Source organism: Aliivibrio finisterrensis (assembly GCF_008933155.1).
Taxonomy (GTDB): domain Bacteria; phylum Pseudomonadota; class Gammaproteobacteria; order Enterobacterales; family Vibrionaceae; genus Aliivibrio; species Aliivibrio finisterrensis.
This window is the reverse complement of record NZ_WBVP01000012.1, coordinates 1-57,671: the sequence shown is the minus strand read 5'-3', so window position 1 is coordinate 57,671 and position 57,671 is coordinate 1. Positions and strand designations below refer to the sequence as shown.

The 57,671-nt window shown below is 38.3% G+C and carries 44 protein-coding genes and 2 pseudogenes (1 of these 46 running past the window's edge); 12 read left to right on the top strand and 34 right to left on the bottom strand.

Translation table 11 applies throughout. The features are described 5' to 3' along the window. Positions 1-522, bottom strand: the start of a protein-coding gene (gene ftsH, locus F8B77_RS11580) for an ATP-dependent zinc metalloprotease FtsH (protein WP_151655464.1). 1,452 nt of this gene lie to the left of the window's left edge; 522 of the gene's 1,974 nt are visible here — the first part of the coding sequence; it begins with the start codon at positions 520-522; its stop codon lies beyond the left edge, outside the window. Between the two features lie 85 nt (positions 523-607). Continuing rightward, positions 608-1,237 (bottom strand): 23S rRNA (uridine(2552)-2'-O)-methyltransferase RlmE, encoded by a 630-nt coding sequence (gene rlmE, locus F8B77_RS11575; RefSeq protein ID WP_130044306.1) that lies wholly within the window; start codon positions 1,235-1,237, stop codon positions 608-610. 118 nt (positions 1,238-1,355) lie between these two features. Between rlmE and yhbY the strand changes: the two genes are divergently transcribed. Next, complete coding sequence (gene yhbY / locus F8B77_RS11570; protein WP_105054030.1) at positions 1,356-1,652, top strand: ribosome assembly RNA-binding protein YhbY; 297 nt, start codon at positions 1,356-1,358, stop codon at positions 1,650-1,652. 95 nt (positions 1,653-1,747) lie between these two features. Here the strand turns inward: yhbY and greA are convergent, their stop codons facing one another. Continuing rightward, a complete protein-coding gene (gene greA / locus F8B77_RS11565) occupies positions 1,748-2,221 on the bottom strand; it encodes a transcription elongation factor GreA (RefSeq protein ID WP_151655463.1) in 474 nt (157 codons plus the stop codon). Positions 2,222-2,815: 594 nt separating this feature from the next. Here greA and F8B77_RS11560 point away from each other — a divergent pair. Next, positions 2,816-3,820, top strand: coding sequence for a porin (locus tag F8B77_RS11560; protein ID WP_151655495.1), 1,005 nt, complete (start codon positions 2,816-2,818; stop codon positions 3,818-3,820). A 143-nt stretch (positions 3,821-3,963) separates the two neighbouring features. Further along, complete coding sequence (dacB, locus tag F8B77_RS11555; protein WP_151655462.1) at positions 3,964-5,370, top strand: serine-type D-Ala-D-Ala carboxypeptidase; 1,407 nt, start codon at positions 3,964-3,966, stop codon at positions 5,368-5,370. Positions 5,371-5,507: 137 nt separating this feature from the next. Here the strand turns inward: dacB and carB are convergent, their stop codons facing one another. From carB to murJ, 9 genes are all read right to left on the bottom strand, one after another. Beyond that, a complete protein-coding gene (carB, locus tag F8B77_RS11550; protein ID WP_151655461.1) occupies positions 5,508-8,738 on the bottom strand; it encodes a carbamoyl-phosphate synthase large subunit in 3,231 nt (1,076 codons plus the stop codon). Positions 8,739-8,755: 17 nt separating this feature from the next. After that, entirely contained in the window at positions 8,756-9,913 is a 1,158-nt protein-coding gene (gene carA / locus F8B77_RS11545; protein WP_130086950.1) for a glutamine-hydrolyzing carbamoyl-phosphate synthase small subunit, read from the bottom strand. 556 nt (positions 9,914-10,469) lie between these two features. Further along, positions 10,470-11,279 (bottom strand): 4-hydroxy-tetrahydrodipicolinate reductase, encoded by an 810-nt coding sequence (gene dapB, locus F8B77_RS11540; protein WP_151655460.1) that lies wholly within the window; start codon positions 11,277-11,279, stop codon positions 10,470-10,472. A gap of 71 nt (positions 11,280-11,350) precedes the next feature. After that, positions 11,351-12,295: a 4-hydroxy-3-methylbut-2-enyl diphosphate reductase gene (ispH, locus tag F8B77_RS11535; RefSeq protein ID WP_151655459.1), complete on the bottom strand. Its 945-nt coding sequence runs from the start codon at positions 12,293-12,295 to the stop codon at positions 11,351-11,353. 24 nt (positions 12,296-12,319) lie between these two features. Further along, complete coding sequence (gene fkpB / locus F8B77_RS11530) at positions 12,320-12,748, bottom strand: FKBP-type peptidyl-prolyl cis-trans isomerase (protein ID WP_151655458.1); 429 nt, start codon at positions 12,746-12,748, stop codon at positions 12,320-12,322. A 72-nt stretch (positions 12,749-12,820) separates the two neighbouring features. Further along, on the bottom strand, positions 12,821-13,336 hold the full coding sequence (gene lspA, locus F8B77_RS11525) for a signal peptidase II (RefSeq protein ID WP_151655457.1): 516 nt from the start codon (positions 13,334-13,336) through the stop codon (positions 12,821-12,823). After that, complete coding sequence (ileS, locus tag F8B77_RS11520) at positions 13,336-16,194, bottom strand: isoleucine--tRNA ligase (RefSeq protein ID WP_151655456.1); 2,859 nt, start codon at positions 16,192-16,194, stop codon at positions 13,336-13,338. Before ileS ends, lspA begins: the two co-directional genes overlap by 1 nt. Positions 16,195-16,230: 36 nt before the next feature. Next, a complete protein-coding gene (ribF, locus tag F8B77_RS11515; RefSeq protein WP_151655455.1) occupies positions 16,231-17,163 on the bottom strand; it encodes a bifunctional riboflavin kinase/FAD synthetase in 933 nt (310 codons plus the stop codon). A gap of 90 nt (positions 17,164-17,253) precedes the next feature. After that, entirely contained in the window at positions 17,254-18,813 is a 1,560-nt protein-coding gene (gene murJ / locus F8B77_RS11510; RefSeq protein WP_151655454.1) for a murein biosynthesis integral membrane protein MurJ, read from the bottom strand. Positions 18,814-19,034: 221 nt separating this feature from the next. Between murJ and rpsT the strand changes: the two genes are divergently transcribed. Further along, positions 19,035-19,295: a 30S ribosomal protein S20 gene (gene rpsT, locus F8B77_RS11505; protein WP_005417629.1), complete on the top strand. Its 261-nt coding sequence runs from the start codon at positions 19,035-19,037 to the stop codon at positions 19,293-19,295. Positions 19,296-19,661: 366 nt separating this feature from the next. Here the strand turns inward: rpsT and F8B77_RS11500 are convergent, their stop codons facing one another. After that, entirely contained in the window at positions 19,662-19,961 is a 300-nt protein-coding gene (locus tag F8B77_RS11500; protein WP_130044318.1) for an ArsR/SmtB family transcription factor, read from the bottom strand. Positions 19,962-20,008: 47 nt separating this feature from the next. Next, positions 20,009-20,911: a transcriptional activator NhaR gene (nhaR, locus tag F8B77_RS11495; protein ID WP_130046878.1), complete on the bottom strand. Its 903-nt coding sequence runs from the start codon at positions 20,909-20,911 to the stop codon at positions 20,009-20,011. A gap of 404 nt (positions 20,912-21,315) precedes the next feature. Here nhaR and F8B77_RS11490 point away from each other — a divergent pair, with 404 nt between their 5' ends. After that, positions 21,316-22,461 carry a Na/Pi symporter gene (locus F8B77_RS11490; protein WP_130086946.1) on the top strand — a complete coding sequence of 382 codons (1,146 nt, stop codon included), beginning with the start codon at positions 21,316-21,318 and terminating at the stop codon, positions 22,459-22,461. A gap of 101 nt (positions 22,462-22,562) precedes the next feature. Here F8B77_RS11490 and F8B77_RS11485 read toward each other — a convergent pair. The 5 genes and pseudogenes from F8B77_RS11485 to F8B77_RS11465 form a co-directional block, all read right to left on the bottom strand. After that, a pseudogene (locus tag F8B77_RS11485) lies at positions 22,563-22,859 on the bottom strand (thymidylate synthase); the annotation flags it as partial. Between the two features lie 420 nt (positions 22,860-23,279). Then, positions 23,280-25,115, bottom strand: a complete 1,836-nt coding sequence (locus tag F8B77_RS11480; protein ID WP_151655453.1) for a DUF2357 domain-containing protein — start codon at positions 25,113-25,115, stop codon at positions 23,280-23,282. 13 nt (positions 25,116-25,128) lie between these two features. Beyond that, positions 25,129-27,606, bottom strand: coding sequence for an AAA family ATPase (locus F8B77_RS11475; RefSeq protein WP_151655452.1), 2,478 nt, complete (start codon positions 27,604-27,606; stop codon positions 25,129-25,131). 181 nt (positions 27,607-27,787) lie between these two features. Continuing rightward, positions 27,788-29,161, bottom strand: coding sequence for a DEAD/DEAH box helicase (locus F8B77_RS11470; protein WP_151655451.1), 1,374 nt, complete (start codon positions 29,159-29,161; stop codon positions 27,788-27,790). Further along, complete coding sequence (locus F8B77_RS11465; RefSeq protein ID WP_151655450.1) at positions 29,155-29,679, bottom strand: hypothetical protein; 525 nt, start codon at positions 29,677-29,679, stop codon at positions 29,155-29,157. Before F8B77_RS11465 ends, F8B77_RS11470 begins: the two co-directional genes overlap by 7 nt. Before the next feature lie 102 nt (positions 29,680-29,781). On the opposite strand from F8B77_RS11465, the gene F8B77_RS11460 reads away from it, so the two are divergent. The 5 genes from F8B77_RS11460 to F8B77_RS11440 all read left to right on the top strand — a co-directional run bounded on the left by F8B77_RS11460 (position 29,782) and on the right by F8B77_RS11440 (position 35,422). Next, the gene (locus tag F8B77_RS11460; RefSeq protein ID WP_151655449.1) at positions 29,782-30,108 is read left to right on the top strand and encodes a helix-turn-helix domain-containing protein; all 327 of its coding nucleotides are present in this window, start codon (positions 29,782-29,784) and stop codon (positions 30,106-30,108) included. A 412-nt stretch (positions 30,109-30,520) separates the two neighbouring features. Next, a complete protein-coding gene (locus F8B77_RS11455) occupies positions 30,521-31,768 on the top strand; it encodes a metallophosphoesterase family protein (RefSeq protein ID WP_151655448.1) in 1,248 nt (415 codons plus the stop codon). 1 nt (position 31,769) lies between these two features. Next, positions 31,770-33,536, top strand: a complete 1,767-nt coding sequence (locus tag F8B77_RS11450) for an ATP-binding protein (RefSeq protein ID WP_244298255.1) — start codon at positions 31,770-31,772, stop codon at positions 33,534-33,536. Then, positions 33,533-34,402, top strand: a complete 870-nt coding sequence (locus tag F8B77_RS11445) for a transcription elongation factor GreB (protein ID WP_151655447.1) — start codon at positions 33,533-33,535, stop codon at positions 34,400-34,402. Before F8B77_RS11450 ends, F8B77_RS11445 begins: the two co-directional genes overlap by 4 nt. A gap of 159 nt (positions 34,403-34,561) precedes the next feature. Beyond that, the gene (locus F8B77_RS11440) at positions 34,562-35,422 is read left to right on the top strand and encodes a thymidylate synthase (RefSeq protein ID WP_151655446.1); all 861 of its coding nucleotides are present in this window, start codon (positions 34,562-34,564) and stop codon (positions 35,420-35,422) included. 18 nt (positions 35,423-35,440) lie between these two features. On the opposite strand, the gene F8B77_RS11435 is transcribed toward F8B77_RS11440, so the two are convergent. The 9 genes and pseudogenes from F8B77_RS11435 to rppH form a co-directional block, all read right to left on the bottom strand. Next, positions 35,441-35,935 (bottom strand): hypothetical protein, encoded by a 495-nt coding sequence (locus F8B77_RS11435; protein ID WP_151655445.1) that lies wholly within the window; start codon positions 35,933-35,935, stop codon positions 35,441-35,443. Beyond that, a complete protein-coding gene (locus F8B77_RS11430; protein WP_151655444.1) occupies positions 35,935-37,998 on the bottom strand; it encodes a hypothetical protein in 2,064 nt (687 codons plus the stop codon). Before F8B77_RS11430 ends, F8B77_RS11435 begins: the two co-directional genes overlap by 1 nt. Positions 37,999-38,000: 2 nt before the next feature. Next, the gene (locus F8B77_RS11425) at positions 38,001-40,778 is read right to left on the bottom strand and encodes a site-specific integrase (RefSeq protein WP_244298254.1); all 2,778 of its coding nucleotides are present in this window, start codon (positions 40,776-40,778) and stop codon (positions 38,001-38,003) included. After that, positions 40,775-42,022: a tyrosine-type recombinase/integrase gene (locus tag F8B77_RS11420; protein ID WP_151655443.1), complete on the bottom strand. Its 1,248-nt coding sequence runs from the start codon at positions 42,020-42,022 to the stop codon at positions 40,775-40,777. Before F8B77_RS11420 ends, F8B77_RS11425 begins: the two co-directional genes overlap by 4 nt. 148 nt (positions 42,023-42,170) lie before the next feature. Continuing rightward, a pseudogene (locus F8B77_RS11415) lies at positions 42,171-42,728 on the bottom strand (thymidylate synthase); the annotation flags it as partial. A 101-nt stretch (positions 42,729-42,829) separates the two neighbouring features. Then, entirely contained in the window at positions 42,830-43,681 is an 852-nt protein-coding gene (lgt, locus tag F8B77_RS11410; RefSeq protein ID WP_151655442.1) for a prolipoprotein diacylglyceryl transferase, read from the bottom strand. 10 nt (positions 43,682-43,691) lie between these two features. Continuing rightward, positions 43,692-44,495 (bottom strand): sulfite exporter TauE/SafE family protein, encoded by an 804-nt coding sequence (locus tag F8B77_RS11405; protein ID WP_151655441.1) that lies wholly within the window; start codon positions 44,493-44,495, stop codon positions 43,692-43,694. Continuing rightward, positions 44,496-46,757: a phosphoenolpyruvate--protein phosphotransferase gene (ptsP, locus tag F8B77_RS11400; RefSeq protein WP_151655440.1), complete on the bottom strand. Its 2,262-nt coding sequence runs from the start codon at positions 46,755-46,757 to the stop codon at positions 44,496-44,498. A 36-nt stretch (positions 46,758-46,793) separates the two neighbouring features. Beyond that, on the bottom strand, positions 46,794-47,306 hold the full coding sequence (gene rppH, locus F8B77_RS11395) for an RNA pyrophosphohydrolase (RefSeq protein WP_151655439.1): 513 nt from the start codon (positions 47,304-47,306) through the stop codon (positions 46,794-46,796). A gap of 598 nt (positions 47,307-47,904) precedes the next feature. Between rppH and mutH the strand changes: the two genes are divergently transcribed. Continuing rightward, complete coding sequence (gene mutH, locus F8B77_RS11390; protein ID WP_151655438.1) at positions 47,905-48,573, top strand: DNA mismatch repair endonuclease MutH; 669 nt, start codon at positions 47,905-47,907, stop codon at positions 48,571-48,573. Positions 48,574-48,789: 216 nt separating this feature from the next. Here the strand turns inward: mutH and F8B77_RS11385 are convergent, their stop codons facing one another. From F8B77_RS11385 to xerD, 6 genes are all read right to left on the bottom strand, one after another. Next, positions 48,790-50,127, bottom strand: a complete 1,338-nt coding sequence (locus tag F8B77_RS11385; protein ID WP_151655437.1) for a sigma-54-dependent transcriptional regulator — start codon at positions 50,125-50,127, stop codon at positions 48,790-48,792. A gap of 378 nt (positions 50,128-50,505) precedes the next feature. Beyond that, positions 50,506-52,011, bottom strand: coding sequence for a lysine--tRNA ligase (lysS, locus tag F8B77_RS11380; RefSeq protein WP_130046884.1), 1,506 nt, complete (start codon positions 52,009-52,011; stop codon positions 50,506-50,508). Positions 52,012-52,024: 13 nt separating this feature from the next. After that, positions 52,025-53,123 (bottom strand): peptide chain release factor 2 gene (prfB, locus tag F8B77_RS11375; RefSeq protein WP_151655436.1). Its coding sequence is split into 2 segments (ribosomal slippage): positions 52,025-53,047 and positions 53,049-53,123, totalling 1,098 coding nucleotides; the frame shifts between segments, so codons are not numbered across the junction. Positions 53,124-53,405: 282 nt separating this feature from the next. Further along, positions 53,406-55,145, bottom strand: a complete 1,740-nt coding sequence (gene recJ / locus F8B77_RS11370; protein ID WP_151655435.1) for a single-stranded-DNA-specific exonuclease RecJ — start codon at positions 55,143-55,145, stop codon at positions 53,406-53,408. Between the two features lie 100 nt (positions 55,146-55,245). Then, positions 55,246-56,019 carry a bifunctional protein-disulfide isomerase/oxidoreductase DsbC gene (dsbC, locus tag F8B77_RS11365; RefSeq protein ID WP_151655434.1) on the bottom strand — a complete coding sequence of 258 codons (774 nt, stop codon included), beginning with the start codon at positions 56,017-56,019 and terminating at the stop codon, positions 55,246-55,248. Between the two features lie 76 nt (positions 56,020-56,095). Beyond that, on the bottom strand, positions 56,096-56,992 hold the full coding sequence (xerD, locus tag F8B77_RS11360) for a site-specific tyrosine recombinase XerD (RefSeq protein WP_151655433.1): 897 nt from the start codon (positions 56,990-56,992) through the stop codon (positions 56,096-56,098). A 144-nt stretch (positions 56,993-57,136) separates the two neighbouring features. Between xerD and fldB the strand changes: the two genes are divergently transcribed. Then, positions 57,137-57,655, top strand: coding sequence for a flavodoxin FldB (gene fldB / locus F8B77_RS11355; RefSeq protein ID WP_151655432.1), 519 nt, complete (start codon positions 57,137-57,139; stop codon positions 57,653-57,655). The last annotated feature ends 16 nt before the right edge of the window (positions 57,656-57,671 follow it).

Here is a 57,671-nt window from a genome sequence, read left to right as displayed (position 1 = left end):
TTCACGTAAGTAATCAACCAATTCTTTAACGTCTTCTTTTGCTTCATCACAACCAGCAACATCATCAAACGTTGTTTTGATCTGCTCTTCAGTCATCATCTTAGCTTTGCTTTTACCAAAGGACATTGCCCCTTTGCCACCGCCGCCTTGCATTTGACGCATGAAGAAGATCCAAACACCAATCAGAAGAATCATTGGGAACCACGAAATAAAGATAGACTCAAGTAAGCTCTGCTTTTCTGGTGGAGTGCCCTTAACGATTACGTTTTGGTTAATAAGATCATCAAGCAATTTAGGATCTTGGAATACAGGCATATAAGTTACATAACGAGTGCCGTCACGTTTCATTACCTTTATTTCACGATTGTTAAAAGTTGCTTCTTGTACCTGACCATTACCAACTTCTTTAACAAAAGTAGTATAGTCCATCGAACGACCAGAGCTATCACTCGGCCCAAAGCTTTGGAATACTGACATCAAAACGACAGCAATAACCAGCCATAATATTAAATTTTTTGCCATGTCACTCAAGGTGTTAACCCCGCGTTAACTAAATAGATGAAAGATAGAGTACTACAGTTTATATCCTGTAGCTACAACGTAAAACTTATCCTTTGTAACCAGTGGCTACAATATACACTTCACGAGAACGTGCACGTGATGAATCTGGTTTTCTAATCTTAACGACTTTGAACATATTACGTACTTCTTGTAAGTACTGATCAAAGCCTTCGCCTTGGAACACTTTTACTGTAAAACTGCCATTTGGAGCCAATACTTGACGGCACATATCTAATGCTAACTCAACAAGATACATTGCTCTTGGTTGGTCAACAGCTAGGTTACCACTCATATTTGGAGCCATATCTGACATTACTACATCTACCATATCTGGTTGTATGCGTTCAAGCAATGCGTCTAGTACTGCTTCTTCCCTAAAGTCCCCCTGCAAAAAACTTACGCCAGCGATTGAATCCATTGCCAAAATATCACACGCAATAACTTGACCAGAATCACCCACTTGCTCAACCGCGTATTGTGACCACCCACCAGGAGCAGCACCGAGGTCAACCACTGTCATGCCTGGTTTTAATAGCTTGTCTTTATTTTGAATTTCTTCAATCTTAAAAATAGCACGAGAACGATAGCCTCTTTTTTGCGCTTCAAGAACGTATTTATCATCAAAGTGTTCTTTTAACCAGCGGCCAGAGCTTGCTGAAAGTTTATTCTTACTCATGCATTACCTAAAAATACTTAATTTAAATTAGAAGACTGAAACAAAAAATAGTCTTCCGGAATAGATGGCGTTAGAATAGGCTGTTTTCAACCCTTAATATAGAAAAAATCGGGTATATATGAACCTAAGCACAAAACAGAAGCAACACCTTAAAGGCCTTGCTCACAATTTAAAACCCGTTGTAATGATGGGTTCAAATGGTCTTACTGAAGCTGTAGTAGCTGAAATTGAGATTGCGCTTAACCACCACGAGCTGATCAAAGTTAAAATCGCTTCTGAAGATCGTGACACTAAGCAATTGATTGTTGATGCAATCATTCGTGAAACTGAAGCTGAAAAAGTACAAGTTATCGGTAAGACACTTGTTCTATTCCGCGCTAGCGAAGCTCGTAAAATCGAGATCCCTAGAAAATAATTTCTACATTAATGTTGTAAGAAATTAAAAAGGCCGTCCTAGTTTTCTTATTGAAGATAGCTACGCGGCCTTTATATTATCTATAATAGTGACTCTTAAATATAGTCAACGGCTTCGATTTCAAATTCTTTTGTGCCACCAGGCGTTTGAATGTTCACTTCATCCCCAGCCATTTTGCCAATAAGACCACGAGCAATTGGAGAATTTACTGAAATTCGACCTTCTTTAATGTTTGCTTCATCATCAGCAACAATCTGGTACTTCACTTCATCATCAGTATTTACGTCGATAAGCGTTACGGTAGTACCAAAAATAACCTTACCTGTGTTAGTCATTTTTGTTACGTCAATCACTTGTGCTACCGACAACTTATATTCGATATCACGTATTTGCGCTTCACAAATACCTTGATCTTCACGAGCAGCGTGATATTCAGCATTCTCTTTTAAGTCCCCAAGCTCACGAGCTTCACCAATCGCTTTTGAAATCAAAGGGCGACGTTTTAATAATACTTCCAGTTCATCACGCAGTAGCTTCTCGCCACGTACCGTCATTGGTACCTTATCCATATTTTTCACCTCTAAAGCTGAAATTACAAATTCAGCAAATAAAAATCCCACCAAAGATAACTTTACTGGCGAACGTTCACCAATAAGTTATTTATCCTCAGTGTTTCTGTCTAAATTTAATTTCCTCTAGTGTAAACAAAGAAATGGCTTTTATCACCTATTCTGTTGTTTGTTTTCTAAGATTTGTTTTTACCACGACCGTAACATTAATCAGAAGTTCGTCTCAAATAACAAAACAAGCACAACAAACAAGGCCGAACAAAATATAAATTGAGACCTGCGTCACGTTATTTTTGTAGATGAAACTAAAAAAAACATAAAATATCCTATAGTTCACTTTATAGACAAACTTTCCACAAAAATGATAACCATCTGAAAAATAACGATCTAAATCACAAATAAATAATTAAAAACAGTGTGCAATTGCAGTTTTTAGATTGTTTTACTAACCTTTTTATCGCGTTAACCCTGAAAATAAACCTATTGAAACGATGAAGTCAGTGATAACTATTCTTAAACATAAGAAGCTATCTATCACTGACTTCACCTAAAATGGACATAATCTCCTCCACCCTTATAGGAATTAGAATAATGATGAACAAATCAGTATTAGCTCTAGCAGTAGCAGCAATTACGTCAGCTGGCGCAGTAAATGCAGCAGAAATCTACAAAGGCGCAGACCAAACTCTAGAAATGGGCGGCCGTGCAGAAGCTCGTCTATCTATGAAAGATAGTGATGTTGCTGATAAAACTCGTGTACGTCTAAACGTTAAAGGCACTACTCAAATTTCTGACGGTCTATACGGTGTGGGCTTCTGGGAAGGCGAATTTACGACTGCAGATGCAACTGCAACTGCAACTGATAACGGTTCAGATCTAGATAACCGTTACGCTTACGCTGGGATTGGTGGTAACTTCGGTGAAGTCACTTACGGTAAAAACGATGGTGCGCTAGGTGTTATCACTGACTTTACCGATATCATGGCATACGCAGGTAACACAGCGGCAACTAAAATCGCTGTAGCTGACCGCACAGATAACAACCTTGGCTACAAAGGCACATTTGGTGACTTCTCAGCTAAAGCAAACTACCGTTTTGCAGATCGTACTGTTACAGCACAAGATAAATATGACAACAACGGTGAAGACGGTTTTGCATTATCTGGTATCTACGCATTTGGTGACTCAGGCTTCAAACTAGGTGGCGGTTACGCAGACCAAGCAGATCAAAATGAAATGATGGTTGCGGGTTCTTACACTATGGGTGATCTATACTTCGCTGGTACATTCACAAATGGTGAGCTAGCTAAGAAACATGGTGACTACACAGGTTATGAAGCAGCTGTTGCTTACACTATGGGTAAAACAGTATTTACTTCTACGTATAACAACGCAGAAACAAACAAAGAAACATCAGCTGATAACTTTGCTGTAGATGCAACATACTTCTTTAACGCTAACTTCCGTACGTACATCTCTTACAACTTCAACCTAATCAGCCAAGGCGATAAGCTTGGTACAGTGGGTTCTTCAACTACTCGTGCTTCTGATGTAGACGCAGAAAACGAACTAGCTCTAGGTATGCGTTACGACTTCTAATCCAGTCTTAACTCTTACTTAACTAAAGCGCTCACCTCGGTGGGCGTTTTTTCTTGGTGATATTCCATTAATTTTTTCTTATTCATTACACATCATTATCAACAGACGTTAAGATATCTCATTATTTTCAAATTGAGCTCATCATGTTTTTTTCTCGTTACACCCTTATCGCACTCAGTCTTATTTCTTTTTCAAGTATTGCTGATATTAATGAGACACTTTTTTCTCTCCCATCTGGTAGCAGAGCCGCTATTACTGTCGAAAATCTACAATCAAATAAAATAGCGTTTCAACAAAAGCAAGATGAACTGCTGCCTCCTGCGAGTACCTTAAAAATTGCCACCGCATTAGCCGCTCGATTAGCACTAGGAAAAGAGTTCTCTTTTGAAACCTCTTTATATAAAGCCGATAAAGACATCGTGCTGACTTTCACAGGTGATCCATCTTTATCACGTAAGCAACTCTCTTCTCTGTTTGATGGAGGTGATATCAACACCATTCAAGGCGATTTATGGATCGACGGCACGATTTTCACCGGTTATGAGCGAGCGGTAGGTTGGCCATGGGATATTCTAGGCGTGTGTTATAGCGCACCATCGAGTGCATTGAGCATTGATGAGAACTGTGTGCAAGCGTCTATCACCACTCATAATGATGGAAGTACCAGAGTCTTTGTTCCTATTCATCAACCCATCTCTTTTTCTAACTATGTAAAAAGTGTCAGCAAAAAAGAGCAAAAATCGACTTTCTGTGATTTAGAGCTAACCACGCAGGGTAACCATTACGAATTAAACGGCTGTCTAGTCAAACGTAATAATCCTTTGCCTCTTAAATTTGCCGTTCAAGATACTCAAGATTTTACGCAGAAAACCATCTCTAAGATCCTAGCAGAGCATAATATTACACTTAATGGTGAAGTGCGTTTTGGAAAACCAGATACCCCTCTTCTTACTGACAATAAATTAGCGATACACCACTCAAAGCCATTGATGGAATTGTTGGATCATATGCTTAAAAAGTCTGATAACCATTACGCTGATAACTTAACTAAGATATTAGGTCATTTAAACTACCAGCAACCGGGTAGCTTCACCAATGGCACTGCGGCAATTAAAGATATCTTACTAAAACAAGCGAATATTGATTTAAGCAATGCGGTACTGGTTGATGGTTCAGGCTTATCCCGTAATAACCGTATGACAGCAAATCAGATGAAATCAATCCTGCAATATCTCTATAAATACGATAAAGAATTAGGCTTGATTGACCTATTACCAACATCAGGCATTGATGGCACCTTAAAGTATCGTAACAGCATGCGTAAAGAACCCATTAAAGGCAGCATGAAATCGAAAAGCGGCTCACTGTTTGGTAGTTATAATATGGCTGGGTTTGTGGGTTTAGAGAATAAAGCACCTCAGCTGTTTGTTCAATTTGTTGCAGATTATCACCCTGTTGCAGCAAAAGAAGGCGCAACACCGGTTGAACGCCCTATTGATACCTTTGAGAAAAGCTTTTACCAAGCGTTAATTGAACTCTCAAAAGATTAGGGTTTTATACCAATCTACATAAGTATGTGATCATTCTTGCTTGTTCACTAGAAAAAAAAAATAAAAAATCCCGAAGAACTCGCATTCTTCGGGATTTTTATTAGTTAGCTAATATTGTTACTTAGCCAGTTTCGCAATTAAGCGTATTTAGCTGCTACTTTAGCGTGTAGCTCTTGAACCGAATTAACCGTTTTACGGTCATCCGCTTCATGCGCTAGACAGCTAGCAAATGCTGCATTTAGCGTTGTTGTGTAGTTCACTTTCTCAGCCAATGCGCCACGACGCAATACTTTAGAATCTTCAATCGCTTGACGACCTGCTGCAGTATTTACGATGTAGGTGTATTCGCCATTCTTGATACGGTCAAGAATATGAGGACGGCCTTCGTGTACCTTGTTCACTAGACGAGGGTTGATACCCGCTTCGCCAAGAATAACCGCAGTACCGTGAGTTGCATCCAGTTGGTAACCCAATTTAACAAGGTGTTTTGCTAAATCTACAACACGTTTCTTATCGCCTTCACGAACAGAAAGTAATGCTCGACCGCCTTCTGGGTACTCTTTGCTACAACCTAATTCTGCTTTTGCAAATGCTTCAGCAAACGTTGCACCAACCCCCATCACTTCACCTGTTGAGCGCATTTCAGGGCCTAACAGTGGGTCAACACCAGGGAACTTGTTGAACGGTAATACTACTTCTTTAACAGAGAAGTAAGGTGGTATAATCTCTTTTGTAAAGCCTTGAGACTCAAGAGACTGACCCGCCATTACACGTGCAGCAATCTTAGCAACTGGCGCACCTGTCGCTTTAGATACGAATGGAACCGTACGTGCAGCACGAGGGTTAACTTCGATTAGATATACATTATTATCTTTAACAGCAAACTGTGTATTCATTAAGCCACGAACACCTAGCTCGAATGCCAGCTTACGAACTTGATCACGCATCACATCTTGGATTTCTTCGCTTAACGTATAAGCAGGAAGAGAACACGCTGAGTCACCTGAGTGAACACCCGCTTGTTCGATGTGTTCCATAATACCAGCGATAACCACTTGCTCACCGTCACAGATTGCATCTACATCAACTTCGATTGCATCATCTAGGAAGCTATCAAGAAGTACTGGAGATTCATTTGAAACGCTTACTGCTTCGTTGAAGTAGCGACGTAAGTCTTGCTCATCGTATACGATTTCCATCGCACGACCACCAAGAACATAAGAAGGACGAACAACTAATGGGAAGCCTATTTCGCGAGATTTCTCAATTGCTTGCTCCATTGTTGTTACGGTTGCATTTTCTGGTTGTAGAAGGCCTAGGCGGTCTACAGCAACTTGGAAGCGCTCACGGTCTTCTGCACGGTCGATAGCATCAGGGCTTGTACCAATAATCGGAACGCCAGCAGCTTCAAGGGCACGCGCCAATTTAAGAGGCGTTTGACCACCGTATTGAACAATCACGCCCTTTGGTTTTTCAATACGAGCAATAGCTAGTACATCTTCCAGGGTTACTGGCTCAAAGTATAGACGGTCAGAGGTATCATAATCGGTAGAAACGGTCTCAGGGTTACAGTTAACCATGATGGTTTCGTAACCATCTTCACGAAGTGCTAATGATGCATGTACACAACAGTAGTCAAACTCAATACCTTGGCCGATACGGTTTGGACCGCCACCTAAGATCATGATCTTATCTTTCTCTGTTGGGTTTGCTTCACACTCTTCATCGTAAGATGAGTACATGTAAGCCGTATCTGATGAGAACTCCGCAGCACACGTATCGACACGCTTGTAAACAGGGTGAATATCATGTTGGTCACGTAAACGACGGATCTCGCTTTCTGCAACACCTAATAATTTAGATAAACGCGCATCCGCAAAACCTTTACGCTTAAGTTTACGAAGGCTATCCGCTGTTAAGCTAGCGAAACCGCCCGCTTTAACTGCTTCTTCTTCTTTTACTAAATCTTCGATTTGAACTAGGAACCAACGGTCAACGTTTGTTAAGTTAAATACGCCATCTACTGACATACCAGCACGGAATGCATCAGCGATGTACCAAATACGCTCAGCACCCGCATCTTTTAGCTCATGGCGAATTTTAGTTAATGCATCAGGCGCATCAAGATCAACCATTTCATCAAAGCCTGTCGCGCCAACTTCTAGGCCACGCAATGCTTTTTGTAGCGATTCTTGTTGGTTACGGCCGATAGCCATTACTTCGCCAACCGATTTCATTTGAGTGGTAAGACGGTCGTTAGCACCTGCGAATTTTTCGAAGTTAAAACGAGGGATCTTAGTAACAACGTAATCAATTGTTGGTTCAAATGATGCTGGTGTTGCGCCACCGGTAATGTCATTCATTAACTCATCAAGTGTATAACCAATCGCAAGTTTCGCTGCAATTTTAGCAATAGGGAAACCCGTCGCTTTAGATGCAAGCGCAGAAGAACGTGATACACGTGGGTTCATTTCAATGATAACCATACGGCCATCTTTCGGATTAATACCAAACTGTACGTTTGAACCACCCGTTTCAACACCAATCTCACGCAATACTGCTAGAGAAGCATTACGCATTAATTGGTATTCTTTGTCTGTTAGTGTTTGTGCAGGCGCTACCGTGATTGAGTCACCCGTGTGAATGCCCATCGCATCAAAGTTTTCAATCGCACATACAATGATACAGTTGTCGTTCTTATCTCGAACCACTTCCATCTCATACTCTTTCCAACCGATAAGAGATTCATCGATGAGAAGTTCATTGGTTGGAGAAAGATCCAAACCACGGCGACAAATTTCATCAAATTCTTCTTTGTTATAAGCGATACCACCACCGGTACCCCCCATCGTAAATGATGGACGAATGATACAAGGGAAGCCTACCATCTCTAGTACTTTGTAAGCTTCTTCCATTGTTTTTGCTGTATCAGCCGTTGGACACTCAAGGCCAATTGACTTCATTGCTTTATCGAAACGTGAACGGTCTTCTGCTTTATCGATAGCATCAGCTGTTGCACCGATCATCTCAACACCGAACTCAGCAAGCACGCCGTGCTTTTCTAAATCAAGCGCACAGTTCAATGCCGTTTGACCACCCATGGTAGGTAGAACTGCATCTGGACGCTCTTTTTCGATAATGTTACGAACCACTTCCCAATGGATAGGCTCAATGTATGTTGCATCAGCCATGTCTGGGTCAGTCATGATTGTTGCAGGGTTAGAGTTCACAAGAATAACGCGGTAGCCTTCTTCACGAAGTGCTTTACACGCTTGTGCTCCAGAGTAGTCAAATTCACATGCTTGGCCGATTACGATTGGGCCTGCACCTAGAATTAGAACGCTTTTAATGTCAGTACGTTTTGGCATCTTATTACTACTCCGAATTAAGCTTTATTTGTCTTGTCTGAAATAGACTGCTGGATCAATTCAATGAAATGGTCAAATAATGGCGCGGCATCATGTGGACCTGGGCTTGCTTCAGGATGACCTTGGAAGCTAAATGCAGGCTTATCTGTACGATGAATGCCTTGCAACGTACCATCAAACAATGATTTGTGCGTTGCACGCAAGTTCGCAGGAAGTGTTTCTTCATCCGCAGCAAAACCGTGGTTCTGTGCCGTGATCATAACCACATCACGATCCAAGTCTTTCACTGGATGGTTTGCACCATGGTGACCAAACTTCATTTTTACGGTTTGAGCACCTGATGCTAAAGCAAGAATTTGATGACCAAGACAGATACCAAAGATTGGTAACCCTTTTTCTAAGAACACTTTTGTTGCTTCAATTGCGTAAGTACATGGCGCAGGGTCACCAGGGCCATTTGATAGAAATACACCATCTGGATTCATTGCTAACACGTCTTCTGCTGAAGTTTGTGCAGGAACAACCGTTAGGCGACAACCGCGGTCTACTAACATACGTAGAATGTTACGTTTAGCGCCGAAATCGTAAGCCACAACGTGGAATGGTAATTCACTGTCTGCTTTTTCTTCTGGCAAACCGCCAGTCAATGTCCAAGAACCTTGCTTCCATTGGTAAGCTTCAGTCGTTGTTACTTCTTTTGCTAAATCCATGCCTTTAAGACCTGGGAACTCTTTTGCTTGAGCTAGCGCAAATGCTTCATCTAAATTATTGCCCGCGACAATACAACCGTTTTGAGCACCTTTCTCACGTAAGATTCGAGTTAATTTACGCGTATCGATATCAGCAATGCCGACGATATTTTGAGATTTAAGGTATTCAGAAAGAGTTTGTTCACTGCGGAAGTTTGAAGCTAAGAGAGGGAGATCGCGAATCACAAGGCCTTGAGCGTGGATAGAAGAGGATTCTTCGTCTTCGGAATTGATTCCGGTATTGCCAATGTGGGGATAAGTAAGAGTAACGATTTGTTGAGAATAGGAAGGATCAGTGAGAATTTCTTGGTACCCCGTCATCGAGGTATTAAAAACGACTTCACCAACGGCCGAGCCATCTGCTCCAATCGATTGACCGCGGAACACAGTCCCATCTTCTAGGACTAACAGCGCTGATTTACTCAAGACAACCTCCAAACATAATAAGTATTCAGTTTTAATCAATATAATTGCAAAACTGTTTTTTTTAAACCCAAAATACAAACTAAAAGCTCGAATTTTGACAAATTGGCGAAATTTTAGATATATATGGGATAAGTGTCAATAAAAAACACCAACATAAACAACCTTTTTAGACAACTCATTACAAAAAGCCTACTTTTACTATAAAAAAGGCATTTATCTATATCAACATGATGAAAAATCACTACGAAATTAAAATTATGTATATTTAATCTTTTTTTCATCATTTAAAATTACTTATAAAAACAAAGCAAACGTTAAACAACAAACAAAACATTAAAAAACAAAAGACTCAGATAAAAAACCAACAATAAGCAGCATAAACACAATAAAAATAAGCCACAAATAAAACAACGAATAGAAAACAAAAAATTTACACAACCCTGAAAACCCAGTAATAAAGAGCATCAGCAGTGAATAAATAGTGATTAAGTTGCATTTAATTTAGTTCAGTTAAAAAAAAGCCCAAATCAATAATAATTCGGGCTTAATACAACCGTTATAGCTGATCTAGATCTAAAACATCGTGCATGGTATAGAAACCAGGAGACTTTTTATGTAGCCAATGAGAGGCTCTCACCGCGCCATTTGCAAACGTCATTCTATCCGTTGCTTTATGTGTTATTTCAACACGTTCACCAATATCAGCAAACATAGCCGTATGTTCGCCTACAATATCTCCGGCTCGAATCGTTGCAAATCCAATCTCATCTTTGCTCCTTTCACCAGTAATTCCTTCACGAGCATATACAGCAACATCTTCAAGTTTATTACCCATAGCACCCGCAATAGCTTCTCCCATGCCAATGGCTGTACCTGAGGGTGCGTCGACTTTATAACGGTGGTGAGCTTCTACAATTTCAATATCACAGTAGTCTCCCATCACTTTTGCTGCTTTTTCTAACAACTTAAATACGAGGTTCACACCGACACTGTAATTAGGAGCCATTACGATAGGAATGTCTTTTGAAGCTTGATCGATAAGCGCTTTACCTGGCTCACTAAAGCCGGTTGTACCGATAACAATGGCTTTTTTGTGTTCTTGACACAATTCGATATTTTTAAGGGTTGAAATTGGAAGTGTAAAATCAATAATCACATCAAAATCATCAACCACTTTTGCTAAATCATCCACAATAGAAAGACCTGATTTTCCTAACCCAGCCATCTCTCCAACATCAACACCAATTAAGCTTGATTCTGGATGTTCACTTGCTGCTGCAAGAACGGCAAACTGAGAGCCATTCACTGCTTTAATTAAGTTACGGCCCATTCTTCCTGCTGCGCCTGCAATTGCTATTCTTACCATTCTTATTTTTACTCCTTTAAATTCGCTTCCTTGCACTCTATCTCAAATTTTGATTCACAGCACCTGAAGTATTAAGACACAGTTTTAATTTGTAATTCTTTTGGCACTTCAAAGAACATATTTTCTTCACGACCGGTTAGCTCTTCAACCGTCGTACCACCAAACGCTTTTACTTGTTCAATGATTTGGTTAACAAGTTCTTCAGGCGCTGAAGCCCCAGCAGTTACACCAACTTTAGCTTGGTTGGTTAACCACTCTTCTTTTAAGTCTTCAGGACAATCAATTAAATAACTTGCTGTACCTAGTTTTTCTGATAATTCACGTAAACGATTTGAATTTGAGGAGTTTTTTGAACCAACGACAATCATTACGTCAACCTGACTTGCCATGTCACGTACTGCATCCTGACGGTTTTGGGTTGCGTAACAAATATCATCTTTACGAGGGCCTTGGATCTCAGGAAATACTCGACGTAATTCATCAATCACATCAGCGGTTTCATCCACAGACAAGGTTGTTTGGCTTACATAGTGCAAGTTACTTGGATTGTTAACCGTAAGATTAATGACATCACTTGGGGTTTCAACCAAATACATGCCACCTGTTTCATTGGCATATTGCCCCATCGTACCTTCCACTTCAGGGTGACCAGCGTGGCCAATCAGCACGACTTCAATATTCTTCTTACTTGCTCGAGCCACTTCCATATGTACTTTTGTTACTAGTGGGCACGTTGCATCAAATACAGTTAATGCGCGCTCTTTTGCTTCTTTGCGTACAGCCTGAGAAACGCCATGAGCCGAAAAGATAACGATATTGTCGTCTGGCACTTCACTTAACTCTTCAACAAAAATAGCACCGCGCTGCTTTAAACCCTCAACAACAAAACGGTTATGTACCACTTCATGACGAACATAAATTGGGGCTTCATACAATTCAAGTGCACGTTCAACAATGCTAATGGCGCGATCAACGCCGGCACAAAATCCACGAGGGTTTGCTAATACTATTTTCATTTTTTATCTCTATATCTTGTTGAATTAATCAACCGCTACAATTTCTACGTCAAAGATAACATCTTGACCTGCCAATGGGTGATTAAAATCAACCGTTACCGAATCACCTGCGATCTCGGTAATAATACCTGGAATATCCATACCATCAGGACCACTAAAGGCCATAATAGTTCCTACTTCAGCTGTCGCATCACCCACAAAACGATTTCTATCCATATGGTGGATATTATCAGGGTTTGGAAGACCAAAAGCATCTTCTGCATTAAGCTCAATACTTTTTGATTGTTCTGACTCTAGTCCTAATAAACATTTTTCAAAATTATCACTAAGGCTGCCATCCCCCATAGTGAATTTAGCCGGTTTACCCGAGCTGTGTGTACTATCCGCTACAGATCCATCTTTTAATTTTATGGTGAAATGTAGAGTAACTTCACTGTTATTTTCTATTTTCATTATTATCTTTCCTTGAAAAAAAACGCCACTCGACTTCTCGGGCAGCGTTCAATTTATTATATCTAATTAGCCTTATTGCTCTTTTTTACCAGAGCGAAAACCATCTAAGATGATCAGTCCCGCTCCAATACAAATGGCGGCATCTGCTAAGTTAAATGCCGGCCAATGGTAGTTACCCCAGAAAAAATCTAGGTAATCAACAACAAAACCATGAACTAAACGATCAAACACATTACCAATCGCACCCCCAATAATCAGTGCATAAGCAATATTATTTAGTTTGTCAGTTTGTGGCGCTTTACGCATCCAATAGCATAACAAGCTACACACAGCAATCGCAATTCCAGTAAAGAACCAACGTTGCCAACCAGCTTGGTCATTTAAAAAACTGAATGCTGCACCGTAGTTATGAACATAAAGGAAGTTAAAGAAAGGCAACACTTCAATGCGGTTTGCCCAACCGTAACCCATTTCCTTCATCACAAATAACTTGATGCTGATGTCTGCCATAAAGATGATCCCCGCTAGCCATAGCCAGCGGAGTCCTGATTCTTTAAGCAGCGGTAATGTCTTATTATCGCTAGTCATTATGCAAATTTACGCTCTTCGCCTTCGCCGTCAATGTTAGATACACAACGACCACATACTTCTTCGTGACCTTCGATTGTACCTACATCTGCAACATGGTGCCAACAACGCTCACACTTCGCAGCTTCGGATGCTGCAACATCTACAAACAGACCGTCAAGCTCTGTCGCTTTTGCTGATTCTGTTTTTTCGCTAAGTGATTTAACCGTTGCGCTTGATGTTAGAAGAACAAAACGCAGTTCATCTTCTAATTTATTGATTTTAGAAATCAATTTATCATCAGCGTATAGTGTTACTTCAGCTTGAAGTGCACCACCGATAACTTTCTCACCACGAGCGGCTTCAAGCAATTTATTTACAGAAGCACGAACGGCTTGAATGTCAGTCCAGAATTCATTGTTGAACTCTTCACCTTCAGCAAGATCAAATAGACCTTGGTACCACTCACCGGTGAATACAAATTTCTCACGCTCACCTGGCATTTCATTCCAGATTTCATCTGCTGTGAATGACATGATTGGTGCCATCCAACGAACTAGTGCTTCTACAATGTAGTAAAGTGCCGTTTGACAACTACGTTGAGCGTGACCGCTCTTCTTAGCTGTGTATTGGCGATCTTTAATTACGTCTAGGTAGAAAGAACCCATTTCGATTGAACAGAAGTGCATCAAACGCTGAGTTACTTCATGCAGGTTGTATTCATCGTAAGATTTGATGATTTCTTGCTGTGCAGCAAATGCACGACCTACAGCCCAACGATCCAGAGCAACCATTTCTTCAGCAGGAACGATATCTGTTTCTGGATTAAAGCCGCTTAGGTTCGCTAAGAAGAAACGAGCTGTATTACGAATACGACGATATGCGTCAGCTGAACGTTTTAGAATTTCATCAGAAACCGCAACTTCATTAGTGTAATCAGTAGAAGCAACCCATAGACGAAGAATATCTGCGCCTAGTTTGTTTGTTACGTCTTTAGGAGCAACAACGTTACCGATAGATTTAGACATCTTACGGCCGTTACCATCTACCACGAAACCGTGCGTTAGTACTTGGCGGTAAGGTGCTTTGCCTTTCATTGCAACAGAAGAGATCAGTGATGATTGGAACCAACCACGGTGTTGATCTGAACCTTCTAGATAAAGATCTGCGCTGTGTGTTCTCTCTTCTTGTGGGAAGTCATACTCTTCACGAGAATCAACTACAGAGAAGTGAGTAACACCAGAGTCAAACCATACATCTAAAGTATCTAATACTTTTTCGTATTTAGCGGCATCGTCTTCACCCATTAGCTCAGCGGCATCTACATCCCACCATGCTTGAATGCCTTTTTCTTCAACTAGTTTAGCTACTTTTTCAATTAGCTCTAGTGAATTAGGGTGTAATTCAGATGTTTCTTTATGAACGAATAAAGCAATTGGCACACCCCAAGTACGTTGACGAGAAATACACCACTCAGGACGACCTTCGATCATACCTTCGATACGGTTTTGACCCCATTCTGGCATCCACTCAACGCTCTTCACTTCTTCTAACGCTTTTGCACGAAGACCTGCTTGATCCATTGAGATGAACCATTGCGGTGTTGCACGGAAGATGATTGGCGTTTTGTGTCTCCAGCAATGTGGGTAGCTGTGCTCGTACGCATGATGATGCAGTAATGCACCTTTTTCTTTTAGTACTTCAAGAACTGAATCGTTCGCTTTGAATACGTGTTGACCTGCAAATAACTCAGTATCAGGAAGGTATACACCATTTGATCCTACTGGGTTTGCAATTTCTAAATCGTATTTCTTACCAACCACGAAATCTTCTTGGCCGTGACCAGGAGCGGTATGAACGATACCTGTACCTGAATCTGTCGTTACGTGCTCGCCTAAAATAGCTGGAACCGTAAAGCCATAGAATGGGTGATTGAATTGAAGAAGCTCTAAATCAGACCCTTTTGCAAAACCTAAGTTATGGAAATGCTCGATACCCGCACGATCCATTACCGATTTAGCTAGTTCAGATGCAAGAATTAGACGTTGTGCTTTTTGCTCACCATGGGCTTCAACTTGAACTAATACATACTCAAGATCAGCATTCAATGCTACTGCACGGTTAGCAGGAAGAGTCCAAGGTGTTGTTGTCCAAATAACAACGGATACTTCACCTTCGCCTTGATGACCTTCAGGCGTGCTGAATTTTGCTAATGTTGCCGCTTCATCTGCTGCAATAAAACGCACATCAATAGATGGAGAGACTTTATCTTGGTATTCAACTTCTGCTTCAGCAAGTGCTGAACCACAATCAGTACACCAGTGAACAGGTTTAAAACCTTTAAGTAGGTGACCTTGGTCAGCAATTTTACCCAATGAACGGATGATATTTGCTTCTGTACCAAAATCCATAGTGCGGTAAGGTTTATCCCACTCGCCCATGATGCCTAAACGTTTGAAGCTCTCTTTTTGACCTTCAACTTGGCCTGCCGCATATTTACGACATTCTTCACGGAACTCTGCTGCAGAGATCTTTTGACCTGGCTTACCTTTTTTCTTTTCGACCATTAATTCAATAGGTAGGCCGTGGCAGTCCCAACCTGGAATGTATGGTGCATCGAAACCTGAAAGTGTTTTCGACTTAATAATAATGTCTTTAAGAATCTTGTTTAGTGCGTGACCAATATGAATGTCACCATTTGCATAAGGAGGACCGTCGTGTAATACGAACGATTTCTTACCTTTTTTCGCTTTACGGATTTCACCGTAAAGATCTTCATCGTACCAACGCTTAAGCATTTCTGGCTCACGATTAGCCAAGTTACCACGCATTGGGAATCCTGTTTCAGGCAGGTTCAAGGTATCTTTATAGTCACTCATTGATTCTTAATTCCGTTACTTGGGCGAAATGAAATGTTATCTATTTTCAGACAGCCACACCCGTGCTGCCTGAGAATCTAATTCTATTTGTTGTTTTAATGCGTCAAATGACTCAAATTTGTGCTCATCACGCAACTTACAAAGTAATTCTACATTCAATTGCTGGCCATATAAATTGGCTTGATAATCAAAAAAATGTACTTCTAGCTGCTGACGAACGCCATTCACCGTTGGGCGATTACCAATATTAGCAACACCACCTAATTGTTTCCCACTCTTGTCTTTAGCTCGAACAACATAAACGCCAGACACAGGTGAAACACAACGCTTTAATGGAATATTTGCTGTAGGAAAACCAATGGTTCTCCCCAACTTTCGACCATGAGAGACACGGCCTGTAATACTGTAATTTCGCCCTAACATAGTGGCGACATCACTTAAGTTATCATTTGCGAGAGCATGGCGGATGGCCGTACTGCTTACTCTTTGTTTTTCTAAGCGAAAACTTTGTGTATTTACCACTTCAAAACCGTACTTTTTCCCGGCCTCTTGCAGCATGGCGAAATTTCCTTTGCGATGTTTACCAAAGCAAAAATCATCACCAACAACCAGAAACTTAACACCCAATGATCTAACCAACAAGTCTTCGACAAACTCATCAGCGGTTTGTTCTGCAAATTTCTGATTAAAATTAATACACAATAAACGTTCTATTTCTAGTTTTTTAAGCTGAACAAACTTATCTCGTAAACGGGTTAATCGCGCTGGGGCTTTTTCTTTTGCAAAAAACTCCATGGGTTGAGGTTCAAAAGTCATGACAACAGACGGTAAGCCAAGCGCTTTGGCTTTAGACTTAACTTGTTGTAATACTTGCTGATGTCCTAAATGAACACCATCAAAATTACCTATCGTCATTACGCAGCCTTTATGGTCTGGCGTAATATTGTGAATACCTCGGATTAATTCCATTATCTCAATATTAAGTTATTTGATTAAAAAAACTGACGGATTATATACTAATCTTACTAGCCAAACCACTCAACTCAGTGAATAACAATATTATGTATTAACTCGTAAATGACGCAGACGCAATCCTAATATCAGCGCAGGGATTAAGTAACTCGCAGCTCCTAGTACAATAAAGCCTAGCAGCATGAACATTCGTTTTGGTAATTCCCATTCTAGCCATACATTCATGGCAGGCATAAACCACAATAAAACGCCAACCATAATGCCACCAGAGGCCACTAATTTTATAATATAAATAATAGTCTCTTTAGATAGCTTATATACATTTGCCAAATGCAAACCACGATAAAGTAATGCCATGTTAACCAAAGCAGACAATGCTGTTGCCATCGCTAATCCAACATAACCATAGAAATAAGCAAAAATAGCATTAAAAAACATATTGGTTATCATCGCAATGATACCGTAGCGCACCGGCGTTTTAGTATCTTGGCGAGCATAATAGCCAGGAGCCAATACCTTAATTAGCATGAAATTTAATAAGCCAGATGAATAAGCAAGGAGAGATAATGAAGCATTATGTACGTCATTAGGAGAAAACTCACCACGCATAAACAATACCATTAACATAGGTTTTGCCAATACCATTAAACCTAACATCGCAGGGATCCCAAGTAAAATCACCATTCTAACCCCCCAATCCATGGTCTGTGAAAAACCATCACCTTCAGCATCTACATGCTTTCTCGATAGTGCAGGTAATATTACCGTTGCTATTGCAATGCCAAACAACCCTAATGGAAACTCTAACAAGCGATCAGAATAATACAACCAACTGATTGAACCTGTTGCTAGAAAACTTGCAATAAAGGTATCAAGTAACAAGTTAATTTGACTGACTGATACGCCAAATAATGCAGGGATCATTAAGGTTCTGATTTTAGTTACACCGGGATCATTCCAACCCCATTGTGGGCGTACCAACATTTTCGCTTTATAAAGAAATGGAAGCTGGAATAAAAATTGAATCAAGCCGCCCAGAAATACACCAATCGCTAAGCCGATCTCTGGTTGTTCTAAACTTGGTGAAATAAAATAAGCACAAGCAATAATAGCAATATTTAAAAAGACGGGAGTAAATGAAGAAACTGCGAATTTACCGAGGGTATTTAGAATCGCGCCAGAGAGTGCAACGAAAGTAATAAACCACAGATAAGGAAAGGTAATCTTTAAAAGAAAACTGGCAAGTTCAAATTTAGGCGCATTCGGGCCATCATTAAGCCAATCCATAAACCACCCGGCGCCGAACAGAGCAGTGACCGCTCCTGAACCTAAAATCCCGAAAAAAGTGACAATGGTAACGAGAACACCAAGGGTACCCGATGCTTTTGCTATTAATTCACGGGTTTTATTATCATCCCCACTGGCATGATATTCCGTTAATACGGGAACAAAGGCTTGTGAAAAAGCCCCCTCAGCAAATAGGCGACGTAAAAAGTTAGGAATTTTATTCGCAAAGAAGAAAACGTCTGCTGCTGCGCCCGCTCCCATTAAATTTGCTACTACTACATCACGGACTAAACCGAGTACTCGAGACACTAAAGTCATGATACTGACGATTAAGCCAGAACGTAAAAGTCGTTTACTCACAAAAAAACCTCATAAAGATGGCGATGATTACCATAAAGAGCTTACTAACTGGAAAAAATGCTGTTAGAATGCACGCCATCTTAACCGTGTTTTGCCATTCTCATCAAACTTTTGTTTGATTCAGCTTGGTTTTTACACAAATCAGTTGACATTTAAGTTCAAAGAATGCATATTTCCCGACCTTAAATTGTCACCGAACTACGTTTTTGGGAGTTAGACCCTTGGCAAATAGTAAATCTGCTAAGAAGCGCGCAACTCAAGCTGAAAGACGTCGCCAGCACAACGCTAGCCGTCGTTCAATGATGCGCACTTACATGAAAAAAACTATCGCAGCTATCGAAGCTGGCGATAAAGAAGCTGCAACTGCTGCACTAGCAACTGCAACTCCACTTCTAGACCGCATGGCGACTAAAGGCCTTATTCATAAGAATAAAGCTGCACGTCATAAAGCGCGTTTCACTGCAGCAATCAAAGCTCTTTAATAGAAATTTGATTCTCAGTTAGAAATAAGAAAAAACCGACCTAGGTCGGTTTTTTTATGCCTGCTATTTGGTAAATAAAAAAAAGATACGATTCTCTACCCTACCAATGTTTAATACCATTCTGGATAAGTAGTTGTTCAGATAATTGCGTAGGAAAAATCGATTATAGCAAGGCATAAATTACAGTAACTAGTGGATCTAATTACAAAATTTATAACGCAGATATAATCGATTTTAACAAGCAAGAATGATCAAATACTTATGTAGATTGGTATAATACCATTCTGGATAAGTAGTTGTTCAGATAATTGCGTAGATTGGTATAAGCACCTTATCTATATTATGCAGAAAAGTGATCGCCTCGTATTAATTCTTTGGACAATACAGATCATGCAATAATTGAATGACAGACTTAACCTCATGGCTACTTAATGAGTAGTACACGGTTTGAGACTCTTTTCTTGTTGATACCAACTCATCCTTACGTAACCAACCTAAATGCTGAGACAATGCTGATTGGCTCAACTCTAGCTGTTCTGCAATTTGTCCTACCGATAGCTCCCCATCAAGCAGCAAACACAAAATAAACAAACGACGTTCATTTGCCATTGCTTTAAGTAATGTAACGGCTTTTGGCCCATTCTCTGCCATCATCTGTAAATTCATAAATACTACCATCTAATTTAGTTAAAGCTAATTTAGCGTATTCGTCTTTATGATTGCAAATTAAAATCAAATAAATGTGAGAAATCAGCAGAGCAAATGCTTTTTACTGCTGGATGCTGGATCATTCGTTCAGCAAAAATAACGTAATACTCTTCTTTTAAATCATTTACATCAGCAATTCTATGTAAAGTTAGATCAGAGTCTGCCTCATTCATATAAACGGTTGGCGCGAGAAAAACAGCATTGCTTTCACGAGCAAATGCTTTCATTAAGGCGACATCATCAAACTCCCCTAAAATATTTGGGGTAATACCTTGTTGATCACACCACTGGATTACCTTTCTTCCCATTGAGGTTCTGCCACCAGGAATAAGCAGTTTCTTCTTTTCTAAGACTTCAGGGAAGTTGATTGATTCGCTCTCTTTAGAACAAAAGAAACTCATACTACACTCACCTAACTTTTTACTGAAAAGCCCAGAGTTCTGACTTGAATCAACCGGACAATCAGACAAAATCATGTCTAATTTATGTTGAGATAACTGCTCGAGTAATAATTCATGAGTGGATTCAAAACAGCGTAGATGAATAGACGCATCTTCTGGCACTGTTGTTGATAAAACTTTACTTACTAAACGTTTAGAAAGCGCATCAGCAACACCCACATCAAACAATACATTCGACTGCTGGCTGTAATTAACGATATCAAGCATCTCATAACTTAAACCAAACATACGATCTGCATATTTATAGACCAGTTGCCCTAGCTCTGTAGGCTCTACATTCCTACCGTTACGTTTAGTTAATTTACCGTCTAAACGCTCTTCTAATATTTTAATTTGACCAGTGACCGTTTGAGGGGTTAAAAACAGAGCTTCTGCTGCTTTAGTTACTGAACCTTGCTTACATACCATCCAAAAGTAATAAACATGGTTGTAATTTAAGTGGGACATATTGCACCTTATCTCTTTTTGCGAACCGAATAAGTCATCGCATCATAATAATATGAACGATACGCCATTTATTACAGTTAAAGCAAACACTTCGTAAAAACTATTTATTTTATCAAAACCATTCGCTTTTTCCGCAACCAGATTCTTAAAAATGTCATACAAGCGAAACATAGAACAAAAAAGTTTGAAAAAAAATTTTATATTCCATTTTTTAATAAAGAACAAAAACACCTATAACTCAATAACTTAAAGGCACTAAAGATGATAAAAATAGAGCTTAAATGAATTATGAAGCATTTATTACAGTTTTCTCTTTCACTGTAATATTTCTGAAATATTCGTTATCTACTATCGCTTCAGATTAAATAAACCGACAACATACTATTTCGGTACGGAGCTTTACTATGAATACCCAATCAATTTCTGCAGCAACAATGAGCAATACCTCGCGCATGCTGCGTTGGGCAAACTTAGCATTTATGCTTTACCTTCTTCTTTTAGCGGTTGCTATGGTTGGCACAGGCTTTAAATGGTCTGTTGGTGAGGAAGCAAAAGTTCTTTTTGAATTTGCATCTCACCCGATTGCTGGCTTAATGATCGGCTTAGTTGCAACAGCATTAATTCAATCCTCTTCAACTGTGACCTCTATTATTGTTGGATTAGTGGCTGGTGGTTTACCTATTGAAACCGCAATTCCTATGGTAATGGGTGCTAACATTGGTACTACCGTTACCAATACTCTAGTAAGCCTTGGACACGCTCGTTGTAAAAATGAATTTAGACGTGCATTTGCTTGTGCGACGGTTCATGATTTCTTTAACCTATTAGCCGTGTCTATTTTCTTACCTCTAGAAATGATGTTTGGTATTTTCCAAAAACTATCAGCATGGTTAGTGTCTCCGTTCTTAAGTGCGGGCGACATGAACATGAAAGGCTTTGATTTTATCAAACCAATTACCAAGCCAGTTATCAGCGCGATCCAAGAGCCTCTATCTAGCTTTGGAAGCATGACTGGTGGTCTATTAATGATTGCCCTTGGTATTGCGGTTCTTATCATTTCTATTACTCTTATGGGTAAATTAATGAAGAGCTTAATGGTTGGTCGTGCAAAAGAACTGCTTAAGAGCGCAATTGGCCGTGGCCCTCTACATGGTATCGCATCAGGTACAGTGGTAACGGTTCTAGTTCAATCATCATCGACAACAACAAGTTTAATGGTTCCGCTTGTAGGTACTGGTGTACTTAAAGTTCGCGATGTTTACCCATTCACTCTTGGTGCTAACATTGGTACTTGTGTGACGGCTCTACTAGCAGCAACAGCAGCATCAGGTGAGTATGCGGTTCTTGCTCTGCAAATTGCATTGGTTCACCTATGTTTCAACGTAATTGCAACGCTAGTTATCTTCGGTACTCCATTCCTACGTGAGTTACCAATTAAAGGTGCTGAGTGGATTGCAGAAATGGCTAACCGTAACAAGGCGGTTGTTGCTGGATATTTAAGTTTTGTATTCATCATTCTACCAGGTGGCGTATTAGCTCTAACGGTTTAAGAATGATAAACAGATAAAGGAAAGCCCCGAAGTAAATGCTTCGGGGCTTTTTTATGTCTTATACAAATGTAATTAAGTAGGTATTAGTACTGAAATGGGTATTACACTGAAAAAGGATACTTAATCGCTTCATGGCTTTCATAGCCAATCACTTCAAAATCATCCATGGTTACCCAAGTTTCTAAATCTTCTAATGATTTGATCTTAGGGTTTATTTTAAAGGTTGGGGCTTTCAATGGCTCACGCTTTAACTGAACTTCTTTCATCAATTCAAGCTGATCTTCATAAATATGACCATTAACGATCTTATGATACGCCTTACCTGCTTTATGCCCTGTGATTTGAGCGACAATCGCAAGTAGGAAGTACACTTGGACCATATTAAAATTAAGGCCTAATATCTTTAAACCCCCTTTGTTTTGCACATTGCATTATAAAAATAAGGATAATAACCAATTTTACAACTGTGCAAAATTACATATGCACAGTTTAAGTTCAAAATATTACTCATTTTTATTATTCTTTTAACTGGTCTTATCAAATATCAACTCAGTTTAATGTTCAACTATCATTAAGTGTTAGAATAACTGGAAATAAAAACTGTATGTAACGCTGTTTCTCTAGTTACGGAGATATTAGGATGTCAGGAAAAGGGATCTTGAGCCTTTTCCAAAAAAATCGACTCTGATAATATCAGCTTCCAGAAGGATTAGTACTATCTAAGCTTTCTTTTTCCAAAGCGGAGCAGACGTAATTAATACAACTTCACTATCTGTTTATGTCAGTAGCTGTGGCCAACTTTGTTAGCCACACTTAGCTTAAACAGTTTTTTCTAGCGTCGAAAATGACTTTGAACTCAAATCATTATATGACAGTAACGACTCAAGGAGTTTGGATAGTATTAATGTTAGCTTATCTTCAGGTTTATCTGATAGTTCTAAGCCCAGGCACTGTAAAGACGGAGTTATTGGGTCTAAACTCAAAAGATCATGCTCTTTGACATGAAAACTATTAAACGGAGAAGATTGTTCTGGAAATAGGATAGTCATAGAATCGACCACTGCCTTTCCTGTTCCTTTTTGGTGAATGCCATGTATGTATTTCATAGTACATTCAGGAAGTCTTTTCTCCGATGCAATTAACTCAGTTGTATATTTAGCATCAAGAACAGCTAACTTGAACTCTCCATTGGGTTGCTTAACCTCGATAACTATATCTGGGCACCTATGGGAGTACTTATGCGTATGTGACCTGGGTCTTACCTTGGTTTTAGTAACGGTTAAACCTTCTGAGTTAATGAATCTACTATCCGAAACATTTTTATTAAAAGGCATCCAATAAACCGGCTCTCTTAGAAGTGAAATTTCATTTCCATATTTATCTTGCCAGTAACTATTTATCCTATCATTTGTAAGAAAGATACCATTGAGGGTTTCTGAGACTCGATAATAACAATAAGATTCAAACAAAATAGGGATACTTTTTATCGCAAATAAATTCTCATATACAGACCAATCAGGCTTACTTTTCTCATACCAATTAATAAATTCTATAAAAATAGTTCGATAAGAGAGATCTGATGCTGCTTTCGATGTCAGCATTGGCCTTTGCGTTAATGCATGGCTAACGCTTAAATGAGTTTCCAAATGGAATTTAAGGTTAGTTATTGAATATAAGAGACTTTCACATCGGTTTACTTGCTCGCTTAAAAGACGCTTTTTGAATTTGTTTACTTGTTCAAAAAACGATACATAGCCCTTTGGAGGAGAAGTAACTGACGTTTGGTCTTCACCTATACTCTCATATGAGTTTAATTGATTAGACGTTTCGACTATCAATAAATTTACGAAACCATGAATAACTCTATTTTCATAGACATCAGCACTTTCTTTTAGCTCTGAAATCTGAAGAGAACCAGCTCTATACATTCTATTTTCAAAGCGTAAATGTGATTGATGAATATCATCACATTCATCTAAAACTGATAGGTTAGACATCAACCAACCTAGTGATTCATCATTAAAATCATGATGATCATTAGGCTGAATAACCTTTTGTTCAGGGAGGAGTTTAGATATTGGTTTTCTTAATAAGTTCGGAATTAATGATACCAGTAATTTAAAACTATACTCCAATCGCTCCAAATTACTAATAGGGGAGCTACTCCCTTCTTTAAATCCTGCATTGTACTTTGTAGTTTGAAACAAAGAATGTAGCTCATCATCGTTCAAATTAGCTAAATATGACAACATTAACTCTACATTTTTTGCATTAGCTTTCGATGCTAAAACTTCAATAGGCTGAAAATTAAAATAATGATGGCTGCCATCTTGATCTAAGAGTTTTACTGTAAGTTCCGCTACCCCAAAGTAATTGAAGAACAGACATTCCAGTCTTCCTCCCCATTTTTTTTGGGGTAACCAGTTAAAGCAACAATTATTCTCACCATCATCATATGTGATAGAGCTTATATCAATTTTATGATCGTAAAGAATAAGTTCTGCATCTGTATAATGGTTGGGTACAGAAAGCGATAACTCAACTACTTCATTTTCTTTCACCCATTGGTGAGGTACTGAAGATGAAGTAATTGTAGATAAAGAAAACTGATGGCCGTACCTTTCTCCACTTAGAATTTTGATATCAAGCTTCATTTGCTGCTACCAATTAAAAATAAGAGAACGAGCTTGTAAATTCATTCCCACTAGCCAAAATTCGTTCTATTTGAGCCGTCGATCTAGGGTAAGAACGTCCAAGAATGGTCTGAAGGTTACCTAAACGCTTTTTAAAACCTAAACCGTAGCCTTCAATATGTGGAAGTATGTGTTGCTCTATCGCAAAATCTAAAGCAACTTCAGAATCCAGTATTGAACCAACAACTGCACAGTAATTTGTAATGGCATTTACTTTACGTTTGCTTATATGGACTGGGTTTCCTAATTTTGAATCACGTACTGACAATTGGTCAATAACCTGCTTCAATACCAAAGAGTTTGCCTTAGATAATTCAGCATCCTCTGGAATAAATAGCTTTTTCATCAAATTCGAGTGAACGGCACCATCGAGCTTCTTCCCTACAATATTATGGGCAATTTCACTAGACAGATCTAAGTTGATAATTGGAGCTCTATCGATCAAACGAGGAGATAAACGTTCCGTTGTTGCATCATTGTTTATAGTTGCGATGAATCTTACAGATTCATCCAATTTAAGAAATCTTAACTCTTCTTTAGGGATACCTGTATCAATAGGTCTCGAACCGTAATCAGCATCACAATGCCCTATAAAATCAGACCAATAATGTTCCATTGAAGAGAGGTTTGCTTCATCAAGTAAAATAATCTTGTTTGCTTGATTAGCATCTCGTTGTAGGAAATTATATAGTCCAGTTCTTGATTCTTGATATACACCTTTAAGTGAGTTATAAAAACCTAATGTATCTCGGCTTGACACCCAACCACGACCAACAGGAACAAATAGAAAGTTCTTATCGCCTTGGGAGCAGCCTAGGTGCAATGCTTCTGCTAAGCGAGTCGCTGTTGATGTTTTTCCGGTTCCTGGAGGACCACTCAAAACAGTTAAGAAAGACTGATTCACTGAAACTAATAAATTTGTCATTTCTTCTTGAGAGAAAGCTCTTCCGCCATCTTCAGAAAACTCATAACATAAGCTATCGATAAGATCCTCAGCATTTTCCGGCTGATTTTTAGCAAATACAATTGGTTTTGCTTCCAAAGAGGTAGTCTCAAGATATGATTGTCCACTCAAAACTTTATTAATGGCCTCCATTTCGCCAATTTTTTTTGCTAAATCTTGGTTACTTGTAGTTTGTAAAGTATTAACAAAGCCATTCGCTGCAGATTCAAGCATTTTATTATGCTCCTCTAAGTACGACTTTCTTTTATTAAGTTGAGTTGTTTCGTTGACTACCCCTAATTCTTTAGATTGATTTTCTATATCATTCAGAATGTTAGAAAGATCTAACTTGGCAGATTCAATTTCCTTGGAAAGCTCATGCTGCTGTTCTTCAAGGCGCTTTTTAATTGTTTCTTCTTTCTCGGCTTCTATCTTTGCAATCTCTTCTTCGACTTCTTTCTTTTTTTGCACAATCTTTAATTCGAAATCATGTAATTGAATCTCTTTTTGCAAAAATGTATCTGATAGTTTTTGAAGCTTCAGTCGTATTTCTTTTTCTTTTTCATCTGCTTCTTCATTGACTTTATCTAAATGTTCTTGCAGCAAAGATAATTTATTTTCTTCGACGTAAGTTTGTAGGAAGCGTTGTCCAGCAGACGAACCAAGGTACTCTTTTATCAGAGAGTAACCAAAATCAGCTTCCACCAAATACTTGTCTAATAATTTTTTTAAACGCTCTACACGTTCATCTTGTTTAATTATTTGATTAGCTTTCTCACTATCTGCAATAAATTGTTGTAACCTTTCAGCCTCTTTCTTCGCTAAAACTTTAGATTTTTTCCCAAAACCTTGAGCGTTAACAACGCGGATAAGTTGGTCATCAGACAAATAGTCAATACTTGAGTTTCCTGATTTATATTTAGACACAGCCTTAAATGAGGTAATAAATTTCTTCTCTACACCATTAACAAAGGCATCAACAACGGTATCTAAAACCTCTGAGTAATTGAACTTTCCTAGGTACCCTTTACCAAAGCTGAGTAATGGATGAACAAATGGCTCAATCATGTATCTCTTATCATCAGTTTGAGTACTAGACAAAGGCCCATACATGTATTCATTATCTAAGATAAAAAATGGCTGCGATGGAGGAATAATATCTAGAGGTAACAATCCAGCTTGTTTATCAGGAAGGTCTGTAATTAGGACAGGCAAAAATGTATTTTGAGGCAACCTCTCCACATCATTAAGGTGTGCTCTGTATTTTAAACCTTCTTTTGCTTCATCCAAAGAGTGATTGGAAAGCACAAAAAGCTCACTGGTTTCATACTGTTCAGCAATTGCAGGAAAGCCTTTTGTTATCAAGATATCACTAGGGTATTCGTCTCTGTTTAAACGACGATAAGATCCATCCTCTTGCTCAGCCAAAACTGGGATTACAAACCCTTGGTTTTCATTAAGAGCTAACGATTTGACTACTATTAACTTTTCAGGCATTACTTGCTGCATTTTCTGTCCTCATTAAATATCGAAGCCTCAAACATAAACTTCTAGCATTTATATGAAATAATTTAAAAACCATTGATTAAAGAGAATGTTACACTAAATAATATTTAAATTAATTGATTTTATGCACACAAATGTACTACATCACTACAAATTAATTTGCCCACTTATACGCCCCTATACTTTATAGAAAAGCAGAAATCACACGCTGTTTAAAAGTTCCCAACCGAAGTTCGTCTAATGCATCAAGAGAGCCATTTGAATTGAAATCAATATTAGCTGTACTGCTCCACTTCAATTGTCCGTTCATTTCATTTCGTTCTTCTAAACAACTGTTATCCTTCAACTTATTTTTCTGAATATCAAACTCTAGATCTACTTGGTTTTTCATCTTAGCAAACATACATGATTCAGGAATATCTTGCTCAATCCGCTCTGCAAACTCGATCAGACTTTGCTCTGCAAAAGTGAACAACCAGGCTTGCTGGTTTACGGCACCACTCATACGAAGAATCCGTCCTAACACCTGCCTAAAATACAGCTCAGTTTTAACCGAACTCATGTGGCAACAAACTTGAAGGCGCGGAATATCAGTACCTTCACTAATCATTCCTATACTAACTATCCATTGAGTATTATTTTGTCGATAACGGTCAATCTCAGCTAAAGGCTCTTCATGTCGATAAGTGACTATTACGACCGTTTGGGCGTACTTTTGGGAGAGTATCTCCTTGATAGTTTGAGCGTGATTAACAGAAGAGGCTACAACCAACCCTCCTGCCTCTGGAGCATGAGATCGTATATCTGCGAGCTTTTTACAACCAAGGCTAAGCAGGTACTCCATAGCCTCTTGATTGTGAATGACACTTTGATAAGAAGTTTTGGTTTGCTTAATCATTTCTAATATTGAGGTAAACGATTCAACTTTTTTATCACTAGTTACTGATAAATGCTCATTATCAACCAATACGATCTTGGGAGATCTACAGACTTTATCTGCGATGGCTTGTTTGAGAGTATATTGGTAATCAACTAAAAGCACTCCATCAGGATCACTGTATTCTCCCATTACTATAGGCAAGGAATCTGATCTCCATGGAGTACCTGACATCGCGAGAGTATAGGTAGCTAAGCCTTGAACTTTAGTCAGTACCTGTTGACCCCAAACGTTCGCATTTTCAATCTCCAGCCCCGAACAATGGTGTATTTCATCAAAGACGACGAACACTCGATGATTGCGGAGTGTTCGCCAAAACTCACCATTAAGAAACTGAATTGATTGGTATGTTAGAGACTGCCCGATAGAACCCAACCCACCATTAAAAGTGCAATTAAGAGTCTGTGAAAAAGTTCTTTTTATACCGTCTGAAACAGCTAAAGACGGAGAAAAGCACAAGACAAGATCAATCATATCATCTTGCAATAACCTTGAGGCGATAGTTGCTGCAAGTACTGTTTTTCCGGCTCCAGGTGTAGCTTGGCAAAAAAAGTGGTTTTGATTTGTTTTATATTTCTGCAATGCAATTTCTGAACACTCTAACTGCCACTTCCTTAACATGTTTTTTTGCCTTCAGATAAAACATTTAAAACATTCGTTAATACATTCACCTTACCAAGCAAGTGTGCTGAACGTTGCTTTGCTTGCTGTAACAAAGGGGTTAATTTATTCTCAAGCTCTGGAAAGCGGTATCTTAATGATTGGTATTCATCTATTTCACCAAGCACGATCTCCAACTCTCCCTTATACTCCTTACTCTCTCGAAACAAAACCGAGTAATCTGAATTGCGTTCTTTTATTAAAGGTTCAACTTTTTTCTGAGCTGTGACTTGAAGAACTCTAAATTGATCTGTTTGAAAGTATCTTTTACTTCTCCCTGCACCTTCACTTCTAAGCCAGTTCCTTTTCTGATATTGCCATATTTGGCGATAGATTCTCTTCCTTGCTTCAACAAGATCGTGTGTTTCATCTTCAAGGCTTAATGAAGAATCTCTAGCTTCAATAATAGAGAAACCATCCATTTTTTTTTCAATCAACAACTTATACATTAATGCACTAATTTTCATAGAACGTTTCATTTACAACTTATACCGACCTGACACTAAGGATTGCTTAGTATACATAAATCAGTAAAACTAAGAAAATCTTAGTTACTTAGAGTCTAGAGATATGAAATATAAATGTCATTTAATAATCCATTTCCATTGCGCCTCAAAGAGGCGCGTAAAAAAGCGAACCTATCTCAGAAATCCTTGGGAGTCCGCATAGGTATGGATGAAAGTACAGCAAGCCCAAGAATGAATCAGTATGAAAAAGGAAAGCACACTCCAGATGTTCAAACCTTGAAGCTAATCGCAGATGAGCTTGATGTACCTTTGAATTATTTTTTTTGTGAAAGTGAGAGCTCAGCAAAATTAGCTTGTATCATAGACAAAATGACAGAGGATGAAAAAAGAGTACTTCTTGAACATGTATCAAAAACAAAGTTAGATATAAAAAGTGAGTGACTTGTTTTTTAATGCTTTAAATAGTATTTATTCAACAACCCTCAATGCATTCACCCAAAAAATAAGACTTATGCTTTGCATGCAATTTATCATTACGCAAGTTGCATAACGCAAGTTGCGTAATGAGTCAAAAAGGAGATTAAACTCCTTAACAATCCATGAATAAGTTGAAGTCTTGTTAATCTGATTTATAAAGATATAACGCAAATAGTTAAATCACACTATATCTATCAGATAAAACGCACTAAAAACATAATAACAAGTACAACAACTTACCGCTTTTAAAATTAATGATTATTTAATATGCATACTATTTCCAACCATATTACTTACTAATTCAAGAAGCCATCTAATATAAAACTATGATACATTTAGCATTTAGTAACTGTTACACAACGGGGTTTGGAAGTTAATGCCATCAAAATCATTGAAAGTTGCGGTAGTAAGTGACTTACATTTTGTTAATAGTGATAAAGTCAAGGATGGCAGCCGACATTCTTGGTTAACATTCAATGGCGAAAAAGGCTTAACAAATAATTTTTGGCAAAGTTTAATAGATAAGGTTAAAAGTGACTCAATTAGTGCTGATATCCTTGTTTGTCCTGGTGATATTACCACCCACTCTGAAAAAAGTGCTTTGCAGTTCGCTTGGAAAAAATTAAACGAACTTGCCAACACTTTAGGTTGTGAAATTCTTGTCGCTGCCACTGGTAATCATGATGTTAATAGCAGAGGCTTTGAACTTCACAATGTTATTAGAGAGTTAGACAAAGATCATTGTCTTGTTGAAGACTTAAAACAACTCTCACCTATCTACCCGTTAGTACACCTGAATAAAAATGAATCAATGAGCGATCATATAAATCGTATCCATTACTTTGGTTCAAACTTCCTTTTTTCTCAAACAGAATCATATAACTTAATAACTCTAAATAGTTGCTCTAATCATACAAATAACCCAGTCGCATATGAAAAAGGGTTTGTTTCAAAATCTACACATCAATGGTTAGAGTCAACTTTGCAAGCTCACTTTGACAATCAAAACAAAAAGTTAGGATTACTCGTTTGTCACCATCATCCAATACAGCACCCAAACTATAATTTAGGCTCATATGACTTTATGAATGGTGGCGTTGAATTGCTTGAAATGCTTAATAGATATGGCAATTGGATAGTCATTCATGGACATAAGCATCACGGTAAAATCTCTTACTTCTCTGATGGAAGCAAGAGAACTGTTGTGTTTGCTGCTGGTACCCTTTCATGCCACAAAGAGAGTTTAGGGGATGACTTCGCGAATCAATTCTACGTCATGGATATAGACCCTAAAAAGACACGAGGGACTCCCCAAGGTGTACTTGATGTATACTCCTGGCAAGGGAATCACTGGGGTCTATCTAAAAGAAGAAATGATGGAGTATTTACAGGGGTGGGCTTTGGGTTTGTTGGATGTTTAGAGGAACTAGCAGAGGATATCGCTAACATTGTAGCTCCAGTAACTGGTACTACATGGAATGACATCATTGAAAAATTCCCAAATATTAAACACTGTGTACCTAAAGACTTAAAACATTTAGAACAGAATCTTTTGGAATATAACATCGATTTTATAATGAATGACAGTGGTGAAATCGAAAAACTTGAGAAAACAGAGGCATAAGATGAAACTAGAAGCCTTTAATGCAAAACACTTAAGAAGCGAAGATATTGCTAGGTCGTTTGTATCCTCTAAGCTATTTTTAGAGACCGCAAGAAATGAACATACGATTCTTGTTGGGCCGAGAGGTAGCGGAAAAACCACCTTTCTTCGTATGTTAAGTATAAACACTCTTCCCAAGTGGAAAGGTTCCACGAGTCTGAACGTCGAATATGATGGTATATATGTTCCAGGTGATCTTGTTTGGGGAGAAATGATCAAGTCGCTAGAGGATGTTGGTCTAAAAACTGAGATTTCAGAGGCATTCGCATATAGCGCCTTTTTTACTCATGTCATGTTAAGTACTATCGATAGTATCGAAAGCTCTTTAAGTAATATCTCTAGTGAAGTCTTACAGAAGAATTCCGTCAGTGTTCATGAATCTTTAATTGAAATATGTGAAATTTTGAAGCTTCAGCCAGAAAAAGTATCACTGTCTAGAGTTAGGCATGAGCTTGTTATGAAGCTAAATGACCTCGGTGAATACTCTAGAAAGGTAAGTCTTTTTGGAAATTCAAATTTTGATGAAAGCGAATTTGAGAATAAAGTGCCTTATGCGTTTTATGATCTTAAAACAAGTGTTGAGTCCGTCCTCTCATCAATAGACAGAGCTTTAAACCGACCTGAACACCGCTGGGCCTTACTTTTGGATGAGTTTGAGATAGCACCTAAAAATTTACTAGATAAAGTTTTATCTAGTATGCGTTCATCTGCACATAAAGTGATATTCAAAGTTGCCCTTGTTCCTTGTGGTTTTCACCAAGAAGTAAAAACAGAAACAAGTGCCATTAATGATTACTCTATTGTTGAGCTTTGGTATGTTACAAAAGGCGAGAGTAATGAGTTTTGCATGAACTTAGTGACATCAAAGTTTGGCATCAATAATCCAGTCGATAGATTAGGCTCAACAAGATTTGGATCTAGAGTTAACTCAACTCCTCAACAGTGGATTGAAGTCTTTGATGAGCTATATCAAAAGGACCCAACATTTAAAACGTTTGTCCGAGCGAAAAAATTAAATTACAAGAATCACTTCTTATCAGCAGAGGCTACTCCTAGTTTAATAAGAAAAATTTCACCTATCGTTGCATTCAGGAACGCTTTCTTAAACAAGAATGGAAAGAGAAAGGGCAGACGATCGTTACCTGAGTTTTATTCTGGTTGGGAAGCCATATCAACTATTAGTGAAGGGAATCCTAGATGGTTACTTTCCGTGCTAAGTCCGCTTTTAGTGAATGGTGGTACAACTAAAATTAATGAATCAGCGCAAATGGAGAACGTAGATAGCTCAACCAGTAGTTATGCCGCAATGTTAAAAACCTTACCATTATCAAACAATATGGGGCTTTCGACCTTACAACCTGTTTATGGTCTATTAAAAAAAATTGGCAAATATTTCAATCATAGGCTAATTGATGAACCTTTTAATGCTTCTCTAAAGTCTACTTTTACTGTTGACCACGCGGTACCGAAAGATGTCGAAGCTGCACTAATGATTGCGTGGAACTATGGTGCGATTGTATCTGTTAGTTCTGATAATACATTTGGTTCTTATGACAGTTTACAAGGTATGCGATTCAGGCTTTCATATTTGTTGTCTCCTAAATTTGAGCTAAATCTGACAACTAGTACGACAATTAACTTGAGTACTATTTTAACAACAGATATCAAGAGCAAAAAACACACATCTAGTATTGATTCAGATAATAGACAGCAGGATATGTTTTTATGAAATCCAATTACAGCATTCAAAATCTTAAAAATATAATCAACAACTCCGCGAAAGATGAGATGTTATCGTCTGATCTAATTATTACTAAACGAGGTCAAAAAAGGGATGCTATTTCCTTTATTGGAGAAGCGGAGTTTCAATCGATTCAAGTGTTTTCATTTGATGATGATATTGTCGAAGTATTAAGGCAAACAAGTAAATCTGATGGCTCTACTAAGATAGCAATTGATATATCACTAATTGATAGAAAATCACTAGCGGAACTTTTTTCAATAGTCGCCAGAATGGCAATGGTGTATAGCTACGAGATTCGAATAATTTACACTTTAGCTGAGTATAGTCCTCCTTCCGGTGAAGCTCATCCCAATAATGACGTTAAGCCTGTGTCCAATTTTTTTTCAGGTTGGTCAAATCGTCCAGGAATGCCTATTTTATCAGTAGTAGGCTTAGGTTATGAACGAGATAAAGCAGTTGGTGCTGTAGAGTTCCTAGAAAGTTCTGAAGCTTTCTTGTATATACCTCAATCGAAGGAAGATAAATATTATACTGATGTTATTCGAGAAAACAGTAGGTTAATGGGAGCATATCCAGAAAGTAATCGATTTTCCTATGAATTAGAATCACCAACAGAAACGATATACTCTCTGGATTCGGTGATCAGTGCGAACAAAAACAAATATAAGATAGTGTTGCTACCATTCGGCCCTAAGATTTTTTATGCATTATCACTATTATCATCTATAGCTCACCCTGAGGTATCAGTTTGGTACGTAAGTGGAGAAAATGAAGATAGCGATTCTTCGCAAGACAGAGATGTCTCAGATATATCAGGGTTCAGTTTTACTATCAATTACTCAGAAAAATAATAACTAACCCACTGAATAACTGAATACAAATATTTTTATATAGTAATATACATAAACGTTAAGTATTGGCTTCGCAGCTCTTAAATTATTTCAGACATAGTAAAGTCATGTACATGAATGTGATAATATCATGCAAAGAAAAGACACTTGGTAAATATTATGAAGAATAAATACAATCAGTATGAGAACTTGTGTAAGCGAGTTATCAATAAAGGCATTTGGGTTGAGAATGAGAGAACAGGTAAACGCTGCTTAACCGTTATTAATGCGGACTTAGAATACGATATGTCTGCTAATGAATTTCCTCTTGTAACAACACGCAAAACTTTTTGGAAAAGTGCTATCGCAGAAATGCTAAGTTACTTACGTGGCTATGATAATGCGGCAGACTTTCGAAAATTAGGTACTAAAACTTGGGATGCCAACGCTAATAAGAATGAAGCATGGCTTAATAACCCACACCGTAAAGGTGAAGATGATATGGGCCGAGTATACGGGGTTCAAGGGCGTAAATGGGCGAAACCTGACGGTGGTTTTGTAGATCAATATAAGAAGATTATTAATGATCTAAGTAACGGCATTGATGACCGTGGTGAAATCCTTAATTTTTACAACCCAGGAGAGTTCCACATGGGTTGTTTACGTCCTTGCATGTATAGCCACCATTTTTCACTACTCGATGATACTCTCTATTTGAACAGTACTCAGCGTAGCTGTGACGTCCCTCTCGGCTTAGTATTCAATCAAATTCAAGTGGCATGGCTACTCCAGATCACAGCTCAGATTACTGGATTAAAAGCCGGTAAAGCGTTCCATAAGATCGTCAATGCTCATATTTATGAAGATCAAGTAGACCTAATGAAAGAACAAATTCAGAGAGAACCTTACGCTGCGCCTAAACTCATTATTAATCCAAACATTAAGTCACTAGAAGACTTAGAAACATGGGTCACCGTTGATGACTTCGAAGTGATTAATTACCAACACCACGAGCCCATCAAATACCCATTCTCGGTTTAGTCACAATACAATGGGGCGTTAAGCTCCATTATTACCTAACTTATCATTTAATAGGCTCTCTAATAACTCAACTCTTTCCTCAAGCATATTGTGAACTTCCCGCTCTTTTTTAATTTCAGCCTTATGCCATTCTAGACTGTCAATATCGCGCTTAGAACGTATTCTTTGTTTTCCTAACTCTCGTTCTAATTCTGAATATTTAGTGAACCAGTGCAAGATCTCTAGCTTTGATTGATCTAATAAATCCTGTAAGTTACCTTCTTGTTGCTTTTTAGTCAGTTGGCTGCGCTTTAACTCTTCTTGCCTCTGCTTTTTTATTATCTCAAGCTCAACACCTACCCAAGCCCTTGCTCCCTTACAATCAAAAGTATTACGATGAAGCCCCGTTAATCTAATTACTTGAGATTTAGTTACTTTTAGTTTCTTATCTTTCCTTATAGCATCCAATGCGACCTGTATTTTATCGGTATTTTTATCATATAACTCTTGGTTCTTTTGATCATATTCAGCCATCAGATCAGTCCTTCACCCAAATATTCTAGAACCCTTTTTGACTCTTCTATCGTTTCTGCTATCTGATCTTGCCTATCTTCATATCCCTCAACACCGATCAATTTTAGATTAGAAAGATATATTTCTCTCCATTTTGGTGCATTAGCTTTGGTTACTATAGCATTATGACAACGAACAGGATTGCACCTTAAACCACCGATACATGGCAAAGTCTCATCAAAATCTTCAACTCCACCAAAACAGTAACCACTGCCTACATTAATTATAGCTAATCCTTGCTCAACCATCGCTTCATATATATTTTCTTCTGTATAACCAGCTTCCATGCAACCATTGAAGAACTTTTTGATCTTAGAAAGATGTTCATCGGCTTTACCGCCCATATATTTACCATTCGGATTAAAGTTAGCCTTAACTCCTTCTAACTCCGCTGAATGTCTAAGATCGAACAACTTACCATTAGTAACTTTGCTTATTAATTGATTAGCTATACCACCATAGCCCAACGTCGTTTGGCTAACTTTACCTTTACGTGCAAGAGCTTCTGCTGCTGATACTATATGTTTAAGTTGATAAGAAATAACAGGCAGTCCTACATCGGCCCTGATCATTTGATGCGCTAAACTGTGTCTAAATATATACGCACTAATGTTACTTTTAGTCTTCTTTGGAGATATGCCAGTTAATACCCAAAAGCCCTGTTTAACCGTATAAGAGAGAGTTGTCATAGGTGTATTTATTTCATCTGGATATGATGTATTAACATTACCAAAAACATATGTGTTTTTAAAAACCTTGCCGCCTATTAATTCGACTACTTTTATTGCATCAATCATAATTGGTATCGCTACCCAACGATCATTAAACAAATTCCATCGATTATCTCGCCCCTTATGCTCTTCAGCGATAATGGTGTTATTTTTTAAATCCAGACAACTATGAATCTTTAAATCTGAATACACATTGGGTCTTGCTCCCATCAATAAACCGATAACCCATAGTGACGAATAAAATACTTCATTCAAGGTAACTCGAAGAGATTCGGTAAATTTAATTTTTTTCCCAAAATTAGTCTTTACCATCGAATGAATAGACTGGACATCAGAAGCAAATTTTGCCACTTGATTTTCAGGGAAAACGGCGTTGATATCAGCAAGTGAGTATCCTTTCTGACTCAAACGATAAGCGCCATAATCTTCAAACTCCTGTTTTGAAAATGGAAACTCTTTATGTGTTGTTGCTAGGACCTCATAATACTTCGCCATCACAGGGTCATTTACTTTTTCACCAACAGCATACAAAAAACTTACAACATTAAATGAAGCATTCTTAAGAACCGAATCGAATACTTTTGTTTCAAGATAAGGTAGTTTTTCTTCTTTCGTGTCATAGATCTTCTTGCAATTCTCCTCATACGCTTTTTTAATTGCACCATAATCAGCTTGGCACTCAAGCCCTAGATTATCTTTCGTTTTTTGACAATTTAAATAGCCAAAAAAATATTTATAACGACTGTATCTTTTTTTCTTAGATGATATTTTTAGCGTAGTTTTTTTTGCCGCTTCTTCAAAGTCTAATAACGTGATTTCAGAAAGCTTACTACATTGAGCTTGCACGTATTCTTGACCAAGCCGCTTCTCCACTTCATTGAAGACAAAATCCAAAAACCTCAATCCATCTCCGAACACACCAATTAAGGTGTTCGGTTTTATATCGTTTTGTTGATGACCAAAATCTTTTGGTGATGCATAAACATTTAAAAATAAGCACTTTATCTCAGTAATAACACCGAGCGGGATATGCGTATAGGTATCAAAATCAAGCCGAACATGTGATCTACCGACAGAAGCTGATCGGTTTGAAGTTTCCGCATCATAATTCCACTGCATATCCCGAAATACATTCTCCTTAGAAACAGGTAATAGAGATAGTTGGGCGATGTATGAATCAATGTCAACACTAGCTTTATTAGAATCAACTTTATTCAAAATTAATAAACTGGAAAAGATCTCTTTCCAATATTGATTTATTTGCAGTAAATGTTCAAAATGTTTTTGTTCCATTGTTAACAACTCCAGCTATCTAATATTGTAGTTTCAATAAATAACGAGTTTTCTTTTGCCTCCATCAAAGTATCTTCATCAAACTCTGAGGTTTCGGGATTCAAAATATCATCAAGCAGTGAGATATTTTCTAAAACCACAGCATAATAAGGCGTATTAACAACTGCACCACTCTCTAACGATCCCAAATAATCTCTTTGCATTGCAAACAATTCTGGGAGATGTATTTTTGTCAGCATCACATACTCACAAGATAAGCACTTGTTATATTGAGAGCATGGTTTTCCTTTTACATACAAAGATGATTTTTTGATAAACTCGGGTGGATCAAATATATTTTTACAACCGCCGAGTGGGGTTTTCATTATGATCAAATTTTCATCATATCTACGCTGTTGTTTCTTACTAGAATCATGATCACTGACTTGAATGGTACTACTGTAAATATCTTCTATCGCTTTCTTTGCTTTTTCTTTTATGACTCTATCAAATTCTAATTGATCTAGGTATTTCATCGTTGTGTAGATAGAAGTATGACCTAATAAATATTGGATTTCTCTAATTGAAATACCTGCATCAACTAATTCACTAACGAGGGTAGGTCTGAATCTAGTTGTTCTGAGCAACAATGGTTCGCCATCATTATCTTTTAACTGATATTTTTCAACGAGATCCGAATACAACTTACTCATATCCATCTCAGCTAGCGCTTTTGGTGCCTTTTGAAAAGTCACAAAGAGTCTGTTTGATATATCATCTGGCATATACTTTCTAGCCTCTGAAGTTAACTGAATAACTTCATCAAACACGGTTTCAACAAATTTCTGTTGACTCATTGTTAACCATTGTAGTTCAGCATGAAATAAATCAAGATGTATCATTTTTTCCCCTGTTGAGCGCTCCTTCCAATACGTTAAACAAGGTTTATTAGTTAATGGGTGATGCTCTTGATAATCATCAATGTCAAGCTCTAAAATGGGGCTTAGATTCATTCCTAAAACTTGCGCCATTTTTAATACATACACACCAATGTCACCAGTTAGTACTCTTCGAGTTAACACTCCCCATTCTTCGAGCAATTCAGCAAGAGAAAGTCTTCTTGTTGCAGCAAAAGAACAGAGTTTTCTCTGCCCCTTAGTGTAATTTCTATTACGATCTTCTGAGTTCCAATAGGGGGGAATGCAATTACAATCATCTTCAAAAATAATTCTAGCTTGAATCTTTGAGTCATCTAGATTTACATTTTTTCGATCTAATTTTTTGTATGGTTCTAGTTTCTTTTTAACTCGAGTCATTTCTCGCTCTAGCATTTCGTGTATTTGCTTTCGTTCATTCAGCGTATAAGGTTTATAAGCTAGTGTCTCTCTGATAACCTCAAATCCATCAGTCGGAAGATAATTAAAACTTATATTTCGAAATGTTTTCAGTCTGTTAAGCGTGATTCGTAACGATGATAAAATTGTATTTGCATGTGCTGTCGATAGCGTTTTTTCACCAATTTTCTCACCTAAAAATTCTTTAAAATCTCTCAATGACCATGAATCAAAACACTCTTTAAAACTGCTATCAGAGAACACTTCCTTGGTTTCTAAAAAATCACAATAATGTGTATATCCAATATAATAATTAGCAATACCTGATTTTGATGATGCTTTTAATGACGCAACAGCAAATACATGTCGTACATCCTCGTACCACCCTTTTTCTGAACTAAAATCCTCAATAGATACAAGTTTTTTATGTCGTAATTTGTAAAATGCTGAACGCGGGCTTTCCTCTTTGCCTAAAGCTTTTTCTTTGCGGAGGTCTTTACGTTCTTTAAATGTTTTATAATCAGTTCCCTTAAGAATAAGAACTTCACTAGAGAAGCGTTTAAATTCAAAAGCTAATAATGGACCTATTGTTTGTAAGCGCTCTATAGATACTAGATGACTTAAGGCTATTTTATCAATCACCTTTCCAAACATTGGAAGTTCCAACTTTTCTTCATCCGTTAAACCATTTTTCCACTTGAGAAAAATTCTGCGGTGATTCATATCACTACCGATGGCATGACTACTATCTTTAATTTTTCTATATGGGAGAGATACTTCGTACTTCAGTAATAATTGATTGAGTTGCTTTCTAAGTTCTAACATCACAGGTTTGCTACAGCGATAAGGTTTACAATTAAATTTATTAGCTAAATACGCAGCAGAAATCAGACCGTATTGCTCAAAGTAATGATCACGGCCTTCTGCTATCAACTTCCTATTATAAACTCTAGTTGTTAACTCGACATCCCAGAGCTGGTCTGGATTAGATTCACAGTCGGAAATGAAATCACACATAAGAGTCTCGATCACTTTATCATCATCATTTAGTAAAGTACCAAGCTGCTTAAGCTCTTCCTCTATCTTATTAATGTCTTCCCATAAGTAATAGTGACGAATACTATTATAGTTGAGCCTTGCATCATTAAATAGATGACGTAAATCAACTGAGTTACGAGTGGTTGGAACTGATTTCTTTTGGACATCAGTTAAACTATCCCACCAATTGTTTAGTCGTTTTTTGTATGCTTTTTTATTGAGTAAGACACCTAATATCTTAAGTTCTTCATCTATTTTGCTAATATCTTCTTTTAGATATCGACGCACTTCGTGATAAAGTGTTTTTGTGCTATTAAAGAGAAAACGAAAGTCAATTGAGTTGTGAGTGATTGGGGCTGATTTTTTTTGTTCATTAGTTAAGCTATTCCACCAATTATTCAGCATTTCTCTGTATGCTTCATCATTCACTTATCACCTCCCAACCTAGTTCTATTTTTTAGTTTTCTCATCAACTGATATTTTTTGAGAGCAATGCCATTTCGATCTACAAGTTTATCCCACACACCAATTGGAATTTTTGTATACCCTTCTGTTGTAGTTAATGATTGATGTCCGAGGCACTGCTGTAGTAGTAACAATCTATCCAATTGTGTTTTACCTAGATCTTCAGAATTCAAAAGCATAGCACCAAATCCATGTCTAATTTTATGTGGTGATAACATCGTATTGATTAATCCAAATTTTAGCGCTCTTACAGACAACCTCTTTATCAGTTTACTGACTGATTTTTCGGTATAAGGATTACCATTTTGATTCAAAAAGGCAGGAATAGGAGTGTTACCCCATTTTCTTTTTTGCTTCTTATATTCAAGAGTTGAATGATATTTTTGCACTCTATTAATTGTTTCTTTTGAAACTACTGTATTCCTAAATTTTGCCTCTCTTCCACGCCCTTTGTTACCCTTTATTTCCATTGCAACATAATCAGACGATATTTGAATTGTAGAATAATCTACAATTATGCTCTTCCGAGATTCTCTAGATAACTGTAAAATACTATTTTGAAGTATGCTTTCGACTTCCCCCCGACGAACACCAGAATCGTACATAAATTGGATTAGACATTTTTCTCTTTCATTATTGGCAACAAGAAGTAAAGCTTCGATATCATTAAATAGTGCTGGTTTAATCAACGATTCTTTAGCTGCAACAACCAAGCTACCATTTCCATATGGATTATCTTCTCGCATAAGTTTGTAACCAGCAGGAGGGTTACAGAGGAATTCAGAAAAGAATCTATTATAAGTAGCATCCCTGTTTGATAAGGTTTTTCCACTTATTGATGGTTTTTCTACATCGTTATGATTTTTATTGTTTCGGCAATAGTCAAAATATTTCTGAATTTCTGTTTCGTGGACAGTCATCAAACAATCATCTCGTTTAGAGCCAACATGATTATCATCATAAGTAGTGAGATATTTAACTAAGTAACGTAAGTTGTTTGCATAAGTTTTGACTGACTGATCGCTATAATTTCTTCTGTAGTCGGTAAGAAAATCAGATATTAATGGCAACAATTCAATTCGTTCATTAAAGACCGCCACACCTTCTGCAAGAAAAATTACTTTGGGATACCCATCTAAATCTTCATGAGCCACAGATTTTGTTATATTAAGTTTCTTACCAGCAGATATGACAACAGAATTATCCATATAAACCTCGAGCTATGCATTAAACTACAATGACTATATATTTATCTTACGTATTGTGTAAATTAAGTGTAGTACAATAAATATAAAAGCAAATAAAAATGAGGTTACAGTTAATTACTAAGTGTGCAGATAGTATGAGGGGTTATAAAAGCGGAACATCACACGAGCGTTGAGTACTATTTAAGTACAATGTGTCCCCTAATAGTGAAAAATGGTGTGAGTACATGCATGGACGTAAGCAACCCATATCAAACTCACCAGGATTGTAGAAGTTTAAAATTTCACCACGGTCATCAATACCTGCGCTTAAATCATCAATGATCTTTTTCAGTTGATCGACAAACTCACCATTTGGTTTTGCCCACGAACGACCTTGTACACCATACACCCGGCCCATGTCATCATCGCCTTTACGATGAGGGTTATTCAGCCATGCATCATTTAAGTTCGCATTCGCATCCCATGTTTTAGTGCCAATTTTGCGGAAATCTTCTGCGTTATCATAACCGCGAATATAACCAATCATCTCTGCGACGGCCGCTTTCCAAAAACTCTTACGTGTCGTTACTAGCGGAAATTGGCCATTAGCAACATCGTAAGTTAAATCGGCGTTAATCACCGTTAGGCAGCGTTTTCCTGTACGTTCGTTTTCAATCCAAGTCCCTTCATCAACGATGCGTTGGCATAAATCTAAATACTGCTTCACGGGTCTGCTCTCTTAAAATTAGTTAAAAAAATGGCCTCAAACGAGAGGCCATTACTATAAATCGTCATTAACGCTATTCTAGCGTATTTTTCTTAGTTTGTTTATTTTGCTTTTTGTTTAGATTTCTTTGACTTGGTACCGCTGCTCTTCAAATCAGTCGCAAAAAGATTACGTTTGAATGCCCAAATCATCATCAATAGACCACCAATCACCATTGGCAATGATAAAATTTGTCCCATTGAAATCCAGTCACCAAATAGACCTAACTGAGCATCAGGTTGGCGGACGTATTCTACCAAGAAACGGAAGGTTCCATAGCCAAATAAGAATAAGCCTGAAACTGCACCTAGTGGACGGGGCTTGCGAATAAACCAATTTAGAATGAAGAATAGAACAACACCTTCCAGTGCAAATTCATATAACTGAGATGGATGACGAGGGAAAGGGCCACCCGTTGGGAATACCATCGCCCAAGGTACATCAGTAACACGGCCCCATAACTCACCATTCATGAAGTTACCAAGACGACCGGCACCTAGACCAAATGGAACTAATGGCGCTACAAAATCAGCAATGGTAAAGAAGCTACGATTATTTTTATAACCGTACCAGAGCATTGCGGTGATAACACCTAACAAGCCACCATGGAAAGACATACCGCCCGTCCAGACTTCAAATAAGTACAGAGGATTCTCTAAGAAATGGCCAAAGTTATAAAACAGGACATAACCAACACGTCCACCAATGACTACCCCTAAAAAGCCTGCAAACAGAAGATCACTCACTTGATCACGAGTCCAACCGCTGTTTGGTTTATCAGCACGTTTATTAGCAAGCCATAAGGCAAACATGAAACCGAATAAATACATTAAGCCGTACCATCGTACTGCTAATGGCCCTATTTCAATCAAAACTGGATCGATGTGTGGGAAGTTCAAATACCCCTGACTCATGACTACTCTCTTATCCTAAGAACATTTTACTGCCAATAAATACTAGAAATACGGCAAAGATTTTTTTTAATGTCGGTGTTGGTAAATGTGACGCTAATTTAGCCCCAACTCTAGTGGTTAAAATAGAGGTAAAGCTAATACCACACAATGCGGGTAAATAAACGTAACCTAAACTCATTGGCGGTAAGTTTTCCACATTTACACCATGTATTACAAACCCTATCATGCCTGCAATAGCGATTAATGTGCCACATAATGAAGAACTGCCAATGGCCTTTCTCATTTCAACACCATGAAAACTTAAATAAGGTACCGTTAGTGATCCACCACCAATGCCCGCTAAGCTAGACACGATACCAATAACACCACCGGATGTCGCAACTTTAAGCGGTGGCGGCATTATTCTTGTCGCCGTAAATTTAAGCGCTAACAGCATCTGTAGAGCTAATAAAAGCACAATAACCCCAAACACTTTCGGCAAATAATGTGCTGGTATTAATTCGGTAAGGTAACTGCCAATAAAACCGCCTAGAATAACCCCTGGCGCTAAACTTTTAATAAGCCCCACTTCGACATTGCCTAAACGTAAATGGTTCCATGCCGATGAGCTTGAGGTGAATATAATGGTCGCTAGTGAGGTTCCTAATGCCATTTGCATTGCAATAGTAGCGTCAATCCCTGCTTGAGGAAGTAGCCATAACAATGCAGGAACAACAAGTAATCCACCACCAATGCCTAATAAGCCAGCCATTACTCCAACAACACTGCCTAATGCAAGATAGAGTGCAAAAATAGACCAAAAATCCACTGACATTTATTTACCTGCTCGAATAAATCCTGAAAGATTCTTCTCTTCAAAAAACGCCATCATATCAGCTAAAATTTGCTCTGCATCATCATGGTGTAAAAGTTTAGCTATTAGCGTTTCTATTTCTGATAACCCTACCTGTCTAATAATATACTTAACTTTTGCTACATTAGAAGTATTCATACTTAAACTGTTGTAACCCAGGCCCATCAACAATAAACATCCAATGGAATCACCCGCTAATTCTCCACAGACACTCACGGGTAATCTACACTGATTTGCCGTATCAATAATCTGTTTTAATGCTAACAACACCGCTGGATGATAAGACTCATACACATGAGAAACTCGTGAGTTATTTCTATCTACTGCTAATAAATACTGAGTTAAGTCATTAGTACCAACAGAAATAAAATCAACAAGTCCTGCGACTCTCGGTAATAAATACAGCATTGAGGGTACTTCAACCATCATACCTATGCGTGGTTTTGAGAAGCTCCCATCAGACTCACTAAGCACCTCTTCATAAGCCTGATTAATCAAAACTCGTGCTTGTTTTAATTCTGGTATCCCTGAAATCATCGGCAACATAATCGATAAATTTTCATTGCCAATATTCGCTCTGACCATGGCTTTTAACTGCAGTAAAAAAATATCAGGATGATCTAAAGTGAACCGAATGCCACGCCAGCCTAAAAATGGATTATCTTCTTCTATTGGTAAATAAGGTAATGGCTTATCCCCTCCAATATCCAACGTTCTCATGATGACTGGTTTTTGAGGATAGGTTTCTAAAATTGCCTTATATTGCAAATATTGCTCTTCTTCAGAAGGGAATCTTTGGTGCAATAAAAAGGGTATTTCGGTGCGATACAGCCCTACACCATCAACCCCTTGGTTAACAGCAATGCTTGAGTCTGCGCTTAATCCGGCATTAAGATGGATCTTCATCAAATGCCCATCTAGCGTTAATGTTGGTTTATCTAGATCTTGTGTTATTAACTCAGAGAGTGCGATCTCTTCGTTTTGTAATTCGATGTATTCTTGAGTTAGCGCTTCTGTCGGCTTGATATAAAGCAAGCCACTGTAACCATCAACAATGGCTAACGATTTATGGTAATGAGCTGGGTTAAACTCTACGCCCATAATCGCCGGGATACCTAAAGCTCGAGATAAAATAGCAGCGTGAGAGTTAGCAGCCCCCTCAAGAGAGATAACCCCTCTTAACTTATCTTTTGGGATACTCGCAAGCATTGAAGCAGTTAATTGATTTGTCACCAAAATAACAGGGTGAGACAGTTCAATATCTAGGTTATCTTCATAGTTTAAAAAGTAGAGTAAACGCTGTCCTAGCTCTCTAACGTCATTTGCTCTCTCACTTAAATAAGAGTCACTCATTCTCTCAAAGCGGCCAGCATAAGACTCAATAACTTGGCGCAATGCCCACTCAGCAGAGTCCCCTTTATCAATCTGTTTTTTCAGATCAGCTTTCAGCATTGGATCATTTAATAAGTGAGTAAAGAGATCAAATATTGCCAACGTTTCGTTGTTCAGCTCTTGCTCAAAACGTTTTTTCGCACGTCTAAAATCCTTTAAAGCTAACTCAACCGCTGTACCTAAACGATCTTTTTCCAGCTCAATATCAAGACAAGAACTTGGTAAAATTGCTTCTATTTTAGGTTGGGCATCATCAAACCATAAAGGGGCAATACCTACGCCATTAGACGCAGAGATCCCTTTAAATTGTTTCTGTTGTATTACTGAAGTTTGTAGGTGAGCAGACCAACTTTCGTGTGCTTTCGCGTGCGCTAATACCACCGCAAGTTGAGCAGAAAGCGTAACAAGAAAGGATTCTTCCACTTCAGTAAATTGGCGTTTCTCTTTCTGCTGAACAACTAAAACACCTAAATTTTGTCGACGATAGATGATCGGCGTCGCCAAAAAAGAGTTAAATTTATATTCAGCAATACTTGGAATGTATTTATACGAGGGGTGTACAGAGGCATTAGCGAGGTTTAATGGCTCGCAGCTACGTGCAACCAGGCCTACAAGCCCTTCATCAATACCAAGTGAAACGGTATTCGGCTTGGCTTTTAAACCTTCGGTAGCCATCAATTCTAAACGCAGATTATCATTACTCATTAAATAAACTGAGCAACACTCTGTTCGCATTGAGTGACGGGTATTCTTCACTAATAACGCTAAAGCATCATCGAGCGATTCTGCTTTAGCGACGTGATCAACTATATCCCTGAGTTGAGTAAGCATAAGAGGCAATCCTTGAGGTTATAAGGTATCGACCGCTTAACCTTGTTTACCTTTCCTTTTAAATTTTCGTTCCTTAAACGGCATAGCAATTACCGCGAACTCTTTGAGGGCTCGACGATAAACATCACGCTTAAATGAAACCACTTGTCTAACTGGGTACCAATAACTTACCCATCGCCAACCATCAAATTCTGGCGTGCGATCTCTTTGCATATTCACCTTGGATTCGTCACATTCCAAGCGTAGCAAAAACCACTTCTGTTTTTGCCCAATACAGACAGGTTTTGAATCCCATCTAACTAAACGCTTCGGTAATTTATATCGTAACCAATGGCGGCTACTTGCTAAAATACGTACATCATTTTTTGTCAGACCAACTTCTTCATACAATTCTCGGTACATTGCTTGCTCTGGTGTCTCACCATCATCAATGCCACCTTGTGGAAATTGCCAAGAATGTTGACCGTATCGTTTCGCCCAGAATACTTGACCATGGCTATTGCATATCACTATCCCGACGTTCGGGCGGAAACCATCGCCATCTATCACTGGATGACCTCATCTTAAACTTATATTACCTATGATTTTTTCACAGATCGTCTCTTTGAGCAAACAGGATCACGCTTTCTCATCACGTTTTACTAAAATAACCTCCTTTATTGAATAACTTTTAATCACAAGAGAACTTATCAACATAACAATGAGAGCTACCCCACATTTATTCACCTTTTCTGTGTATAACTTTGTGCAGAAGATAAAAACAAATCAAATTGAGCAATAAAAATCAATTTATCAATAGAGTAAGGATAATAATGGGAAATCAATAAATATTATAATAAACATAAAGTTAAACAAAAGATCTTTAATTGGATCTTTTTTATTTAACTCTGATTGAATAATACGAACACAGATCGATTAAATATTGAGCAACTTGATGGTTACCCACAATTACAAGCTCTATAATGTGCTAGCCCTTAAAAAGTCAATAACTTATTAAGAATTAAAGCACTGTACATAGATCCATAAAAACAAATATAGAGCAAAAAACAATCTTCAATGTGGATAACTTCATAAGATCCAATCAAGAGTGCTAAATAGAAAAGATTATATGGTAATCTTATCGTTCTATCGCCATTAAAGAGCCACTATGAAACAACCACCACCAAACAGTATTAATGAACTATTAACCAGAGCTGAAAACATTGCAGGCTATACACTCTCTGAACTTGCTGAACAAGCAGGAATAGCTGTCCCTGAAAATTTAAAGCGAGATAAAGGCTGGGTTGGACAGTTATTAGAATGGCATTTAGGCGCTTCTGCAGGCAGTAAACCATTGCCTGATTTCATTGATCTTGGTATTGAACTTAAAACAATTCCGATCAGTTATAGCGGAAAACCTCTTGAAACCACTTTTGTCTCTGTTGCTCCTCTAACTGGGGTACATAGTTTAAAGTGGGAGGAATCTCATGTTCGCCATAAATTAGCTCATGTTCTGTGGATCCCTGTTGAAGGGGAACGAGAAATCCCTGTTGGAGATCGACATGTTGGTTACCCTGTACTGTGGAAACCCTCTATAGCAGAAGAGCACCAATTAAAGCAAGATTGGGAAGAATTAATGGACTTAATTGTCTTAGGAAAAGTTGAATCTATCACGGCAAAGCATGGCGAAGTTTTACAGCTTAGACCTAAAGCGGCAAACAGCAGAGCTCTTACTGAAGCTTATGGGGAGAATGGAAACCCAATTAAAACGCTACCAAGAGGGTTTTATTTAAAAACTCATTTTACTCATGCGATCTTAAAATCATTCTTTAATTAAAAAAAGGCCTTATCTCTGATTAAGATAATACCATTCTGGATAAGTAGTTGTTCAGATAATTGCGTAGGAAAAATCGATTAGAGCAAGGCATAAATTACAGTAACTAGTGGATCTAATTACAAAATTTATAACGCAGATATAATCGATTTTAACAAGCAAGAATGATCAAATACTTATGTAGATTGGTATAAGACCCTTTTATTAACTTTGCTTTTATTAGCTGTAGCTTCTTGGCTCTGAAATCAAGTTATGTTTATTCAATAAACGATACATGGTGGCGCGCGACACTCCCAGCTCTTTTGCAGCAGAGGACACCTGACCATCATGAGACTCTAATACCATCAAGAGTGCATCACGCTCTGAATTTTCACGAATAACACGTAAGCTTCGTTTTGTATCATTGCGCTGTGGAAGATCTAAATGCTCCAGATCTATCGTCATGCTATCTGCAAGTAATACTGCACGTTTAACCTGGTTAACTAATTCACGAACATTACCCGGCCATTGGTAATGCAGCATAGTTTGCATTGCCTCTTCTGAGAAAGTACGTGCTTGCGTATTGTATTCTCTGGCATAGCGTTGAAGAAAATGATCCGCTAAGATCGATATATCTGAACATCTCTCTTTTAAAGAAGGGACATGAATACGCAGCACATTCAGACGATAATATAACTCTTCTTTAAAGTTACCTTCTTCTATCGCTTTTTCAAGATCAATATGGCTTGCAACAATCACTCTCACATCAAGATCAATAAAACCCTGAGTTGTTTCTATATTACCTTCTTGTAAAAAGCGTAATAAATGTTGCTGTTGAGTTGCTGGTAAATCATTAATATCATTTAAGAACAAAGTGCCACCGCTCGCTTGGAACAGTTTAGACTCTTGGTAATCGGATAAATCCAGTCCAAACAACTCTTGTTCTATTTTTGATTCAGATAATGAACCACAGTTTAATGAAATAAATGGCCTTTTATTACGACCAGAAGAATCATGCACTGCTTTTGCTACCGCATCCTTACCAACACCACTTTCACCAGAGATAAGAATAGAAACATCTGTTGGTGCTACTCGACGAATTTGATCTCGTAGACGCTTCACTGCCGGCGCTTCGCCTAAAATGCCTAAATCCGATTTTTGCCCCATATTTGGCCAAACTTTACGTTCTAATTTTAGCATTCCTAATTGGTGACCAATAGTACTTAGCAACTGAGCATCAGGAATTGGAGCGGTAAAGAAATCAATGCAGAAATTCACAATAAATTGACAAATAGTATCTGAGCTTAGTTGTGATTCACGGATAAATGCCATCCAACGTACTTGTTTATTATTATTTACTAACGTTGCAATACCATTAAGGCTGAAATCATCTTGGCTTAGATCAACAATACCAATACATGGCCCAATTTCATCAAACAATGCTTGCGCAGCACGAAGGTCATAACAACGATGACAACGCCAGCCAACTTGTTCTAATACTGCTAACCAAGGTTCGTAGCTTCCACCAACAACCACTAACGAACCTGGAACAGAATCCATACGAAACTGAGTACCCATAGCCATACCTCTAAATTCTTTATTTAACCAACTAAACTTTCTTCTAAAGGCAACTATACAGGTTTTAAGACTCCCCACGATCTCATAAGTGAGATACTCGTCATCCTTTTAACAAAAACACACAAAAATACAAACAAGAAGCAAACAACAGTTAACGCACCGGAAATAAATATGCTTCATCTATGAGATGCGTTTAATTTTATAATATAAAGAAAGATTTTTTTATTACTTTTATAGTCATATTCTACTTTAAAGAGAAATGTAAAAGTTAGGTCAATTGATGAGGAAGTATGCCTGTATTCTAATATTTTCCTTTTTATAAAAAAAAGAGCAGTTTTAAACACTGCTCTTTCATTAATATACTAATTTTATTCTAAATTATGCTTGAGGACGCATAGAAGGGAATAAAATAACATCACGAATTGTGTGAGTGTTAGTGAATAGCATCACTAAACGGTCAATACCGATACCTTGACCTGCTGTTGGCGGTAAACCGTGCTCAAGTGCTGTAATATAATCAGCATCATAAAACATTGCTTCATCATCACCAGACTCTTTTGCGTTAACTTGCGCTTTAAAACGCTCGTCTTGGTCTTGAGCATCATTAAGCTCAGAGAAACCATTTGCTACTTCACGGCCACCAATAAAGAACTCAAAACGGTCTGTAATGAAATCATTGTTATCGTTACGACGTGCTAATGGTGAGATATCCGCTGGGTATTCAGTGATGAACGTAGGTTGCATTAACTTAGGTTCAGCTGTTTCACCAAAGATTTCTTCAAGAAGCTGACCACATGTCCAGAAGCTTTCAACGTCAACATGCACTGATTTCGCGATAGAAACCATTAAGTCACGATCTTGAACGCCTTCGTACGTTAGCGCTTGAATCTCAGCATGCTCTGGGTTGTATAGTTTAATCGCGTCTAGCATGCTCATACGTGCGTATTTGCCACCAAAATCAACGGTATACTCACCGTAAGGCATTTTATCACTGCCTAGAACAGAGATAGCTACTTGAGATAGCATTGCTTCTGTTAGATCCATTAGATCGTTGTAATCAGCATACGCCATGTAGAATTCCATCATTGTGAATTCTGGGTTATGACGTGGAGATAGGCCTTCGTTACGGAAGTTACGGTTAATTTCGAACACACGCTCAAAACCACCAACAACAAGACGTTTTAGGTAAAGCTCAGGGGCGATACGTAGGTACATATCAACATCAAGTGCATTATGGTGTGTTACGAATGGACGTGCAGAAGCGCCACCAGGGATAACGTGCATCATTGGCGTTTCAACTTCCATGAAGCCTTTATCAACCATGAAGTTACGAATTGCTGAAACCACTTTAGAGCGGATAACAAATGCAGTACGTGAATCATCATTTACGATAAGGTCAACATAACGCTGACGGTAACGCATTTCTTGGTCAGTTAACCCGTGGAATTTTTCAGGTAATGGACGTAATGCTTTTGTTAGCAATACATACTCTTCCATATTCACGTAAAGATCGCCTTTACCTGATTTATGTAGTGCACCTTTAACACCGATGATGTCACCGATATCTAGACCTTGGTATTTGTCTTTAAGCTCTTTTTGCACATCTTTCGATGCATAAGCTTGGATCTTACCAGACACTTCTTGGATCAATAAGAAAGGACCACGCTTAGCCATGATACGGCCTGCGATAGCAACGATATGGTTTAATTCTTCTAGCTCTTCTTTGGTCTTTTCACCAAACTCAGCTTGAAGGTCACTCGCAAGACTATCACGGCGGAAGTCATTTGGGTGGCCATTCGCCTTACATGCTTGACGGATATGGTCTAATTTACCACGACGTTCTGCAATCAGTTTGTTTTCATCTAGTTGTACTTGGTCAGTCATAATGAACCCTTTCTTATAATCCAGATTTTAAGCTGGCTTCGATAAATTTATCTAAATCACCGTCTAATACGGCTTGCGTATTACGATTTTCAATGCCGGTACGCAAATCTTTAATGCGCGAATCATCTAATACGTATGAGCGAATCTGACTGCCCCACCCGATATCGGATTTAGAATCTTCGTTTACTTGTTTCTCTGCGTTTTGTTTCTGAAGCTCAAGTTCAAACAGTTTTGCTTTTAACTGCTTCATTGCTTGTGCTTTGTTTTTATGCTGAGAACGATCATTTTGACATTGCACTACTGTATTTGTCGGAACGTGAGTAATACGTACCGCAGATTCAGTGGTGTTTACGTGTTGACCACCCGCGCCAGAAGCCCGGTATACATCAATACGTAAATCAGCAGGGTTAATATCTACTTCAATGTTGTCATCTATCTCAGGATAGATAAACGCTGAGGCAAATGAGGTATGTCGACGACCACTTGAATCAAATGGTGATTTACGAACTAAACGGTGTACGCCAGTTTCTGTGCGTAGCCAACCATAAGCGTATTCACCAGAAATGCGTACTGTTGCGCCTTTTAGGCCTGCTACATCACCATCAGAAACTTCGATTATTTCCGTTTTAAATCCTTTGGCTTCCGCCCAACGCAAGTACATACGTAACATCATTGATGTCCAATCTTGCGCTTCTGTACCACCAGAACCTGACTGCAAATCAATATAACAATCAGATGCATCATGTGCGCCAGAGAACATACGACGAAATTCTAACGCCGCGAGTTTTTCTTCTAAGCCAGCAAGCTCTGGTTCAATTTCATCAAACGTCTCTTGATCTTGTTCTTCTACTGCTAACTCCAGTAAGCCTTCAACGTCTTCACCGCCTTGGTCTAATTGGTCAATAGTTTCTACAATCGCTTCTAAAGATGCACGTTCTTTACCTAACGCTTGTGCGCGCTCAGGTTCATTCCATACTTCTGGTTGTTCTAGCTCTGCATTGACTTCTTCTAGACGCTCTTTCTTAGCATCATAGTCAAAGGTACCCCCTCAGGATATTTGTGCGATCAGACACATCCTGGAGACGGTTTTTAATAGGATTAATTTCGAACATGGTGTTTTATCATCGCCGAATAAAAAATAACCGAGAGATTTTAACCAAAAGTGTGATAGAAATCGAGGTATTTCACCCTCTGAAAGCAAGAACAATAAGGATTGAGAAAATGGTGTAAATTTAATCACACCAATTTTCTTTTTATTTAACCTCTAGCCGGAATACGCGCCTTTCTATTTTCATACAAAGCAAAAAATGCAACATGCCACCAAACTTTACTTAACGTAAATCTTAGTGTTAGTTAACCTTTTTGTTTTATTTTTTCTTTATAGTGCAATGACATTACATTGGTTCTATGTATTCAACCATTAATTGTAATGTTTGATTGCCTCGAAATTCATTAATATCTAAACGATAAGCCAGTTTTACTTTTTGAACAGAGGCATCAGGCCAGCGACGAACATCGATATTAAATGCAATAGCATCAACCATTTTATTGGTTGGAAAATCTTTATGCAGTGGTTCCAACATTAACTTAAGGTGTTTTTCACCCACCAAGCGTTGGTTTAGTACTTTAAATTCACCATCAAAAATAGGCTCTGGGAAAGCTTGTCCCCATGGACCGCCCGCTCGAATGATCTCTGCAGTACCTAAAGTAAATTCTTCCGGTGTTAGTTCGCCATCTGACAGTACAACTCCAGTTAACGTCTCTTCTTCTACTGACTCACGCACTACATCATCAAAGGCTTGGCTGAACTTCTTATAATCCACTTCTTTAATGGTTAACCCTGCTGCCATCGCATGACCACCAAATTTTAAAATCAACCCTGGGTTACGGGTATCAATCAAATCCAGCGCATCACGCATATGAAAGCCAGAGATAGAACGGCACGACCCTTTAATGAATCCATCGCCACCATCAGCAAAGGCGATCACTGGACGGTGATATTTTTCCTTAATGCGAGAAGCGAGAATTCCAATAACACCTTGATGCCAATCGCGTTGAAATAAAACCAAACCAAACGGCAATTCTGTCTGTGCACCAAATTCAAGTCGCTCACAAATCGCCATTGCTTCATCTTTCATCCCTTGCTCAATCTCTTTGCGAGTTTGATTTAAGGCATCCAGCTCTGAAGCCATACGACGCGCTGCATGAATGTTATTCGACATCAGCAATTCAACGCCAAATGACATGTCATCCAAACGCCCTGCTGCATTAATTCTTGGCCCAAGCGCAAAGCCAAAATCAGAAGCCACAATTCGAGAAGGGACTTTGTTGGCCACTTCGATTAACGCTTGAATACCAGGACGGCATTTTCCAGCACGAATACGCTGAATACCTTGATGTACCAAAATACGGTTATTTTCATCCAGAGCCACCAAATCAGCGACAGTACCAAGAGCGACTAAATCCAATAAATCGGCTAGGTTAGGTATAGGGATATTTTGGATTTCAAACCAGTTGTTTTCACGTAAACGCGCACGAATCGCTAGCATCAAGTAAAAAGCAACCCCCACACCTGCTAATGATTTTGATGGAAAGGCACAGGCTTCTAAATTTGGATTTACAATCGCATCTGCTATTGGCAAATGTGTTCCGGGTAAATGGTGATCAGTCACCACCACTTCCATTCCATATTCTTTGGCTTTTAATACCCCATCAATGGATGAAACACCATTATCCACCGTCATAATGATTTCTGCGCCCATCTCTTTGGCTTGATCTACCACATCAGGGCTTAATCCATAGCCATCTTCAAAACGATTAGGTACTAAATAATCAACATTACTGCTGCCCATCATTCGAAATGCCATCACAGACAACGCAGAACTTGTCGCCCCATCAGCATCGAAATCACCCACGACAATAATACGAGTTTGTTTTGCGATCGCCTCAACTAGAATATCAACCGCTTTGGTAATACCATGCATTGATTGAAATGAGAGCAAGGATTTAGCACCACGCTCTAACTGATCATTTGATGTAATACCACGAGCTGCATAAATCCGTTGTAAGATTGAAGGAATTGAACTCGGAAGTGCTGGAATTTCTGGAATAAGACGACGTTTCACTTCAATCATGATAATGGCCCAAGGTTAGGTTTATAAAGATAAAAAAATCCCCGCACCATACTTAAGTTAAATAAGTATTGCGGGGATTTAAATTCGATTACGTAAGAATTTATTTTTCTAAGTCTTTCAAAAGCTCTTGTGCTGGCTTGTAACCAGGAACAAGATCACCATTAGGCAGTACAATTGCAGGAGTACCATTTACACCCATTTTACGACCTAATAAATACTGTTCTTTGATGATGCTCTTACACTGAGCTGTTGCTGGTTTTTCACCATTAATTGCACGGTGTGATTTTGCATCTTCCATTGCTTGTTGTTTGTCATCAGCACACCAAATTTGTGCCATTTCATCTGCAACAGAGCCTTGATAACCTTGACGAGGGTAAGCCAAGTAACGAACCGTAATACCTGCATCGTTATAGTCTTTCATCTCTTTATGAAGTTTTGTGCAGTAACCACAAGTGATATCTGTAAATACCGTGATAACGTGTTTTTCATCCTTAGCAGGGAACACAATCATGTTCTCACTTTGGCTATCAACCAATTTTGCAAAACGAGCTGCTAATAAATCTTTCATATTGCCATTTTCATCAAACTCAAAAATACGACCTTGAATGAAATGCTTACCATCATCTGATACATAAAAAATACCAAATGGTGTTTCTACTTGTTTAAAACCATCAACTTCAGAGTTGTGAATGGCTTCTACAGGTAAACCCAATACAGTTAAACGTTGAGTAATCGCTTGCTCTGAATCAGATTGAGAGACTTCTACAGAAGGCGCTACCACTTTCTCTTCTGCTTGCTCATCAGAACATGCTGTAAAAGAAATTACACTCAATAGAGCAATAAACATCGCGCTAGTACGGCGAATAAATGACATAAAAGTACCTATAAAAAAAGTAAAAATAGAAGGTTTAAATTGTAGAGTAGTAAACCAACAAGAAGTTCCCTTTTCACTATGAACGAGGGTGATGCTCTTGATGGATCTGTTTTAAACGTTCCGTTGCTACGTGAGTATATATTTGTGTTGTCGAAAGATCACTATGTCCTAGTAACATTTGTACGACACGTAAGTCTGCACCATAATTTAATAGATGTGTCGCAAACGCATGGCGCAAGACGTGTGGCGATAATTTATCCGTATCAATACCTGCAATAACAGCATAATGCTTAATACGATGCCAAAAGGTTTGCCTTGTCATCTGTCTTGCTCTTTTACTTGGAAAAACCACATCTGAACTTTTTTCACCAAGTAACACTGGACGCCCTTGGTCTAAAAACGTTTGAATCCAATCTACCGCATTTTCTCCCATCGGTACTAAACGTTCCTTGTCCCCCTTACCAGTAACACGAACCACACCTTGGCGAAGGCTCAAGTTTTCCATGGTTAAGCTAACTAACTCAGTGACACGTAGGCCTGTTGCATAAAGCAGTTCTAGCATTGCGCGATCTCGAAGCTCTAATGGATCGTCTACATTTGGCGCTTCTAATAAATCATTGACTTGCTCTTCACTTAAATCTTTTGGTAACCGCTGTGGTAGCTTAGGGCTCATCAATAACGCGGTTGGATCATCACCTCGAATTTTCTCACGGTGTAAATACTGAAAGAATCGACGAAGTGCAGACAACATACGAGCTCGTGAAGTCTGTTTGTATTCTTTATCTACCAAGTACGCTTGATATTCATTTAATCCCATTGCTGAAATAGAGGCACACTTATAATGATTATCCTCTAGCCATTGCAGTAATTTCACCAAATCATTTCGATACGAAGCCAAGGTATTTTCTGATAAGCCACGCTCCATCCACATGGTATCTAAAAAACGCTCAATTAAAGCCATATCATTGTTCATTGCCATCACCATTTACTGAAAACCAAAAAAAACACTGGTTAGAATTACAGTATTAAACAATTATCAAGGCTTTCATTGCAAGTTTAATTTTAAGAATCATTTGCGGTACACTAGGCTTTAATCCTCATTAATATGGTAGTTAAAATGAAAATTGGTCTGTTTTACGGCTCTTCCACTTGTTACACCGAAATGGCTTCTGAAAAAATCAGAACAATCATGGGTGAAGAACTGGTTGATATCTACAATATTAAAGAGACACCAGTAGTCACAATGAACGATTACGATCTGCTATTACTTGGCATATCAACGTGGGATTTTGGTGAAATTCAAGAAGACTGGTTAGCCGTGTGGGAAGAGTTAGATGGCCTTTCTCTAGAAGGTAAAACTATTGCTCTATTTGGCCTTGGTGATCAAGAAGGCTATGGCGAATGGTTCTTAGATGCAATGGGGTTATTGCACGATGAATTAAAAGCTACTGATGCTAAGTTTATCGGTTATTGGAAGAACGAAGGCTATCAGTTTGATGCATCAAAAGCGTTGACTGAAGATGAATCTCACTTTGTTGGTTTGGCGTTAGATGAAGACAGCCAATACGATAAAAGTGATGAGCGTATTGAGCAGTGGTGTGAGCAGGTGCTAGTGGAATATCACGATTCACTTTAAGGTTTCAGGTTTCAGG

Excerpts from the sequence above, each read along its gene's own strand:
- ileS (WP_151655456.1), bottom strand. The coding sequence starts at position 16,194 with ATGAGTGACTATAAAGATACCTTGAACCTGCCTGAAACAGGATTCCCA.
- rlmE (WP_130044306.1), bottom strand. The coding sequence starts at position 1,237 with ATGAGTAAGAATAAACTTTCAGCAAGCTCTGGCCGCTGGTTAAAAGAA.
- lysS (WP_130046884.1), bottom strand. The coding sequence starts at position 52,011 with ATGACTGACCAAGTACAACTAGATGAAAACAAACTGATTGCAGAACGT.
- F8B77_RS11440 (WP_151655446.1), top strand. The coding sequence starts at position 34,562 with ATGAAGAATAAATACAATCAGTATGAGAACTTGTGTAAGCGAGTTATC.
- ribF (WP_151655455.1), bottom strand. The coding sequence starts at position 17,163 with ATGGAATTAATCCGAGGTATTCACAATATTACGCCAGACCATAAAGGC.
- recJ (WP_151655435.1), bottom strand. The coding sequence starts at position 55,145 with ATGATTGAAGTGAAACGTCGTCTTATTCCAGAAATTCCAGCACTTCCG.
- F8B77_RS11445 (WP_151655447.1), top strand. The coding sequence starts at position 33,533 with ATGAAATCCAATTACAGCATTCAAAATCTTAAAAATATAATCAACAAC.
- carB (WP_151655461.1), bottom strand. The coding sequence starts at position 8,738 with ATGCCAAAACGTACTGACATTAAAAGCGTTCTAATTCTAGGTGCAGGC.
- xerD (WP_151655433.1), bottom strand. The coding sequence starts at position 56,992 with ATGAACAATGATATGGCTTTAATTGAGCGTTTTTTAGATACCATGTGG.
- F8B77_RS11465 (WP_151655450.1), bottom strand. The coding sequence starts at position 29,679 with ATGAAACGTTCTATGAAAATTAGTGCATTAATGTATAAGTTGTTGATT.
- lspA (WP_151655457.1), bottom strand. The coding sequence starts at position 13,336 with ATGACTAGCGATAATAAGACATTACCGCTGCTTAAAGAATCAGGACTC.
- dapB (WP_151655460.1), bottom strand. The coding sequence starts at position 11,279 with ATGGTAAGAATAGCAATTGCAGGCGCAGCAGGAAGAATGGGCCGTAAC.
- dsbC (WP_151655434.1), bottom strand. The coding sequence starts at position 56,019 with ATGTCATTTATTCGCCGTACTAGCGCGATGTTTATTGCTCTATTGAGT.
- F8B77_RS11385 (WP_151655437.1), bottom strand. The coding sequence starts at position 50,127 with ATGGGTACTCAGTTTCGTATGGATTCTGTTCCAGGTTCGTTAGTGGTT.
- greA (WP_151655463.1), bottom strand. The coding sequence starts at position 2,221 with ATGGATAAGGTACCAATGACGGTACGTGGCGAGAAGCTACTGCGTGAT.
- F8B77_RS11450 (WP_244298255.1), top strand. The coding sequence starts at position 31,770 with ATGAAACTAGAAGCCTTTAATGCAAAACACTTAAGAAGCGAAGATATT.
- fldB (WP_151655432.1), top strand. The coding sequence starts at position 57,137 with ATGAAAATTGGTCTGTTTTACGGCTCTTCCACTTGTTACACCGAAATG.
- nhaR (WP_130046878.1), bottom strand. The coding sequence starts at position 20,911 with ATGTCCCACTTAAATTACAACCATGTTTATTACTTTTGGATGGTATGT.
- yhbY (WP_105054030.1), top strand. The coding sequence starts at position 1,356 with ATGAACCTAAGCACAAAACAGAAGCAACACCTTAAAGGCCTTGCTCAC.
- F8B77_RS11560 (WP_151655495.1), top strand. The coding sequence starts at position 2,816 with ATGAACAAATCAGTATTAGCTCTAGCAGTAGCAGCAATTACGTCAGCT.
- mutH (WP_151655438.1), top strand. The coding sequence starts at position 47,905 with ATGAAACAACCACCACCAAACAGTATTAATGAACTATTAACCAGAGCT.
- lgt (WP_151655442.1), bottom strand. The coding sequence starts at position 43,681 with ATGAGTCAGGGGTATTTGAACTTCCCACACATCGATCCAGTTTTGATT.
- F8B77_RS11490 (WP_130086946.1), top strand. The coding sequence starts at position 21,316 with ATGAATACCCAATCAATTTCTGCAGCAACAATGAGCAATACCTCGCGC.
- F8B77_RS11480 (WP_151655453.1), bottom strand. The coding sequence starts at position 25,115 with ATGAAGCTTGATATCAAAATTCTAAGTGGAGAAAGGTACGGCCATCAG.
- F8B77_RS11455 (WP_151655448.1), top strand. The coding sequence starts at position 30,521 with ATGCCATCAAAATCATTGAAAGTTGCGGTAGTAAGTGACTTACATTTT.
- F8B77_RS11475 (WP_151655452.1), bottom strand. The coding sequence starts at position 27,606 with ATGCAGCAAGTAATGCCTGAAAAGTTAATAGTAGTCAAATCGTTAGCT.
- F8B77_RS11420 (WP_151655443.1), bottom strand. The coding sequence starts at position 42,022 with ATGGATAATTCTGTTGTCATATCTGCTGGTAAGAAACTTAATATAACA.
- ptsP (WP_151655440.1), bottom strand. The coding sequence starts at position 46,757 with ATGCTTACTCAACTCAGGGATATAGTTGATCACGTCGCTAAAGCAGAA.
- F8B77_RS11435 (WP_151655445.1), bottom strand. The coding sequence starts at position 35,935 with ATGGCTGAATATGATCAAAAGAACCAAGAGTTATATGATAAAAATACC.
- ispH (WP_151655459.1), bottom strand. The coding sequence starts at position 12,295 with ATGAAAATAGTATTAGCAAACCCTCGTGGATTTTGTGCCGGCGTTGAT.
- dacB (WP_151655462.1), top strand. The coding sequence starts at position 3,964 with ATGTTTTTTTCTCGTTACACCCTTATCGCACTCAGTCTTATTTCTTTT.
- F8B77_RS11470 (WP_151655451.1), bottom strand. The coding sequence starts at position 29,161 with ATGTTAAGGAAGTGGCAGTTAGAGTGTTCAGAAATTGCATTGCAGAAA.
- fkpB (WP_151655458.1), bottom strand. The coding sequence starts at position 12,748 with ATGAAAATAGAAAATAACAGTGAAGTTACTCTACATTTCACCATAAAA.
- F8B77_RS11430 (WP_151655444.1), bottom strand. The coding sequence starts at position 37,998 with ATGGAACAAAAACATTTTGAACATTTACTGCAAATAAATCAATATTGG.
- F8B77_RS11500 (WP_130044318.1), bottom strand. The coding sequence starts at position 19,961 with ATGAATTTACAGATGATGGCAGAGAATGGGCCAAAAGCCGTTACATTA.
- F8B77_RS11460 (WP_151655449.1), top strand. The coding sequence starts at position 29,782 with ATGTCATTTAATAATCCATTTCCATTGCGCCTCAAAGAGGCGCGTAAA.
- F8B77_RS11405 (WP_151655441.1), bottom strand. The coding sequence starts at position 44,495 with ATGTCAGTGGATTTTTGGTCTATTTTTGCACTCTATCTTGCATTAGGC.